The organism is Mycobacterium sp. SMC-4 (assembly GCF_050205565.1).
GTDB lineage: Bacteria > Actinomycetota > Actinomycetes > Mycobacteriales > Mycobacteriaceae > Mycobacterium.
Genome location: NZ_JBNMQU010000008.1, coordinates 1 through 57,671, shown reverse-complemented (window position 1 = coordinate 57,671; position 57,671 = coordinate 1). Strand labels below are relative to the sequence as shown.

49 protein-coding genes and 1 pseudogene (1 of these 50 running past the window's edge) are annotated in these 57,671 nt (G+C 68.7%); 27 read left to right on the top strand and 23 right to left on the bottom strand.

Going from position 1 to position 57,671, the window contains the following annotated elements; translation table 11 throughout:
• The 4 genes in view from ACQI46_RS15195 to ACQI46_RS15180 are tightly spaced (each overlapping or abutting the next) and all read left to right on the top strand, a layout consistent with a single transcriptional unit that may run on beyond the window.
• A protein-coding gene (locus ACQI46_RS15195; RefSeq protein ID WP_427094848.1) for a hypothetical protein crosses the window boundary here: on the top strand, positions 1-9 show its end. 471 nt of this gene lie to the left of the window's left edge; 9 of the gene's 480 nt are visible here — the last part of the coding sequence; its start codon lies beyond the left edge, outside the window; it ends in the stop codon at positions 7-9.
• Complete coding sequence (locus ACQI46_RS15190; RefSeq protein WP_427094847.1) at positions 6-968, top strand: AAA family ATPase; 963 nt, start codon at positions 6-8, stop codon at positions 966-968. The genes ACQI46_RS15195 and ACQI46_RS15190 overlap by 4 nt, the downstream gene beginning before the upstream one ends.
• On the top strand, positions 965-2,188 hold the full coding sequence (locus ACQI46_RS15185; protein ID WP_427094846.1) for a DUF58 domain-containing protein: 1,224 nt from the start codon (positions 965-967) through the stop codon (positions 2,186-2,188). The genes ACQI46_RS15190 and ACQI46_RS15185 overlap by 4 nt, the downstream gene beginning before the upstream one ends.
• A complete protein-coding gene (locus tag ACQI46_RS15180; protein WP_427094845.1) occupies positions 2,185-2,601 on the top strand; it encodes a hypothetical protein in 417 nt (138 codons plus the stop codon). Before ACQI46_RS15185 ends, ACQI46_RS15180 begins: the two co-directional genes overlap by 4 nt.
• Here the strand turns inward: ACQI46_RS15180 and ACQI46_RS15175 are convergent.
• Positions 2,598-2,987 (bottom strand): hypothetical protein, encoded by a 390-nt coding sequence (locus ACQI46_RS15175; protein ID WP_427094844.1) that lies wholly within the window; start codon positions 2,985-2,987, stop codon positions 2,598-2,600. The two genes, ACQI46_RS15180 and ACQI46_RS15175, sit on opposite strands and share 4 nt — an antisense overlap.
• A 638-nt stretch (positions 2,988-3,625) precedes the next feature.
• Between ACQI46_RS15175 and ACQI46_RS15170 the strand changes: the two genes are divergently transcribed.
• The 5 genes from ACQI46_RS15170 to ACQI46_RS15150 are packed head-to-tail and all read left to right on the top strand — an operon-like array spanning position 3,626 to position 8,504.
• Positions 3,626-4,417: a glucose-1-phosphate cytidylyltransferase gene (locus ACQI46_RS15170; RefSeq protein WP_427094843.1), complete on the top strand. Its 792-nt coding sequence runs from the start codon at positions 3,626-3,628 to the stop codon at positions 4,415-4,417.
• Complete coding sequence (locus tag ACQI46_RS15165) at positions 4,414-5,085, top strand: PIG-L deacetylase family protein (protein ID WP_427094842.1); 672 nt, start codon at positions 4,414-4,416, stop codon at positions 5,083-5,085. The genes ACQI46_RS15170 and ACQI46_RS15165 overlap by 4 nt, the downstream gene beginning before the upstream one ends.
• Positions 5,073-6,143 (top strand): NAD-dependent epimerase/dehydratase family protein, encoded by a 1,071-nt coding sequence (locus ACQI46_RS15160; RefSeq protein ID WP_427094841.1) that lies wholly within the window; start codon positions 5,073-5,075, stop codon positions 6,141-6,143. Before ACQI46_RS15165 ends, ACQI46_RS15160 begins: the two co-directional genes overlap by 13 nt.
• A 1-nt stretch (position 6,144) precedes the next feature.
• Positions 6,145-7,377 (top strand): class I SAM-dependent methyltransferase, encoded by a 1,233-nt coding sequence (locus ACQI46_RS15155; RefSeq protein ID WP_427094840.1) that lies wholly within the window; start codon positions 6,145-6,147, stop codon positions 7,375-7,377.
• Positions 7,374-8,504 (top strand): class I SAM-dependent methyltransferase, encoded by a 1,131-nt coding sequence (locus ACQI46_RS15150; protein WP_427094839.1) that lies wholly within the window; start codon positions 7,374-7,376, stop codon positions 8,502-8,504. Before ACQI46_RS15155 ends, ACQI46_RS15150 begins: the two co-directional genes overlap by 4 nt.
• Before the next feature lie 344 nt (positions 8,505-8,848).
• Here ACQI46_RS15150 and ACQI46_RS15145 read toward each other — a convergent pair whose 3' ends face one another.
• The 8 genes from ACQI46_RS15145 to ACQI46_RS15110 form a co-directional block, all read right to left on the bottom strand.
• Positions 8,849-10,153 (bottom strand): lipopolysaccharide biosynthesis protein, encoded by a 1,305-nt coding sequence (locus ACQI46_RS15145; RefSeq protein ID WP_427094838.1) that lies wholly within the window; start codon positions 10,151-10,153, stop codon positions 8,849-8,851.
• On the bottom strand, positions 10,153-11,088 hold the full coding sequence (locus ACQI46_RS15140; RefSeq protein ID WP_427094837.1) for a glycosyltransferase: 936 nt from the start codon (positions 11,086-11,088) through the stop codon (positions 10,153-10,155). Before ACQI46_RS15140 ends, ACQI46_RS15145 begins: the two co-directional genes overlap by 1 nt.
• The gene (locus ACQI46_RS15135) at positions 11,085-11,996 is read right to left on the bottom strand and encodes a glycosyltransferase family 2 protein (protein ID WP_427094836.1); all 912 of its coding nucleotides are present in this window, start codon (positions 11,994-11,996) and stop codon (positions 11,085-11,087) included. The genes ACQI46_RS15140 and ACQI46_RS15135 overlap by 4 nt, the downstream gene beginning before the upstream one ends.
• A gap of 443 nt (positions 11,997-12,439) precedes the next feature.
• Entirely contained in the window at positions 12,440-14,509 is a 2,070-nt protein-coding gene (locus ACQI46_RS15130) for a hypothetical protein (RefSeq protein ID WP_427094835.1), read from the bottom strand.
• A 92-nt stretch (positions 14,510-14,601) separates the two neighbouring features.
• On the bottom strand, positions 14,602-15,864 hold the full coding sequence (locus tag ACQI46_RS15125; protein ID WP_427094834.1) for a glycosyltransferase family 2 protein: 1,263 nt from the start codon (positions 15,862-15,864) through the stop codon (positions 14,602-14,604).
• Positions 15,861-16,676, bottom strand: coding sequence for a glycoside hydrolase family 16 protein (locus ACQI46_RS15120; RefSeq protein ID WP_427094833.1), 816 nt, complete (start codon positions 16,674-16,676; stop codon positions 15,861-15,863). Before ACQI46_RS15120 ends, ACQI46_RS15125 begins: the two co-directional genes overlap by 4 nt.
• Positions 16,673-17,575 (bottom strand): glycosyltransferase family 2 protein, encoded by a 903-nt coding sequence (locus ACQI46_RS15115; protein ID WP_427094832.1) that lies wholly within the window; start codon positions 17,573-17,575, stop codon positions 16,673-16,675. The genes ACQI46_RS15120 and ACQI46_RS15115 overlap by 4 nt, the downstream gene beginning before the upstream one ends.
• A gap of 360 nt (positions 17,576-17,935) precedes the next feature.
• Positions 17,936-19,933, bottom strand: a complete 1,998-nt coding sequence (locus ACQI46_RS15110) for a M13 family metallopeptidase (RefSeq protein WP_427094831.1) — start codon at positions 19,931-19,933, stop codon at positions 17,936-17,938.
• A 53-nt stretch (positions 19,934-19,986) separates the two neighbouring features.
• Here ACQI46_RS15110 and ACQI46_RS15105 point away from each other — a divergent pair, with 53 nt between their 5' ends.
• Together ACQI46_RS15105 and ACQI46_RS15100 are read left to right on the top strand one after the other, a co-directional pair.
• Complete coding sequence (locus ACQI46_RS15105; RefSeq protein ID WP_427094830.1) at positions 19,987-20,565, top strand: hypothetical protein; 579 nt, start codon at positions 19,987-19,989, stop codon at positions 20,563-20,565.
• A complete protein-coding gene (locus tag ACQI46_RS15100) occupies positions 20,562-21,251 on the top strand; it encodes a hypothetical protein (protein WP_427094829.1) in 690 nt (229 codons plus the stop codon). Before ACQI46_RS15105 ends, ACQI46_RS15100 begins: the two co-directional genes overlap by 4 nt.
• 4 nt (positions 21,252-21,255) lie before the next feature.
• On the opposite strand, the gene ACQI46_RS15095 is transcribed toward ACQI46_RS15100, so the two are convergent.
• Together ACQI46_RS15095 and ACQI46_RS15090 are read right to left on the bottom strand one after the other, a co-directional pair.
• Positions 21,256-21,780, bottom strand: a complete 525-nt coding sequence (locus tag ACQI46_RS15095) for an XRE family transcriptional regulator (protein ID WP_427094828.1) — start codon at positions 21,778-21,780, stop codon at positions 21,256-21,258.
• Entirely contained in the window at positions 21,777-24,677 is a 2,901-nt protein-coding gene (locus ACQI46_RS15090) for an MMPL family transporter (RefSeq protein ID WP_427094827.1), read from the bottom strand. The genes ACQI46_RS15095 and ACQI46_RS15090 overlap by 4 nt, the downstream gene beginning before the upstream one ends.
• Before the next feature lie 189 nt (positions 24,678-24,866).
• On the opposite strand from ACQI46_RS15090, the gene ACQI46_RS15085 reads away from it, so the two are divergent.
• The 4 genes from ACQI46_RS15085 (at position 24,867) to ACQI46_RS15070 (ending at position 27,875) form a co-directional block, all read left to right on the top strand.
• Positions 24,867-25,304 (top strand): hemophore, encoded by a 438-nt coding sequence (locus ACQI46_RS15085; protein ID WP_427094826.1) that lies wholly within the window; start codon positions 24,867-24,869, stop codon positions 25,302-25,304.
• Between the two features lie 71 nt (positions 25,305-25,375).
• Positions 25,376-25,795 carry a hemophore-related protein gene (locus ACQI46_RS15080; RefSeq protein WP_427095070.1) on the top strand — a complete coding sequence of 140 codons (420 nt, stop codon included), beginning with the start codon at positions 25,376-25,378 and terminating at the stop codon, positions 25,793-25,795.
• Positions 25,796-25,878: 83 nt separating this feature from the next.
• A complete protein-coding gene (locus tag ACQI46_RS15075; RefSeq protein WP_427095069.1) occupies positions 25,879-26,547 on the top strand; it encodes a response regulator transcription factor in 669 nt (222 codons plus the stop codon).
• On the top strand, positions 26,544-27,875 hold the full coding sequence (locus ACQI46_RS15070) for a HAMP domain-containing sensor histidine kinase (protein WP_427094825.1): 1,332 nt from the start codon (positions 26,544-26,546) through the stop codon (positions 27,873-27,875). The genes ACQI46_RS15075 and ACQI46_RS15070 overlap by 4 nt, the downstream gene beginning before the upstream one ends.
• On the opposite strand, the gene ACQI46_RS15065 is transcribed toward ACQI46_RS15070, so the two are convergent.
• Both ACQI46_RS15065 and ACQI46_RS15060 read right to left on the bottom strand, forming a co-directional pair.
• Entirely contained in the window at positions 27,838-28,227 is a 390-nt protein-coding gene (locus ACQI46_RS15065; RefSeq protein ID WP_427094824.1) for a DUF3054 domain-containing protein, read from the bottom strand. The two genes, ACQI46_RS15070 and ACQI46_RS15065, sit on opposite strands and share 38 nt — an antisense overlap.
• A 106-nt stretch (positions 28,228-28,333) precedes the next feature.
• Entirely contained in the window at positions 28,334-29,494 is a 1,161-nt protein-coding gene (locus ACQI46_RS15060; protein ID WP_427094823.1) for a lysylphosphatidylglycerol synthase transmembrane domain-containing protein, read from the bottom strand.
• Between the two features lie 77 nt (positions 29,495-29,571).
• On the opposite strand from ACQI46_RS15060, the gene ACQI46_RS15055 reads away from it, so the two are divergent.
• Positions 29,572-30,711, top strand: a complete 1,140-nt coding sequence (locus tag ACQI46_RS15055; RefSeq protein WP_427094822.1) for an AI-2E family transporter — start codon at positions 29,572-29,574, stop codon at positions 30,709-30,711.
• A gap of 7 nt (positions 30,712-30,718) precedes the next feature.
• Here ACQI46_RS15055 and ACQI46_RS15050 read toward each other — a convergent pair whose 3' ends face one another.
• The 3 genes from ACQI46_RS15050 to trmB all read right to left on the bottom strand — a co-directional run bounded on the left by ACQI46_RS15050 (position 30,719) and on the right by trmB (position 35,213).
• Entirely contained in the window at positions 30,719-33,673 is a 2,955-nt protein-coding gene (locus ACQI46_RS15050) for an MMPL family transporter (RefSeq protein WP_427094821.1), read from the bottom strand.
• A 74-nt stretch (positions 33,674-33,747) separates the two neighbouring features.
• The gene (locus ACQI46_RS15045; RefSeq protein WP_427095068.1) at positions 33,748-34,428 is read right to left on the bottom strand and encodes an NYN domain-containing protein; all 681 of its coding nucleotides are present in this window, start codon (positions 34,426-34,428) and stop codon (positions 33,748-33,750) included.
• 23 nt (positions 34,429-34,451) lie between these two features.
• Complete coding sequence (gene trmB, locus ACQI46_RS15040; protein WP_427094820.1) at positions 34,452-35,213, bottom strand: tRNA (guanosine(46)-N7)-methyltransferase TrmB; 762 nt, start codon at positions 35,211-35,213, stop codon at positions 34,452-34,454.
• A 174-nt stretch (positions 35,214-35,387) separates the two neighbouring features.
• Between trmB and ACQI46_RS15035 the strand changes: the two genes are divergently transcribed.
• The 3 genes from ACQI46_RS15035 to ACQI46_RS15025 all read left to right on the top strand — a co-directional run bounded on the left by ACQI46_RS15035 (position 35,388) and on the right by ACQI46_RS15025 (position 39,704).
• Complete coding sequence (locus ACQI46_RS15035) at positions 35,388-36,341, top strand: hypothetical protein (RefSeq protein ID WP_427094819.1); 954 nt, start codon at positions 35,388-35,390, stop codon at positions 36,339-36,341.
• A complete protein-coding gene (locus ACQI46_RS15030; RefSeq protein ID WP_427094818.1) occupies positions 36,338-37,684 on the top strand; it encodes a hypothetical protein in 1,347 nt (448 codons plus the stop codon). The genes ACQI46_RS15035 and ACQI46_RS15030 overlap by 4 nt, the downstream gene beginning before the upstream one ends.
• 202 nt (positions 37,685-37,886) lie before the next feature.
• Positions 37,887-39,704 carry a phosphoenolpyruvate carboxykinase (GTP) gene (locus tag ACQI46_RS15025; protein ID WP_427094817.1) on the top strand — a complete coding sequence of 606 codons (1,818 nt, stop codon included), beginning with the start codon at positions 37,887-37,889 and terminating at the stop codon, positions 39,702-39,704.
• Positions 39,705-39,781: 77 nt separating this feature from the next.
• Here ACQI46_RS15025 and ACQI46_RS15020 read toward each other — a convergent pair whose 3' ends face one another.
• From ACQI46_RS15020 to ACQI46_RS15010, 3 genes are all read right to left on the bottom strand, one after another.
• Positions 39,782-41,146 carry an amidohydrolase gene (locus tag ACQI46_RS15020; protein ID WP_427094816.1) on the bottom strand — a complete coding sequence of 455 codons (1,365 nt, stop codon included), beginning with the start codon at positions 41,144-41,146 and terminating at the stop codon, positions 39,782-39,784.
• Between the two features lie 82 nt (positions 41,147-41,228).
• On the bottom strand, positions 41,229-42,857 hold the full coding sequence (locus ACQI46_RS15015; RefSeq protein WP_427094815.1) for a hypothetical protein: 1,629 nt from the start codon (positions 42,855-42,857) through the stop codon (positions 41,229-41,231).
• Between the two features lie 60 nt (positions 42,858-42,917).
• On the bottom strand, positions 42,918-43,484 hold the full coding sequence (locus tag ACQI46_RS15010) for a TetR/AcrR family transcriptional regulator (protein ID WP_427094814.1): 567 nt from the start codon (positions 43,482-43,484) through the stop codon (positions 42,918-42,920).
• Between the two features lie 97 nt (positions 43,485-43,581).
• On the opposite strand from ACQI46_RS15010, the gene ACQI46_RS15005 reads away from it, so the two are divergent.
• The 3 genes from ACQI46_RS15005 to ACQI46_RS14995 are packed head-to-tail and all read left to right on the top strand — an operon-like array spanning position 43,582 to position 47,539.
• Positions 43,582-45,084: a carotenoid oxygenase family protein gene (locus tag ACQI46_RS15005; protein WP_427094813.1), complete on the top strand. Its 1,503-nt coding sequence runs from the start codon at positions 43,582-43,584 to the stop codon at positions 45,082-45,084.
• A gap of 53 nt (positions 45,085-45,137) precedes the next feature.
• Positions 45,138-46,658 (top strand): fatty-acid--CoA ligase FadD4, encoded by a 1,521-nt coding sequence (gene fadD4, locus ACQI46_RS15000; RefSeq protein ID WP_427094812.1) that lies wholly within the window; start codon positions 45,138-45,140, stop codon positions 46,656-46,658.
• A complete protein-coding gene (locus tag ACQI46_RS14995) occupies positions 46,655-47,539 on the top strand; it encodes an enoyl-CoA hydratase/isomerase family protein (RefSeq protein WP_427094811.1) in 885 nt (294 codons plus the stop codon). Before fadD4 ends, ACQI46_RS14995 begins: the two co-directional genes overlap by 4 nt.
• 55 nt (positions 47,540-47,594) lie before the next feature.
• Here the strand turns inward: ACQI46_RS14995 and ACQI46_RS14990 are convergent, their stop codons facing one another.
• Positions 47,595-48,323, bottom strand: coding sequence for an SDR family oxidoreductase (locus tag ACQI46_RS14990; RefSeq protein WP_427094810.1), 729 nt, complete (start codon positions 48,321-48,323; stop codon positions 47,595-47,597).
• Between the two features lie 86 nt (positions 48,324-48,409).
• On the opposite strand from ACQI46_RS14990, the gene ACQI46_RS14985 reads away from it, so the two are divergent.
• Positions 48,410-49,255, top strand: a complete 846-nt coding sequence (locus tag ACQI46_RS14985) for a helix-turn-helix transcriptional regulator (RefSeq protein WP_427094809.1) — start codon at positions 48,410-48,412, stop codon at positions 49,253-49,255.
• Here the strand turns inward: ACQI46_RS14985 and ACQI46_RS14980 are convergent.
• Positions 49,218-50,378, bottom strand: a complete 1,161-nt coding sequence (locus ACQI46_RS14980) for an acyl-CoA dehydrogenase family protein (protein ID WP_427094808.1) — start codon at positions 50,376-50,378, stop codon at positions 49,218-49,220. The two genes, ACQI46_RS14985 and ACQI46_RS14980, sit on opposite strands and share 38 nt — an antisense overlap.
• Before the next feature lie 69 nt (positions 50,379-50,447).
• Between ACQI46_RS14980 and ACQI46_RS14975 the strand changes: the two genes are divergently transcribed.
• The 3 genes from ACQI46_RS14975 to ACQI46_RS14965 are packed head-to-tail and all read left to right on the top strand — an operon-like array spanning position 50,448 to position 53,929.
• Entirely contained in the window at positions 50,448-51,467 is a 1,020-nt protein-coding gene (locus ACQI46_RS14975) for a MaoC family dehydratase (RefSeq protein WP_427094807.1), read from the top strand.
• Positions 51,468-51,521: 54 nt separating this feature from the next.
• Entirely contained in the window at positions 51,522-52,631 is a 1,110-nt protein-coding gene (locus tag ACQI46_RS14970) for a CoA transferase (protein WP_427094806.1), read from the top strand.
• Positions 52,625-53,929 (top strand): amidohydrolase family protein, encoded by a 1,305-nt coding sequence (locus ACQI46_RS14965; RefSeq protein ID WP_427094805.1) that lies wholly within the window; start codon positions 52,625-52,627, stop codon positions 53,927-53,929. The genes ACQI46_RS14970 and ACQI46_RS14965 overlap by 7 nt, the downstream gene beginning before the upstream one ends.
• A gap of 1 nt (position 53,930) precedes the next feature.
• Here the strand turns inward: ACQI46_RS14965 and ACQI46_RS14960 are convergent, their stop codons facing one another.
• Together ACQI46_RS14960 and ACQI46_RS14955 are read right to left on the bottom strand one after the other, a co-directional pair.
• The gene (locus tag ACQI46_RS14960) at positions 53,931-54,788 is read right to left on the bottom strand and encodes an alpha/beta hydrolase (protein WP_427095067.1); all 858 of its coding nucleotides are present in this window, start codon (positions 54,786-54,788) and stop codon (positions 53,931-53,933) included.
• Between the two features lie 80 nt (positions 54,789-54,868).
• Positions 54,869-57,028 (bottom strand): acyl-CoA dehydrogenase, encoded by a 2,160-nt coding sequence (locus tag ACQI46_RS14955; RefSeq protein WP_427094804.1) that lies wholly within the window; start codon positions 57,026-57,028, stop codon positions 54,869-54,871.
• Between the two features lie 148 nt (positions 57,029-57,176).
• Between ACQI46_RS14955 and ACQI46_RS14950 the strand changes: the two are divergent.
• A pseudogene (locus tag ACQI46_RS14950) lies at positions 57,177-57,671 on the top strand (alpha/beta hydrolase); the annotation flags it as partial.

Sequence of the window (57,671 nt, the reverse complement as noted above, 5' to 3'; positions counted from 1 at the left end):
CAGCTGTGAGCACACCGGCCGTTACCACCGCGCAGTGCGAAGCGGTGCTCGACGCGATCTCACACGTGGTCGTCGGTAAACGCCACGCCCTCAACCTGATCCTGACCACCGTGCTGGCACGTGGCCACGTCCTGGTCGAGGATCTGCCCGGACTGGGCAAGACGCTGATCGCGAAGTCGTTCGCCGCCGCCCTGGGTCTGGACTTCACCCGCGTGCAGTTCACCCCGGATCTGCTGCCCGCCGACCTGCTCGGCTCGACGATCTACGACATGACCTCCGGACGCTTCGAGTTCCGCCGCGGCCCGGTCTTCACCAATCTGCTGCTGGGCGACGAGATCAACCGCACCCCGCCGAAGACACAGGCCGCGCTGCTGGAGGCGATGGCCGAGCACCAGGTCAGCATCGACGGCGTCACCCACCGGCTGCCCGAGCCGTTCCTGGTCCTGGCCACCGACAACCCCATCGAATACGAGGGCACCTACCCGCTGCCGGAGGCGCAGCTGGACCGTTTCGCGATCCGGCTGGAACTCAAATACCTGTCGCCGCAGGAGGAGACGACGATGCTGCGGCGGCGGCTCGATCGCGGGTCCCGGGTCCCCACCGTGGCGCAGGTCGTCGATGCCCGCGAGCTGGTGGCGATGCAGGAGTCGGTGGAAGAGGTCACCGTGCACGACGATGTGCTGCAGTACGTGGTGTCGCTGGCCGCGGCCAGCCGCAACCATCCGCAGGTATCGGTCGGGGCCAGCCCGCGGGCCGAGCTCGACCTGGTTGCGCTGGCGCGGGCGCGGGCGCTGCTGCAGGGGCGCGACTACGTGATCCCGGAAGACATCAAGGCGTTGGCCGTCCCGACCATCGCGCACCGCATCAGTCTGCGCCCGGAGATGTGGGTGCGCAGAGTCCAGGGCTCCGACATCGTCGAGGATCTGTTGCGGCGTACACCGGTGCCCCGAACCCGAGAGTCGCAATGACCTCCGGGCATGGCCTGACCGTTGAACTTCACTGGCGTGCAGGTAGTTTGACCGTGGCCGCAGCTACCTGTGCCGGCGCGGCGATCATCGCCGCGCTGGTGACCGGCCGATGGGATCTGGTGGTGTTCGCCGCGCCCCTGGCGGGTGTGCTGTGCGCGCCGGCCTGGCACCGCCGGGTCCCCTCGGTTCGCGTCGCTGCGACGCCTGCGCTGCAGAGGTGTTTCGAAGGCGACACGGTCACGGTGTCGGTCGCCGCCGAAGCCGACGACGGCAGCCCCGTCGCCGTCCAGATCTCCACGGCGGCAACGACGGAGCGCCACGATTCCACGGTGTCGGTCACCGCATCTCGGTGGGGGCGCTACCCGATCAGCGTCGAGGTGAGCGTACCGGCGCACGGCGGCCTGCTGTGCGGCCACGGCGCGGTGGACGCCGCCGAGGTGTTCGTGTTCCCGGTCGCGCTCGCGCAGTCGACACCGATTCCCCGCAGCGAACTGCTCGACCGGCTCGGCACGCATCTGACGCGGCACGTGGGCCCGGGTGTGGAGTACGCCGACATCCGGCCCTACGTTCCCGGCGACCAGTTGCGCACGGTGAACTGGCCGGTCAGCGCACGCCGCGGCACCCTGCACATCACCGAGCGGCTCACCGACCGAGCGGCCGACGTCGTCGTCATGTTCGACGTGTATCCGCAGCCGCCCGGTCCGGCGACCGACGCCACCGAACGCGCCGCACGGGGCGCCGCGCAGGTGGTGCAGAGTGCGCTGCGGTACGGCGACCGGGCCGGTCTGGTGGCATTGGGCGGACGTCGGATCCGTTGGCTGGGAGCCGATATCGGGCAGCGCCAGTTCTACCGCATCCTCGACACCATGCTGGGCGCCGCCGACACGTTCGAGACGGCGTCGGGCACGCTGGCGCCACGTCCCGCCGTTCCGGCCGGAGCGATCGTCGTCGCCTTCTCGACCATGCTCGACACCGAGTTCGCGCTGGCGCTCATCGATCTGCGCAAGCGCGGCCACGCCGTCATCGCAGTGGACATCCTCGAAGGATGCCCGATCGCGGACGTGGGCGATCCACTGGTGGAACGCATGTGGAGCCTGCAGCGCTCGTTCATGTACCGCGACATGGCCACGGTCGGCGTCGACATCGTGGCATGGCCGGGTTCGGCGACACTGGACCAGGCGATGGCACTGATGCCAGAGCACCGGGGTGAACGGCGGTGAAAGCGTTGGTACCCACACTGTTCGGGCTTCTGATGGTCGTTGCCGCGACCGCCGGCACCACGCCGATTGCGCTCGTCGGGGCCGCGGCAGCGGCGATCGCGGTGCTCATCTCGGTCCGGGTGCCGATGGCGGCGACCGGCGCCGTGCTGTTGACCGTGTGCACGGTGTTGCTTGCGCAACCCGCACCGATGTACACCGCGCTGTCCGGGTTGGCTGCCGCCGCTTATCTGGTCCTGCGGCACAACCGAGGACGGGTGTCGGTGCCTGCGATGATCGCCGCGGTCGGATTCACCGGACTCGCGACGCTGGTGGTGGCCGCGCCGGTGGAGCTCCCTTGGGTGCCGCTGGTTGCCCCGATCGCACTCTTCGTCGCATATGTGTTGGCGCTGAGGCCTTTCCTTCGCGACGACTAGGAGAACGGCCCGACCTTGACTGGCTTGCAGGCGGGACCTGTCGGGGTGTTGCGCGGGTCGAAGTTGCCGCCCCACGGATTCGACCGGCTGATGCCCTGGGCCTGCCACCCATCAGACCCGACCCATTCCGGGCCGGCTTCGCTCGCGGTCTGATGCGGCACGCCCATTTCGGATGTGCGCACGTCACTGCCGCTCTGCGTCCCGATGCTGGTCAGGCAGGCCTCACTGCTGGTGACGCTTGCCGCCTGCTCCGAACGGACTTGGCCGTCGGCGGATATGTCGGTGGGCGCAGGATCGTTGGGGTCGGCGTGGGCTACGGCGCTTCCCAGGCTCAGGGCGGTCCCGAGCAGGACAGCGGCGACGGCCGAGAACGGTCGGAACGACATGCGGGTGCTTCCTTTTTCGCGCCTCGAGGCGCAGCGAACCAGCCATCTGTACTGATGGATGGAACCGCGCGACAGTTGGCGGGCCGGTGGTTACGAATTTCCTTGTCCGATGGTGCTTCACATCGAAGCTATGAGCGCCCTGGCGATTCGTCCATGCGGGCCAGCGTGTCAGCAGCAACCTCTCAGGCATCAGTCAGGTTTCCTTGTCGCCGGACGACAGACAAACGTGACGCTGTGTAGTGAAATTTGCCACAACTCAATCGGTCGATCCAGGATGCGAAGTCCACATTCGCGCGCCGGAGCTGGTGCGGCTGTACTCATGCAGAGGACGTCGGCATAGCCGAGCAAAACCGGATGACGTCGTGAGCGTCCCACCGTCGCCGAACTCCACCGGATACATGCAGTTGAAAGGTGCGTCGCCCCAAGTTATTGCGCACCCATAGACGTCTGTCAGGCATTTGCTAGATCCGCCTTGCAACGCGAAATGCCGGGTGATACGTTCAGCGCGTCGCCGGGGAGCGCAAACAAAATTTGCCGCACAGTAAATACGGGGTGAATTTGCGGCAGCTGCGTGGAGTCCCCGGGTGGCTGACGAAGCGGGCGCCACGGCCTGCCGATGATGTGAAGGGAGACCAGGCATGAAGGTCGTTCTGTTCTGCGGCGGGTACGGCATGCGGATGCGGACCGCCGAGGGGGACGTCATCCCCAAACCGCTGCAGATGGTGGGGCCGCGTCCGCTGCTGTGGCACGTCATGCAGTACTACGCCCACCACGGCCACAACGAGTTCATCCTGTGCCTGGGCTACGGCGCGGAGAAGATCAAGGACTACTTCCTCAACTACAACGAGACGCTGTCCAACGACTTCGTCCTACGCGGTGGTCAAGTAGAGCTGGAGTCCTCCGACATCGCCGACTGGACGGTGCGCTTCGTCGACACCGGGCGCGAATCCCCGATCGGTGAGCGGCTGCGTCGCGTGCGCAACTACCTCGACGAAGACGAGTACTTCCTGGCCAATTACGCCGACGTGCTCACCGACGCCCCGCTGCCGGAGATGATCGAACGCACCGTCACCAGCGGAGCGTTGGCCTCCATGCTCGTGGTTCCGCCGGCCTCGTCGTTCCACTGCGTCGACGTGACCACCACCGGAGAGGTCAAGGAGGTCATACCTCTGACCGACATGTCGGTGGGAATCAACGGCGGATACTTCGTCCTCCATCAGTCGGTGATCGACCTGATCCCGGAGAACGGCGACCTGGTGGGCGACGCGTGCCTGGCGCTGGCAGGCACCGGAAAGCTGATCGGCTACCGGCACGACGGATTCTGGAAGCCCGCCGACACGTTCAAGGAACGCGCGGAGCTGGATGCCGACTACAACAACGGTGTGCGGCCGTGGGCGCTGTGGGAGCAGTCCGCGAAGGCGATCGCGTGAGCGTTGCCATCGCGCTGGAACCGGCCAGCGTGGCACTCGTGGGAGCGCACTGTGACGACATCGCCATCGGCGCCGGCGCCACACTTCTGCAGATGACCCGGCGCAACCCGCAGTTGGTCGTGCACGCGCTCGTGCTCACCGGTGCCGGCACCGACCGTGAGATAGAAGAGAAGAACGCGTTCGCAGCATTCTGTGGTGCCGCCGAAGTCCACCTCACGGTGCACGACCTGCCCGACGGGCAATTGCCCCGGCACTGGGGCGACGTCAAAGAACGCATCGCCGCCTTTCGGCGCACGTGTGAACCGGACCTCGTCATCGGCCCCCAGCGCTTCGACGCCCACCAGGACCATCGGCTCCTGGCCGAGCTGATGCCCACCGAGTTCCGCGGCCACCCCTACTGGGGTTACGAAATCCTCAAGTGGGAGTCGGATCTGCCGACGCCCAACGTGTTTCACCCTGCCACAGCAGAGGACACGGAACGCAAAGCCCGGCTGCTCCACGACAACTACCCGTCCCAGACCGACAAACCGTGGTTCGACGAGCAGGCCTTCACCGGCCTCATGCGGATCCGCGGAGTGCAGTGCCGCCGGCAGTACGCCGAAGGCTTCGTCGCCGACAAGGTCTGCGTCGGCCTTCCCGAGTCGGAGAGGAAACCATGCGTGTCTTGATCACAGGTTCCGACGGTTACCTGGGTGCCCTGGTTGCGCCCTATCTGAGTGCCCACGGATTCGATGTGGTCGGCCTCGACACCGGCTACTACCGCACCGGCTGGCTGGGTTCGGAACGTATGATCGGCGGTCTCGACGGCGCCGTGCGCACGCCGGCAACTCTGGTGCGCGACATCCGTGACGTCGACATCGCCGACCTGCGCGGCTTCGACGCCGTCGTCCACATGGCCGAGCTGAGCAACGACCCGCTCGGTGACCTGATCGGCGACGTCACTTACGACATCAACCACGGGGGCAGCCTGCACCTGGCCCGGTGCGCGAAACAGGCCGGCGTGCCACGGTTTGTCTACATGTCGTCGTGCAGCGTGTACGGCGCGGCGGACGGCACGGTCAACGAGGACAGCCCCATCAACCCACTGACCGCGTACGCGCGGTGCAAGGCGATGGTCGAGCGGGACCTCACTGCGATGGCCGACGACGACTTCTCGCCGGTGTTCCTGCGCAATGCGACCGCGTTCGGTGCGTCGCCGCGGATGCGGTTCGACATCGTGCTGAACAACCTGTCTGGTCATGCGTGGGTCGAGCGCAAGATCGCGATGACCAGCGACGGCACCCCGTGGCGGCCGTTGGTGCACGTACTAGACATCGCGCAGGCGATTCGATGCGCGTTGTCGGCGGACCGCGCAACCGTGCACACCCTGGCGGTCAACGTCGGCGCCGACGAGAACAACCGGACCGTACGCGACATCGCCGCTGCGGTCAGCCTCGAATTCCCGTCGTGCGAACTGTCATTCGGGCCGCACGACGCCGATCAGCGCAGCTACCGGGTCGACTTCTCGCGGATCGGCGCGGTATTCCCCGATTTTCGGGCGCAGTGGGACGTGGCTGCCGGGGCGGCGCAGCTACACCGCGTCTACTCGGCGATCGACCTGACCGCCGAGACGTTCTACGGTCGCGGCCATACCCGGCTCAAGCAGATCGAACACCTTCTGCAAACCGGACAACTCGACAGCCGGCTGTTCTGGACCGACGCCGCCCTGGTCGCGACGGGAGTATGAGATGACCAATCGTTGCCGGCTCTGCGACTCGACCGCACTGCTCAGCGTGCTGGACCTGGGTGCCACGCCGCCGTGCGAGAAGTTCCTCACCGCAGCCGATCTCGACCAGACCGAACCCACATATCCGCTGCACCTGCGCCTGTGTCCGGATTGTATGCTGCTGCAGATCCCGGCGCTGATCACCCCGGAGGACACCTTCACCGAGTACGCCTACTACTCGTCCTACTCCGACAGTTGGGTCGAACACGCCCGTCGCTTCGTCACTGCCGCGGTCGGCGGGCTCGAGCTGGGCCCGGACTCGTTCGTCGTGGAGGTCGCCAGCAACGACGGCTATCTGCTGCAACACGTCGTGGCCGCGGGTGTGCCGTGTCTGGGTGTCGAACCGTCGGTCAACGTTGGTCAGGCTGCGCGCGAGCGCGGCGTCCCCACGGTGACTGCGTTCCTCGACCACACGGTCGCTGCCGAGATCCGGGCGCAGCACGGTCCGGCCTCGCTGGTGGTGGCCAACAACGTCTATGCGCACGTGCCCGACCTGCTCGGCTTCACGCAGGGCCTACGGACCCTCGTCGCCGACGACGGCTGGGTCAGCATCGAGGTGCACCACGCGCTGGATCTGGTCCGCCATGGCCAGTTCGACACCATCTACCACGAGCACTTCCAGTACTACACCGTGCTGTCGGCGATGCGGGCACTGGCGACCGCCGGCCTCGACGTCGTCGATGTCGAACTGCTTGCCACACACGGTGGTTCGCTGCGCCTGTGGGTCCGCCCGCACGCGGTCGCCGGCGAACCCGGCCCGCGGGTGCGCGCGGTTCTCGCCGCCGAAGCCGCGGCCGGCCTGCACGAGGTCGACGGCTACACGCAACTGCGACCCCGCACCGAGCGGATCCGGCACGAGCTGCTGCGATTCCTGCTCGACTGCCGAGCAGCCGGTAAGCGCGTGGTCGGCTATGGTGCGCCCGGTAAGGGCAACACGCTGCTCAACTACGCCGGGGTCCGCACCGACCTGATCGAGTACATCGTCGATCGCAACCCGTACAAGCACGGCCGGTTCACCCCCGGGACGCGGATCCCGATCTACGATCCCTCGGTGCTGGTCCGCGACCGGCCCGATGTCGTCCTGGCGTTGCCGTGGAATCTCGAGGACGAGCTGACCAACGCGCTGGCCTACATCGGTGAGTGGGGTGGGCAGCTCTATTTCCCACTGCCCGAGATGCATGAGGCGCGCCTGTGAGCAGAACGTCACCGGCCCGGTGCCGTGGTTGCCACAGCACGGCACTGGAAACCGTCCTCGATCTCGGCCTGGCACCGGCGGCCGACCACTTCCCACCCGCGGATTCCGTTGCCACAGCGGACGAGTCAGCGCACCCGTTGCGGATGGATCTGTGCCTGGAATGCGGGCTCGCGCAGTTGGCCGAAGACGACACGCAGGCCGAAGAACCGCGTGGTGTCGAGCCGCTCGCGTTACGACTGCAGGCCGCCGAGGCGGTTCGACGCGTCGCCGAGAGCGGCTGGATGCGCGGGGCGACGGTGCGGGAGTTCCCCAGTCCGCACGGCGGCAGCTGGCTGCCGCTACTGGAGGAGTACGGCTTCCGTCCAGCGGAGGCTGCCGATGTGGTGCTCGACTCATTCGGCATCATGCACGACGCCGATCAGCGAGCGGCTCTGGAGCAGCGCCGCGATGCGACAGCACCCGGCGGCGTGCTGTTGCTCCAGTACCATTCGCTGCTGGCCGTGGTGGCGCAGGGGCATTGGAACATGCTGCGCCACGGACATTTCGGCTACTACTCGCTGACCGCGCTGCGTCGACTGCTCGCTGATGTCGGTATGCGTCTGGCCGCGGCGTGGGAGTTCGACCTCTACGGCGGAACCGTTCTGCTGGCGGCCGTCCACCAAGACGATGCGCGGGCCATTGCCGTCGACCCGGTGGCGACAGCCATCCTGAAGCGGGAACGCGAATTCGGCATCACCCGTCCGGGTGTCGTGGGGCGACTGGCGCGTGCTGCTCAGATCCAGGCCCGCGCATTGCGTGACCGGCTTGAGGATGCGCATGCGCGAGGCCGATCCGTCTACGCCTACGGCGCGCCGTCGCGCGCGGTCGCACTGTTGGCCCTGGCCGGGGTGACCCGCCGTCTGCTCCCGGCAGTCGCCGACGCCGCCCCCTCCAAGCACGGCCGCCGGATGCCTGGCACGGACATCCCGATCGTCAGTCCCGACGAGTTGGTCGCGTCCGACCCGGATGACGTGATTCTCACGCTGCCAGACCTTTTCGACGAGGTCTCTGCCCAGTACCCACAGCTTGCGGGACGCTGGCGGCTGGACTGGACCGAGCTTGCGCCGACTCTGGCGCGTACCGTTTAACCGGCAGGGCGCAGCGATTTTCAGTGGAGGGTGAACAGTGTCAGTTCCAACCCGTCCGGCTGCGTGCCTCATCGCCTGCGGTGACGTCGGGGGCCATAGCCGATGCGTCCGGTCCCCCCAGATGAAACTTGCGGCAAACACAGCCGTCCAGTCGCCGACGGCGGCCAAGTCGAACACATCACCGCGCGAGGTACTCGTCGCGTCGCGTAGTGCGGACGGTACGGCCGTTCGCCACTTGGTGCTGATCTCGATGCGGTGTCCGCCGACTCCGTCCGCATCCAGTGTGTGGCGCTTCGCCGGGGGAGAACGGCGACGACCTACAGTGCTCGGCTCATCCGTACCGCTCAACCGACCGTCGCGTACGGCTGTTCGCGTTCTACGCGCCGGAACTCCCGAAGGGAGCGCACCAGCGGCACGATCAACAGCGTTGCCACGACGAACTCGACTGCGAGGTAGAGCCAGCCCACCCCGATGAGCCCGAACGTCGTGGTTGCCGCGTGGCAGCCGCCCACGATCAGAGCGGCCGCGCTCGCACGGACCGCGAAGATCAGCCCGAGCCTGCCGGTGACACGCGCGAATCCCTCGAAGATCGCGGCCACCGCGGACAGCGGAATGAACAGCGCTGCAACGTAGAGCAGCGACGCACCTTCGGCGCGGTATGCACCGCCGACCAAGCCCAGCGCGAGGGGCCCCAGGACCACCAACCCGAGGCTGCCCGTCAGCGCCACCACGGCCATGCCCTGCATCATGCGAACCGACAGGCTGTAGATCTTCGTGGGATGGGCCACGGCCTCGGCGACGTAGGGGCTGATCACCAGGTGCACGGTCAGATAGGCCGCACTGACGATCGACCACGCCAGCGCGAAGTAGGCGCTGGTGACCGCGCCGAACTGACTGAGCACCAGCAGCGGGACCACCAGCGGTGCGGCGGTCCACACCGCTGTCAGCGCGAACGATGCATACGAATATCGGAAGATCACCCGCGGTGACGGCAGCGTGGACGGTCGCAAGAACTGCGGATCGCTGCGCCAGCGGCGCCGCATGGCCAGGAGCACGACGAGGAACGCGAAAGCTCCTACCAGACCCCACGACGCGACGATGGCCAGCGAGCTGCCGGTCCATGCCAACAGGCCGAGGACGATGAGCTTGAACAATGCGTGGAACACGTTCTTGGCTGCCGCCCAGCGCGCCACCCCGAGCCCAGCGGTGGTCTTGTCTTCGAGCGCGAACAGCGCATGCTCGGCGACGAGCAGCGGATAGATCAGCATCATCGCACCGGAGACGAACAACTCGTCGGGACCGACGAGGACCACGACTGTACCGGCGACCAGCGAGGTGATCGCAACGGCAGTGAAACCCTGCCGCACCAGGGCCGCGGTGCGTACACCGGCCATCGGCAGGAAGCGTTCGCAGAGCGTGTCGATGCTCAGCATGGACAGCGTCGACAGCATCACCGCGGAGTTCAGCACGGCGGCGCCGATGCCGACCGCTTCGGCGGGATACAGTCGCGCCGCCGCACCCCAGAACACCAGGCCGAGTACGCCGGTCAGGACGTTGGCCGCCACCAGTGATGCGGTGTTGATGCCCATGTTGCGTTGCGCGGTGGCGGTACCGCGCGGGCCCGGGCGGATGCGGCCGGCGAGCGTCATCAAGCGCTCGGTGTCCGGGCCGACCGTCGACGGGAGGCGCGCCTCCTGCTGAGGGCGAACAGCATGGTGCGTCGGACCTGTTTCTCGTAGGCGTTGAGCCGGCCGACGGCGTGGTCGACGCTCGAGATGGTCCAGCGGGAGTCGGCGGCCAGTCTGCGGGTGAACTGCCCCTGCTGGACGATCTGCGAGCGGGCAGCCATCGTGGCCGACACGGTGTCGCAGCCGAAGCGGAACGATGCGAGTACCTCTGGCACACCGTAGAAGTCGCCGTGCTGCAGCAGACGCACCCACAGGTCGGCGTCGCTGTAGAACAGTTCCACGTCGTCCCGGAATCCTCCGGTGCGGTCGAAATCTGCGCGCCGGAACATCGTTGCCACGGGCGCGCCGATCGGATTGGTCCCGCTGCGAACGAGCGTGCGCACCACGTGTTGGGCGCTGCGGTGGCCCTTGATGCCGCGTAGTCCGCGGGCCGGTCGGAGCAATTCACCGTCGCTGTCGATGAAGTCGGTCAGTGCACCGACGAGCGCGACGGTCGGGAATCGGCGCAGGATGTCGGCCTGGGTGGCGATGCAGCCCGGTGCGATGACGTCGTCGGCGCACACCAGTTTGACGAACTCCCCGCGGCACAAGCCAACAGCTCGGTTGAAGTTGTCGATGATCGGCACGGTCGCGTCGTTGCGCACCAGTCGGACGCGGACATCGGCGAAGGACTCGACGATGGCGGACGTGGCATCCGAGCTGTGGTTGTCGACGATCACCACCTCGAAATCGTCGTACTCTTGAGCCAGAAGGCTTTCGACGGTGGGGCGCAGGTGCTGCTCGGCCTGGTACGCCGGTACGCAGATCGACACCGTCGGACGTCGGGCCGGCGTGGTCTCGTCCTGCCGGCCGGGCGCCGTGAGCGTCAGCTGGTCGTCGTGGATCAGGTCGGTCACAATGCCTCCCGCTCCGGCCACTCACCGAAAGAGACTGCGGAGGAGCGACGTTCGTGCTTCTGGAGTCGAAGCGTGCGCATCGAATCGGAGGGTGCCGGCCGGTACAGGGCAGACGGCTGGAGGGCGGCGTGGACGCGGGACCGGCCGGACCGTCGGTAGCTGACGTACTCGCTGCCGATGGTGCGCAATACGCGTAGGCCATCGCGCACGGCGTTGAGATTGCTCGCTCCGTGGATGCGGTCGGCTTCGTAGCTGCAGACCTCCGAGATCGCCAAGCCGTGCGCGGCGACCCGGACGTTGATCAGAGTCTCGATCTCGAAGCCGTCACCCCACTGCGGCGCCGACGTGGCCGTGTCGGGAAGGTCCATCGACGCCAGGCAGTGACGCCAGAATGCGTTGTAGCCGTAGCAGAGATCGGTGTACCGCGTCGAGAAGAGCAGGTTGACGAGTGCGTTGAGGAACCAGTTGCCGGCGCGTCGGATCCGGGTGATGTCGCCGCTGCCGCCACCGGCCATGAAGCGCGAGCCCTTGGCGAAGTCGGCCCCGGACATCAGCGCGCTGACGAACCGGGGGATCTCGGCCGGATCGGTGCTGCCGTCGGCGTCGATGGCCACGATGATGTCGCCGGTGGCCGACTGGAAGCCGCACGCCAGCGCGTTGCCCTTACCTCGGCGAGTCTGTACGAGATGTACAGCGTCTGGCCACAGCTCTTTGGCCACGGCCACGGTGTCGTCCTGTGAGCCGCCGTCGACGAACACGATCTCGGCAATGTCGGAGGGCATCCGTTCGGCAACGTGCGGCAGGTTGCGGGCTTCGTTGAGCGCCGGAACGATTACCGACACGGCCGGCAGGGGGACGCCGTCGGGAAGCAGGTCGCTGATGGCGCAGGTACTACGGGCAGTGGTCATGGCGAGCTCTCCGTGCGTATTCAGGGCAAGGGTGCAGGCCTTGGTTGTGCTGCCTGCGGCACTCCACGCGGTCCGCGAACGACGCACCGATCCCGTGGGCGGAGGCGCCGAACTCGGGGAAACGGATTCGCTGGCGGAAGTGACAGCTAATTATTAGCATGCCGAACAGCGAAGTGATACCCCAATTTCGCTACCAATGGTCTATATCACATCCGCGCGTGAAATGATTCCCAAAACTGGGACACCCTTGTCTGTTCTCGGCACAAAAGAGCACGTCAACGCCTATTAACGCCACGTCTGTTCAAGCCAATCGAATTTGTGCCGACGCAAATTCATCTGCGCGTGGTTGTTGGTGAAGCGGCGCCAAACGGCACAAGGGAATTCGCAAAAGCGCGATCTCAGCATCGTTACGAGGAGATGCTGTCGTGATCGTGCGGTGACCGTCAGGATCGGGGCGGGAAGGTTCGAAACACGACGCTGTTGACATCCTGGTACAGGACCGTCCACAAAGGTGACCGTCGGAGTTCGTTCTCCACGATGCCCGCCGCCGCGGGGTGGAAGTTGCCGTAGTACTGCATGGCCTTGTTGGACTGTCGGGACAAGATCAGGTAGGCCACGTCGGCGTCGTAGGTCGCGAACTCGTACAGCGCCCGCAGATCTCGTTGGCTGGGCACACCCGTCTGCAGTTCGGGCAGCCTCGGTTCGCGCCCGTCCCACAGGTCGTAGGTGACCGGCTCGTCGAAATACGGATTGTGCAGCGTGACATCGGCATAGCCGGCGTTCAACCGGGTCGGCATTCCGCCGTGGCGCAACATCACCAAGCGGGTGCGCACGTCGGCGTCCCGGGTGATCTCGTCCATCGCCTGGACCTGGTCGCGGGTCTCGTACACGATCGGCCAGAGCGCCACATAGCCGTGCAGTCCGGCCAGTCCCGCAATGGTGACGCCCACGACGGCTGCGGCGCCCCGCGTCGTCCGACGAGGGTCGGCGCCGATGTCGCGCACCGCGGTGACCACCGCCGCGGCGATCAGGATCGCCATGCCCAGGAGGGCGTACAGGTAGACGCGGAAGATGGCCTCACCGCCATAGCTCTGGCCCAGCAACAGCCCGAACGATGCGAAAGCCGCGACGGCGGGGGCGAGCACGCGCCGCCCGGTCCGCCACAACCAGAGCGCCGAGGCGAGCGCGCAGAGCACCACCGCCACCGACAGTGAGCGCACCACCGCCGAGGTGAAGTCCTTCGCGGGCAGTCCCGAGGTCTGGACGTTGCTCGCGGCGTTGTCGAGAGGACTGCCGCCCGACAGCAGGCCGTAGGGCAGCACAGCCTCGAGGTTGAGCAGCAGATAGGTCGCTGTGATAACCGCCATCGCGACGGCTACCCACCACGGCCGGGCGCGCTTGAGCACGCACAGCGCCAGGGCCACCGCCACCGCCCAGAAGGGGGTGAGCTGATGGCTGGGCACGATCGCGGTGAACACCACGACGGCCAGAACCCCGCACGCGTGGCTTCTGGGCGAAGCCAGCAGCAGCGCCAGCATCCCGAACGCCAGCACCAGCGACCAGGCTTGCGGCGAGAAGTAGTCCTGCCCTACCCAATTTGTGATCTCCGCGATGAACACGGCGGTCAGCGCGACGTAGCGGGACCGGCCGACGGCCCGCGCCGCGGTGTACACGGTGAGCGCGATGAGCACGTGTATCGCCGGCGCGAACAGGTGCGCGATCGTCATCGGGGAAACTCCGGTGACCTCACAGAACCACGCCCAGACCGCGAAGAACGCCGGCCACTGCGTGTAGATGTCGGTGCCGTCCGGGGTGAGCCGGCCGTGCACCAGGATGTAGTCCACGACCGCGATGTGCTTGTACGTCCAGTCGTAGAGCGGCACCTCGGTTGCGACGAAAGTCGTCACGCGCGCGACGGTGATCGCCGCGACGACCGCCCCGACCGCGGGTAGCAGCCGGCGGCTTCGGATGGCGAGCACCATGGCGACGCAGCAAGCGACCATGCACACCGCCAGCAGCGGTCCCGTCCCGGTGAACAGCAGCCCGTAGAAGCCCGCGTCGACGCCGGGCAGGCCGGGCAGCGCCACCGCCCACAACAGGACGGCCGCCCCGGACAGCGCCAGCGAAACTCGGCTCTGCACCACGCTTCTCGCTGGAGCAGCAGCCAGAGTGCGCACGGACCACCCGAGCGCAGCGTCACGGGGCGAACTGCCGGTGCGGTAATACCAGTAGGCGCTACTGGCCGCCACGGCGACCACCGATACCCACAGGATGTGCAGGGGCGCCCACCTATAGGACCACAACGCCGCGATGGCCATCAGGGTCGCGATCGCCATCCCCAGCACCGGCACGGTGGACAACCACACCCGCCGCGGGACCGACACCCACGTCAGCACCGCGCTGCCGGGGCCGGTCGCGATGAACACCACCAGGCACACCGCGCGCAGCGCCCCCGGTACGTCGGTCAGTGCGACGGCTCCCGCTCCGGCTCCCAGCACCGCCAAGTCGGCCATCCGGGCCCTGAAGATGCGAACACGTTGTGGTGGAGCCGGTTTCCGATGACGCCCCGATTCGGTAACGCCGATCGGACGGTCGAGAACAGCTGTCATGGTCGGGTCCCCCTCTGTGCGCGACCGTTGCGTCGGCCCTGCCACAGCGCCCGCGGTCCGCCCAGCACGGCGAGCACTTCGGTGCGTCCGACTGCCGGCGGCACCTCGCCGCGCAGCGGCTCCGGGGTGGCGACGTGAGAGCCGTAGTCCATCCCGAAACGCACCGAGGCGACCAGGGCGCGGCGGATCACCCGGCCCGCCAGCCGACGATGCTGGGGATCCAGCGCCACCTTGGTCAGCCACGCCCCGAGACCTCGGCCGTAGCCGCGCGCCTGGGACAACAGTGCGTCGCTGTCGCTGCGGTGGCGATGCCAGACGATGGCCGACGGTTCGGTGGCCAAGGCGTCGCCCTGGGTGAGCACTCGGAAGAACATGTCCAGGTCTTCACCGCCCTGCGCGGGAGTGCCCGCACCGAGAGCGTGGTCGAAACCACCGAGTTCCAGGACGCGCTTGCGTCGGACGGCGAAATTCGCACCGGTGCCGAAGCGGCCCACCTGAAACGGGAACAAGGGCTGGTCCTCGGGCGGATCGGACATGCGGTACACGCGAGGCTCCAGCGAGCCGGCCCACGAAACCCGCTGGTCGAAGTATGCCTGTGCGGCTGTGCGCAATTCGCCGGTGGGAACAAGCCCGGACACACACGTGATCTGAGGATCGCGGTCGAAACCGTGCGCCAGGCCGCGCAACCAGCCGCGGTCGACCACGACGTCGTCATCGGTGAACGCGACGATGTCGTGGCGTGCTGACCGAAGACCGGTGTTGCGTGCGACCGAGAGCCCCGGTATGGGCTCAGCGATCCGGCGCACGCGGGCGTCGCCCAGTTGCGTGACGACGTCGGCGGTGGCGGCGGTGCGCGCCGCGTTGTCGACCACCACGACCTCGAAGTCCGGATAATCCAGTAGCAGAACCGATTTCAGTGCGTCGGTGAGTTGGTCGGGACGATCGCGGGTGCAGACCACCACCGAGATCGGCGGCATCTCCGGCTCGGTGGCCGGCACGTCCGGACGCTCCGGGCGCACCGAGACATTCACCCGGCCGTCGACGATGGGTGCCTCGACGAAGGCGAGAGGCCGCTGCGCATGGCGCACGAGAACCCGGGCGTGTCGGTAGCCCTGCGACTGACGGGCGATGAATTCCACCCCGCCGCCGCCCGCGTACGCCTCGTCATCGAGGTCGAGTACGCCGATCCAACGCGCGTGCCTCCAGTTCGGCCGCGCACGGACGGGCATGACCGGGTCGAGTGCCGTCGGGCGCGTCATCGCGGCGTCACCTTCACCCAATCGACGAGCATGGTCGACGGATTCGGGGTCGACGCGTCCGGCGGTCCCGGCCACGACCCGCCGACGGCCACATTCAGCAGCAGGAAGAACGGGGTGTCGAAGACCCAGCGGCTCTCCGGAGCCAGATCGGCGGGGGTCACGGTGTACAGCGTCAGATCGTCGATACCGGTGGTGATGCGGCCGGGCTCCCGCTCGACCCAGTAGGTGTGGAACTGACCGGCCAAACCGAACGGTGCCGGCCCGGAGGCCAGGATCTGTTGTCTGCGTTCGGCTCCGCTACTGGGAACGTGCACCCCGGTGTGGTACTCGTCGGCGTGGTTGAGGGTCTCGATGACGTCGATCTCCCCGGCTTCGGGCCAGCCCACGTCATCCAGTGACGCACCCAGCAGCCAGAACGCGGGATGCAGTCCCGTCCCGGCAGGCAAGGAGATCCGGGCCTCGGCACGCCCGGCGGTGAACTCGACGGCGCCCTTGGTGGTGACACGGGCCGAGGTGATCTTCCCAGCGTCATCGGCGCGGGCAGAGATCTCCAGATGTCCCGCGCCGTCCAGGCGGACGTTCTCCGGATCGTCGGTGTAGACCTGCATTTCGTTGTTGCCCCAGCCGCCGCCGCCGACGTCGAACTGCCACATCGCCGAGGGGCGGGCCCCGGCCGGACCGTCGAACCCGTCGAAGAACGCGACCACCGGCGCGGCGGGTCGCGTGTTCCCGGTCGTCACCGGCACCGAGCAGCCGACGAGGACGACGGCGGCCACCGCGAGCAGTCGCGGCCGGCACCGTACCGGCTTCATCGGATGAGTTCCGATCCGCACAGAACCTGCGTACAGCCGACGAGATAGCCCACCGCGGTGACCAGGAGCCCAGTGGCCAGTGCGGACACCCGGGCCGGACGGCGTCGGCCATGCCAAAGACCGCGCGGCAGAATCCTTGTGGCATAAGTGCGTTCACTGGCCAGCGCGGAGGATGCCCCGCAGAGCCGCGACAGGATGGCCTTGCTGCGGCCCTCGTGGAAGCAGCGGCGCACGAAGTACGCGACCGTCGTGCGGTCCTGCGGCACCGCGTGCGACACCGCGAAGTCGGTCTTCCGGACGATTCGCCTGCCAGGGTCTCTGCTGGTCAGCTCGATGCCCATGAGCGTCTCCTCGCAGCCGGTCGGAAGCGTCCCGACCCTGCCCAGACGATCCGAGAAGCCGCCGATGGACACGAGATCAGTCCGCCGCACCGCCATGGCCGCACCGATGGGATTGCGGATGGGCGAACCGTCCGGTGGTAGCCCGCGGTAGTCGCAACCGATGACCCAACCGAATTCCGGTGGGAACCAAGTGGGTTCACAGCCGTCGTGCCACGCCGGCTCGACGGCGCCGCCGAGCGCACTGACCTCGGGGTCGATCATCGCCTGACGCACGGCTTCCAGCGCGCCGGGACGCAAGACGGCGTCGTCGTCGAGGAACACCACCACCGAGCCGGTGGCCGCGTGCAGGCCGGTGTTGCGGGCACCGGACAGACCGCGGGTCTGGGCGTTGGCGAGCACTGTCGCCCGTGCACCGTAGGACGCCTCGAGGTCGCCGCGCAGTTCTTCATTGCCGTCGACGACGAGGATCAACTCGTCGGCCGGATTGAGCTGCGCCAGGGCCGCGGTCGCCCCGTTGGCGAGCATGCGGCGGCGGGCCTGGGTATAGCAGCAGATCACCACACTGAGTGAGACAGCAGCCCCGGCTGCTTGGCGAGAAAATGACTGGATACCAACGGCACCTTTGCTGGCTGTCATCAGTTCCCTCGTGGAGTTGTTTGCAGACTGCGGCCGTCAGCATCGGAAATGCTTTTTGACGTCGCCGTTCAATTTGGCTGGGTTTGTCATTCGGAGAAGCCAGCAGTGTTGCTTAGCGTGGTTATCCGGATAACTCGCGATACCGTAGCAAATCATGATCAGGCGCGAAAGCCGTGGGACGGGATTCACACGGCAACGGAGTCGGCGGGTAGGAACGCGCACGCCGAAACCCGGCGCCGGTCAACCGGCGCCGGGACGGCGATCGTCAGAGAAAAGGAGGGGCTAGTTCCAGATGCGAACGCGGCGCTGCGGCTCGAGGTACAGCGCGTCGTCTCGGCCGACCTCGAAGGCCTCGTAGAACGCGTCCATGTTGCGGACCACGCCGTTGCAGCGGAACTCCGGCGGCGAGTGCGGATCCACCGCCAACCGCCGAATGGCCTCGGCATCACGGGATTTGGTGCGCCACACCTGTGCCCAACCGAAGAACACGCGCTGCTCACCGGTCAACCCGTCGATCACCGGTGCCGGCTCGCCCTTCAGCGACAACCGGTAGGCCAGCAGTGCGATCGACAGACCGCCCAGGTCGCCGATGTTCTCGCCGACGGTGAACGCGCCGTTGACGTGATGGGACGGGTCCAGTCCGCGCGGCACGAACTGCTCGTACTGCTCGATCAATGCCTTTGTGCGAACCCCGAATTCGTCGCGGTCGGTGTCCGTCCACCAATCGAGGAGGTTGCCGTCGCCGTCGTACTTGGCGCCCTGGTCGTCGAAGCCGTGCCCGATCTCGTGCCCGATCACCGCACCGATGCCGCCGTAGTTGGCGGCGTCGTCGGCCTCGGCGTCGAAGAACGGCGGCTGCAGGATGGCCGCCGGGAACACGATCTCGTTCATGCCCGGGTTGTAGTAGGCGTTGACGGTCTGTGGTGTCATGAACCACTCGTCGCGGTCCACCGGCCCCCCGAGCTTGGCCAGGTCGCGGTCGTATTCCAGCGCGTAGCCGCGGCGATAGTTGCCGTACAGGTCGGCGCGGTCGATCACCAGCGCCGAGTAGTCGCGCCACTTGGCCGGATAGCCGATCTTCGGGGTGAACTTGTCGAGCTTGGCCAGCGCCTTCTCCCGCGTCTGCGGGGTCATCCAGTCGAGCTCGTTGATGCTGACGCGGTAGGCCTCGCGCAGGTTGGCGACCAACTCGTCCATGCGTGCCTTGGCGTGCGGGGGGAAGTGCCGCTCCACGTACAGTCGGCCCAGCGCGTCGCCCATCAGGCTCTCGACCACCGACACCCCCCGCTGCCAGCGGGCCCGGATCTCTTCGGTGCCTGAGAGCCGGCGCCCGTAGAACTCGAAGTCCGCGGCCACCACGTCATCGGTCAGCAGGAAGGCCCGCGCGCGGATCACGCGCCACCGCAGCCAGTTCTTCCAGTCCTCGAGCTGCTCACCCGACCACAACCCGGCGAACGCGGTCAGGAAGTCGGGCTGCCGCACGACCACCTCCGCGGCCTGCTCGGTGGTGGCGCCCAGCGCGCTCAGCCAGCCGGCCCAGTCGAAGCCGGGCGCCTCGGCCGTCAGCTCGTCGAGGCTGCGCAGGTTGTAGGACAGGTCGGCGTCGCGGCGTTTGACCACATCCCAGTGCGCCGCGGCGATCTTGGTCTCCAGCGCCACGATCTGCCGTGCCGTGGCGGTGTGGTCACCGGCGCTGCCGTACACCAGCGAGAACATCGTCGCGATGTGCTCCGGGTAGGCGGCCAGGATGTCGGCGTGCTGCGGTTCGCGGTAGTACGACTCGTCGGGCAGCCCGAGACCCGACTGGGTCAGGTGCAGCAGGTAGCGCGTCGAATTCTTCGAGTCGGTGTCGACGTACAGCCCGGCGCCGCCTCCGACGCCCGTGCGCTGCAGCCCGGCCAGCACAGCGGTCAACGCGCCCACCGAATCGGCGGCGTCGATGGCGGCCAACTCGTCGAGCAGCGGCGCCAGGCCGCGGTCGCGGATGGTCTGCTCGTCCATGAAGCTCGCGTACAGGTCCCCTATGCGCTGCTCGTCGGTGCCCTCGGCGGCACCCGACTCCGCCGCCTGGGTGATGATCTCGAGGATCTGCTCCTCGGCCCGGTCGTAGAGGGTGCGAAACGCGCCGTCGGTTGCCCGGTCGGCGGGCATTTCGTACTCCGCCAGCCAGCGTCCGTTGACGTGACCGAAGAGGTCGTCCTGCGGGCGGGTCGACGGATCGACGTAGCTCAGGTCGAGTCCGGACTTCAGTGTCGAGCGGGGAGCGGCTTCCAATGTCACTCCACCAGCCTGCCAGAAGAGTGGCCGTCGCCGGCTTAGGTACTCTCACGCGCATGCCCGACGAGCAGGAGGTCCGCCGCGAGGGTGTGTTCTCCGGTTATGGGATCGGATCGGCAGTGCTCGCGGTGGTGGCCGTCGTCGCCGTCGTGCTGGGCAGCCTGATCTGGGTCGGTCATCGCAACGACAGCGCCGAGCTGGAGCACCGCACCCGGGTGTTGCAGACCGCCGCCGAATGGACCGGCGTGCTGATCAACATGAGCAAAGACAGCATCGACACGGACCTCGCCACACTGCACGAAGGCACCGTCGGGCAACTCAACGCCGACTTCGAGGCCTCCGTCGAGCCGTTCCGTCGGCTGGTCCAGACACTGCAGGCCCGCACCACCGGGCAGGTCAACTCGGTGTCACTGGAGACCATTCACCACCCGCAGGCCGAGGACCGGCCGCAGGACGACGGCGCCGACGACCTCACCGGCTTCGCGACCCGCACCGACACCGTGCTGGTGGTGGCCACTTCGCTGAGCGAAAACGCCGGCACCGAGACACCGCAGACCGTGCGGTGGACCCTGCGCCTCGACGTCGCCGAGGTGGACGGCGAGTTGCGGATCTCCCGGCTGGAGCCGATCCGATGAGAAACCGACTGCGGGTCCTGGGCTTCGACGTGCTCGCGCCCGCGGCGGCCGTCGTCGCCTTGGTGTACATCGGCGTCGCACTGGCCTGGCCGCGGTGGTGGGTCGCCGTCTTCTCGGTGCTGTGCCTGCTGATCGTCGAAGCGGTCGTCGTCAACTTCGTGCTGGCGCGCCGCGACAAGGTGACCATGGGCACCGACGACGACGGACCCGGGCTGCGGCTGGTGGTCGTCGGCACAGCGACCGCGGCGCTGGTGGCCGCCGCCGTGGTGGGCTACACGCAGTGGACGGTGCCCGACCGCACCCTGCGCAGCGACACCACCGAGGTCGCCGGGATCGCCAGCAGTGTCGCCGAAGCGTCGGCCACATTCACTCCGCAGAACCCGACCGCGTCCATCGACCGGGCCGCCGGGCTCATGTCACCGGAGAGCGCCGAACGGTTCCGCGCGGACTTCGCGGGGGTGGCCAAAGACCTGGCCGGCCGCAACGTCTCGGCGCAGGCCCGCACGGTGTCGGCGGGCGTCGAGGCGATCGGCCCGGCGGCGGCGAGCGTGGCGGTGGTGTTGCGCAGCACCCAGAACACGCCGGGCCAGGAACCCGACAGCGCGGTGCTGGCGTTGCGCGTGACGCTGACCAAGACCGATGGCCGATGGCAGGTCGTCGACGTCAGCCCGCTGCACTCGCGCTAGCGACCTATTGGCGCTGCTGACGCATCTTGGCGAAGCGCTCCGAGAGCCGGCCCATCCGGATCATCAGCGACGCCGGTGGGCTGACGCTGCCGCGCAGATAGTTGCCGAACTCGTCGGCGGGCACGCCGATCCGCGACGCGAACTCCTGCTCGCCCAGACCGGAGCGCTCCAACAGCAGGTGCACATGACGGGCCACCTCGGCGCGCTCGTTGGCCTCGAGATGCTCGCGGGTGCGCAGCAGCACCTCGGCCATGGCACGCGACACCCCGTAGGGCTGTGACGTTTCGAGCACCTCTTCGACCTGTCGGGCGGTACGGCCGAACGGGTCGCGTTTGATGGCGACGACGATGCGCTGCCACACCGCCAGGTCGTCCTTCTCCAGGGCGGCGCGGATGGCGGCAGTGGGCCAGAACTCGACCGGCCGGTCGCTGGGCACATGGTGTTCGGGCTCGTCGCGACGACCGCGCGCGGAACCGTTCTCCGGACCCGCGGCCCGGATGTCCCCCGTCACGTCAGGGGTCACCGTCACCTCGCTTCCTCCAGCATCGCCACTGCAACCGACAGACACCGCTGCCTGACCTTCGCCCACGCCGCCTCGGCATCGGCGCCCGAGAGGTCGGGCCCGTCGGCGGGCGTCGGGTCGGCCAGGCGGCGCACCAGCTGGGTTGCCACCCAGTGCTCGCGTGCCGGTTGACCACAGTAGTACCGGTCCATGCCGGCAAGCACTCCCGCCGCGGTCTGGACGTCCATCGAATCGACCAGTTCGGAGAACTCCCGGTAATCCCGGGCGCTGTTGCGCTGGACCATCAGGTAGCCCTTCAGCCGCAACGTCTCCGCACCGGTCGGGATCTGCAGCCGGTCACCGGTGGGCAACAGCACGTTCGTGGTCTCCAGCGGAGCCCGACGGGTCAACACGCCCTCGCCGGCGGCCGCCACGCTCACTGCGTCGAGCGCGACGTCGAGGCGACCGCGCCACATGGTCACCGGGTGCTTGGGCAGCTTCACCGCGACGGTCTTGCCGTGGGCCCTGTTGCCGACCGTGCCCGTGACACGGGCCTCGCCGCGCTTGATCCGGGCCGGCGACAGCGTCCCCGCAGGCCGATAACCGCTGAACGCCAACGGGTCGGCGACGGTGATCGCCTGCGGCACAAGCGTTTTGAGCTTCGCCGCGGATTTGACGACGGTGCGCAGATCCTGACCGGACGGGGCGAGTGCGGAGATGTCGTCGGGAATGATGATGAGGTCGCCGATGTCGGCCTTGGGGAGCGGCTTCTCGAAGTCCACCGACGGCAGGATGCGGTCCAGCCAGCGGGGCAGCCACCAGTTCCACTTGTCGAACATCGCCATCAGGGCGGGGACGAGCACCAGGCGCACCACCGTGGCGTCCACGGCGATCGCGACGGCCGACGCGACACCGAGCTGGGCCACCAGCGGCATGCCTGCGAACGCGAAACCGATGAACACCGCGATCATGATCAGCGCCGCACTGGTGATGGTGCGCGCGCTGGTGGACACGCCGTAGGCCACCGCGTCGCGGGTGTTGCCCGTCTGCAGGAAGCGTTCCCGGATCCGGGTGAGCAGGAAGATCTCGTAGTCCATCGACAGGCCGAATGTCAGCGCCAGCACCAGCGGCGGGATGGTGCTGTCCAGCGACGAGATCGGTTCGAAGCCCAACCCCGACAACCATCCCCACTGGAAGACGACGACCAGGCTGCCGTAGGCCGCGGCCACCGACAGCACGGTCATCAGCACACCCTTGAGCGCGAGCAGCACCGAACGGATGGAGATCAACAGCATCACGAACGCGATCAACGCGACGAACAGGAAGACCAACGGCTGGGTCGACGAGACCCGGTCGTCGAAGTCCTTGATCAGCGCCGTCGGTCCGCCCACGTCGATCTGCGCGCGGTCGCCGGCCACCGGCGGCAGCTGTTCGCGCAACCAGTCCACCGTTTCGCGGGCACCCATGTCCTCCGGGTCGACGGACAGCACCGCCGACAGCAGCGCGATGCGGTAATCGGTGCCGAACACCGGCGGAGACACCGACACCGTGTTGGGGGCCTGCGTCATCCGCTGCCGGATCTCGTTGAGCAGCGGTTCCTTCTCTGCTGCCGAGGCAGCGTTGCCGTCGGGGAAGGTGACCAGCACCCGAACCGGGCCGAGCGCCCCCGGACCCAACGCGACGGCGGCCGCGTTCACCCCGCCGCGCACCTCGTGGGTCGGCTCGAACTGGCGCTGCATGCTGTTGCCCAGCGTCATCGAGAACGCCGGCGCGGCCATCACCAGCAGAAGGGTCGCCGCCGTCAGGGCCGACACCCACGGCCGCCGCATCACCCAACCGGTCCAGCGCGTCCAGAATCTCGACTGCGTCGCATCGGCGCGGCGGCCCCACCGTAGGTAGGTCGACCGGCGCGCGGCGCGGCGGCCGAACGTGGCCAGAACCGCCGGCGTCAGCGTCGTCGACGTCAGGACGGCGACCGCCACCGCCAGGATCGCGCCGGTGGCCATCGACTGCAGTACCGGGGTGTTGATCAGGTACAGACCGGTGACCGACGCGATCACCGTCAACCCCGACAACACCACCGCCAGACCCGAGGTGGCCATCGCGGCATCAGCGGCATCCTGCGGTTCCCTGCCCGCGCGCAACTCCTCGCGGAAGCGCATGAGGATGAAGAGTGAATAGTCGATCGCCACCGCGATGCCGAACATCGACACCGTCGACGTCACGAACACCGACATCGTCGTGTGCATCGACAGTATGAAGACCATGCCCATGGTCACCGCGACCGTGCAGACGCCCAGCAACAGCGGCATCGCGGCCGCGGCCAGCGAACCGAACACGGCCAGCAGGATCAACAGGACGATCGGGAAGTTCCACTTCTCGGCCTGCGCGATGTCCTGTTTGGTGGCCTGCGTCGCCGCGGCGCCGAGCGCGCCCTGCCCGATCACATAGAGCCGGACCTTGCCGTTCTCCATCTCGCCGGCGTCGTCGCCGTCGATCCCGACCTTCTGGCGCAGCTGCTTGGCGATGTCGACCGCACCGGTGTTCTCGAAATCCAGCTGCAGCGTGATGACGTAGGGGCGGTCCGGCTGTGGCGGCGGCTGTTGCGGGTTCGGCATCACCGTGACACTGGGCACGTCGGCAACGAGCCGCTCCAGGTGCGCCACCGCGTTGTTCATGTCGTCGAACGACGCGTCGGCCCGCGGTGCGGCCACCAACGCCAAGGGGGAGGCGCCCTGATCGGGGAACTGAGCTTCCAATTGGTGCTGCACATACAGCGACTGCGAGCCCGCCACCTCGAAACCGCCGCCGGTCAGGTGCCCGGACTCGTTCATCGCCAGATACCCCGACGGCACCAGCAGCATCAACCAGACCGCGAACACCGCCCAGCGGAATCTACGCAGGGTGGCACTCACCCGCATCATGAACTGCTGGATGGAAGTCCCCGCTTTCTGCCTGGCGTTTCGTAGCGAAAGATTACACCCGGCTGCTGTAGGGTGTCGGGCTCCGGGAGGCCTGCCAGCAATGCCTCATCGACCTCTAATACATACCGATGGCAGGATCGCGGTGGGCTCGCCTTCGACACAGCGTTGGTGAACTGTTAGGAGTTCGTCATGGAAACGGTTCGTAGCGCCGCGATCGCGCTGGCAGCCACGTGCGCCGCGGCAGCACTGACCGGCACGGCGATGCCGACCGCGACGGCCGCGCCGGACCCGTGCGCAGCCAGCTCCATCGCCAAGACGGTCGGCATGGTGGCGGTCCACACCAGCAACTACCTCGAAGCCAACCCGGACACCGACGAGGCGCTGACCGCCATCGCCGGCCAGGGCAGCGGCCCGCAGGCCGTCGCCGCGGCCAAGGCGTACTTCGGCGCGAACCCGACCGTGGCCGGCGATCTGCAACGGCTGCAACAGCCGCTGGTGACGCTGTCCGGGCGCTGCAAGCTGCCGATCGACATGCCCGAACTGCTCGGATTGGTGCAGGCCGCCCAGACCCCGGCATCCACACCGGTTTCGCCACATGCCGGGAAAGTGGACGGTCATTCTGCTTAGCTTTCCTACGATGGTCTCGACCGGTGGCCGCACAGGCGCCCGGCAGCCATTTCGTCGAAGAAGGAGCGTTGATGTTGATTCCGGCCTCTACTGCGCGTCGGCTCGCCACCGGCGTCTTGGGCGCGGGCGCATGTGCCGGCGCCATGCTTTTCGGTGCTCTGCCCACGGCGTTCGCCCAGCCTGCCCAGCCTGCCCCGCCCGCCCAGCCTGACCCGCCGAACTGCACGGCAGCCGACTTCTCCGGTGTAGCCGCCGGTGTGTCCGCGGCGTCGTCGGCGTACCTGCACACCCATCCCGAGGTCAACGCGTTCTTCACCGATCTGCACGGCCTGCCGCGTGACCAGGTGCACGACAGGGTCGTCGAGTACATGAACGCCAATCCGCAGGTGCACGACGAAATCCTGGCCATCCGCCGCCCGCTGATCGACCTGAAGCATCGCTGCGGCTTCACCCCCGAGGGCCTCGACACCCCGTCGGATTACGACTCGTAACACCCGTGCGAGACAGGGTGGACACTCCGCCCGCTCGCGGAGCAGAGTCCTCCGCCACTGAGGGTGCCGGACGGACGGTGTTGATGGTCGACGACGACCCTGACGTCCGGACCTCGGTGGCCCGCGGGCTGCGGCATTCGGGATTCGACGTCCGCGTCGCGGCCAGCGGCAAGGAGGCGCTGCGGCTGCTGGCCAGCGAGTCGCACGACGCGCTGGTGCTCGACGTGCAGATGCCCGAGCTCGACGGCGTGGCGGTGGTGACGGCGCTGCGCGCGCTCGGCAACGACATCCCGATCTGTGTGCTCTCGGCCCGCGACACCGTCAACGACCGCATCGCCGGCCTGGAAGCCGGCGCCGACGACTACCTGACCAAGCCGTTCGATCTCGGTGAGCTGGTGGCCCGGCTGCACGCGCTGCTGCGGCGGGCGCACCACTCCGAGCCGCCGACGGACACCCTCACCGTGGGGTCGCTGACCATCGACACCGCCCGCCGCCTGGTGTTCGTCGCCGGCGAGCGAGTGGAACTGACCAAACGCGAATTCGACCTGCTCGCGGTCCTGGCCGACAACGCCGGCGTGGTGCTGAGCAGGCAGCGGCTGCTCGAGCTGGTGTGGGGTTACGACTTCGACGTCGACACCAACGTCGCCGACGTGTTCGTGTCGTACCTGCGGCGCAAACTCGAACGCGAAGGGCAGCCCCGCGTGATCCACACCGTGCGCGGTGTCGGTTACGTGCTGCGCGAAGATTCGTGAGGCTTCTGCGCCGCCTGCGTTCGGCGTCGTTGCGGACCCGCGTCGCCGTGGCCTCTGCGGCCGCGGCCGCGGCCGTGGTCGCGGTGTTCACCATCCTCACCTCGGTGGTCCTCGCGAACAACGATGCGGCACAACTGGATCGGCGCCTGGACGCGATCGTCGACGCGAGCATGTTCCCCGACCAACTGTCGGATCCGCGACGTGGTGTGCTGCAGACCGGACGGTCGCGTTCCACCGGCCAGGTGGTGTACCAGCGCGGGTTCCAGCTGCCGCCGTTGCCGCCGGGCACCGAGACCGTGATGGTCAACGACGTCGAGTACCGGGTCCGGACCATCGAGGTGCAACGCAATGGGGGAGTGCTGATCTCGGTCGGCATCCGCGCCGACAGCATCCTGCTCAACCCCGCCCGGGTGCCGCTGTACGTGGGCGTCGGTGTGATCACCGTGCTGTTCGCCGCGCTGCTGGGTTGGCTGCTCGCCGGCCCGGCGATCCGGCCGCTGAGGCGGCTGACCGAACACACCAAACGCCTCGGCCAGGGGACCGAGCAGATGCCGGCGGTGCACGGCGTGCGCGAGGCCGAGGAGTTGTCCGAGGCGATGAGCGCGATGCTGGACCGGCTTGCCGCCGCACAACGCGCCACGACGAATTCGCTGCAGGCCGCGCAGGATTTCGCCGCCAACGCCGCCCACGAGTTGCGTACACCGTTGACCGCGATGCGCGCCGACCTGGACACCCTGCGCATCCATGACCTGCCCGACGACGAACGCGCCGAAGTGGTCGCCGACCTGTCGAGGGCGCAGCGCCGCGTGGAGGCCATCATCACCGCGCTGGGTCAGTTGGCATCGGGCCAGCTCGCCCAGGTCGAGGACCGCGAGGTCATCGACCTGACCGCCATGCTCGACCGGGTGGCGCGCGAGAACATGCGCGTCAGCCGTGACGTCGACATCACCGTCGACGCGCCCGACGACCTGGGCGTCCTGCTGGGCTGGCCCGACGGGCTGCGGTTGGCGGTGGACAACCTGGTCCGCAACGCGATCACGCACGGCCGGGCCCGTCGGATCGTGCTGGCCGCGCGCCGCCGCGACGGCGAGGTGACGATCGTCGTCGACGACGACGGGCGCGGCCTGCCCGCCGAAGAACACCGCGCGGTGCTCGGCCGGTTCGCCCGCGGCAGCAACGCCGCACCGGGCGGCTCAGGTCTGGGGTTGGCGTTGGTGGCTCAGCAGGCCGAGTTGCACGGCGGCACTGTCGAACTGTCCGACAGTCCGCTCGGCGGCCTCCGGGCCACGATCACCGTCGCGACGACGCCTGCGCCGCAAGCTGATTGAGGGCTCGCCAACCCAACAGCAACGCCGCGGTGGTCAGCGACGCGACGACGATGAAGCTTGTCGCCGTTCCTGCCGAGGTGACCTTGCGTAGCAGCATGCCGACCACCACCGTGCACACCCACACCACGAGGCCGGTGGGCGCCAACGACGTCGGCCGCTGCCAGCCGCGGGCGAGCAGCCAGCCGGCCACCGTCCCGGTCAGGAAAGGCCATGCGGTCTCGGCGATCCCGCCGACGGTGAGTCCCTCGGCGTGACTGCGGCGGCCGATCGTGCAGAACACCACCACGCAGACGAGATCGGCGGCGAACGCCAAGGCAGCGGTGCGGCGGACGGATGGATCACGGTTCGGCATAGGTGCTCAATCGTAGACGGGTGCGCCCGACACCCGAGTGTGCGCTCAGGGCGACGACGCGCGCCGACCGTGCGCACAGGGCGGCGAAACTACGGAATCACCGCCCTCAGCGCACATTCGGCGACGCTTCCGGCGGGTGCGGCGCCTCGGGATCCGGGCTGAACAGCACCGGCACCGCGAGCGGCGAATCCGCCACGGCGACAGCTGATCCCGCGGAATCCGGGTCGATCTCGCTTTCCGTGCGGAACATGAAGAAGAACATCACCCAGCCGGCCGCCGAGATGAAGATCCAGCTGACCAACCGGTACACGAGCATTGCCGAGATCGCCGCGGCCAGCGTCATCCCGCTGGACACCAGCCCGGGCACCAGCACCGCCTCCACCACCAGCAGCCCGCCCGGCATCAGCGGAATGGAGCCGACAGCGCGGGCCGCGGCGTAGGCGACCGTCACCCCGGCCAGCGAAGGATGGCCGCCCACCGCGTAGCAGGCGAACAACAGACAGGCCACGTCGGCGACCCAATTGAACAGCGACCAGCTGAACGCCTCGCCGAGGTCGCGGCGACCCAGTTGCACGGACTTCAGCTGGGTGAGGATCTCGCGCCACTTCGCCAGCCCGGTGTCGGCGGCCTTGCCGCGCACGGAGTTCACCCACGTCAGCACCCGCACCCCGATGCCGTCGATGAGCTCCGGCCGCCCGGCCACTGCCTGCGCGAGCAGAACCAGCGCGAGGAACCCGCCGAGCGAGAACAGCAGCGACAGCGGATTCTCCCCGGCGCCGAGCAGGAACGCCCCGCCCAGACCCAGCAGCGCCAGACCGATGACCTGCAGCACCCCCGACATCACCAGCTGCCACGACGCGACCAGCGGCGACGCGCCCCACAGGCGCTGCTGACGGTAGATGAACGTGGCCGAGAGCACCGGCCCGCCGGGCAGCGTCGTCGACAGCGCATTGCCCGCGTAAAAGGCTGCCTCCGACCGCCATTGACGCACCGGCACACCCGCCGACCGCAGCAGTGTGCGCTGGATCTGAGCGAAGCTGTGCATCGATGCCATCGCGGCGGCCACGGCGGCCAGCACCCACAGGAAGTCAGCGGTGTAGAGGCTGCGCCAGGCCTTGGCGAGCTGGTCGTGTACCAGCGCCACCTCGACGGTCAGCACGATCACCGCAACACCGATCAGGGCCCAACGCACCCACCAGTACCTGCCCCGGGCGGGAGCGTCGGCGGCCGGCACCGCGGTGTCGCCGGCAAGGGCGTCGTCTGACACGCCCTACACAGTAGGACGCCGCCGGCCGGATTCCGTAGTTCGGAATCAGGATCTGGCCGGGCCGTTACGCTACCGGAATGTCTGCCCCCTCCGATGCTGGCGCCACCGAGGACTCGGTCAGCCCGCTGGTACGAAAAGCAGCCGCGTGGTCGTGGCGGTTGCTGGTCATCGGTGCCGCGATCATCGCGCTGCTGTGGCTGATCCTGCGCTTGGAGGTGCTGACCGTCCCGGTTGCCCTGGCCACCATCGTCGCGGCGCTCCTGATGCCGGTGGTGGACTTCCTGGACCGCCGGGGCGCGCCGCGTGGCGGTGCGGTCGCACTGGTGCTGCTCAGCGGGTTCGCGGTGTTCGGCGGGTTGCTCACGTTCGTGGTCAACCAGTTCATCAAGGGTGTCCCCGACCTTGTCGGTCAGGTGACCACCAGCATCGACGGCCTGGTCAGCTGGCTGACCGACGGGCCGCTCGATGTCAGCCCCCAGCAGATCAACCAGGCCCGCGACGCCGCCATCGAAGCGCTGAGCAACAACCAGGAGCGGCTGACCACCGGCGCGCTGTCGACGGCGGGCACCGTGACCGAGATCGTCACCGGCGCGCTGCTGATGCTGTTCACGCTGATCTTCCTGCTGCACGGCGGGCGCAACATCTTCGCGTTCATCACCCAGATCTTCCCGACGCACATCCGCGCCCGGGTGCGCGACGCCGGCCGCGCCGGCTTCCACTCGCTGATCGGCTACGTGCGGGCCACGTTCCTGGTGGCGCTCGTCGACGCCGTGGGCATCGGCGTCGGCCTGGCGATCATGGGGATCCCGCTGGCTCTGCCGCTGGCGTCGCTGGTGTTCCTCGGCGCGTTCATCCCGCTGGTCGGTGCGGTGGTCACCGGTTTCCTCGCGGTCATCGTCGCGCTGATCGCCAAGGGCTGGATCTACGCGCTGATCACGCTGGGCCTCATCATCGCGGTGCAGCAGCTCGAAGGCCATGTGCTGCAGCCGCTGGTGATGGGCCGGGCCGTGTCGATCCATCCGCTGGCGATCGTGCTGGTGATCGCCGGGGGAGCGGTGCTCGCCGGAATCGTCGGCGCGCTGCTGGCCGTGCCGGCCCTGGCGTTCATCAACAGCGTCACCCGCGTACTCATGGCCGAGGACCCCGACAAAGAGAAAGCGGCGATGGAAGCCGAGGAGGGCCCGCGCGTCGCTGCGGAACCCGACGACGTGGAGTGACTACGGCCTAGAGCCGGCCCTCCCGGCGCAGCAGCTCCTGCGCGCTCAGCCCGTTGCTGCCTCGATCCTCGGCGCGGGTGTTGAGCTTCTCGGTCGCGGCGTCGGCGTCGGTCTTGCGCGGCGTCGGGATGGCGCGGGTCTCGGCGTCGTCGTCGGACTCGCTCGGACGGGCCGCCGGCATCGCGGTGGTCGGCTCGTTGGCGGCGGGGTCCGGCATGGCCCGGGTGGGTTCGGCCGACGGCTGCGGCTTGGGCGCAGGCCGCGCGGCCTGACCCTGCGAACCGCCGCTGCGCAGATCCCCGAGCCACGACTCGATCTCGCGCTGCTCGCGCGCCGGAGGTGCCGCGGGCGCCGACGACGATTCCGATTCCGGCGTCGATTTCTGCCCACGCTGGGACACGCTGCTGACCGCATTGCGCACCGTGTTGAGCGCCGCGGTCTTGGCCGCCGAGAGACGCGTGGTCTGCGGCTCCTCCTCCGCGGGCCCACCGGGGCGCGCGGGTTCGCGCGGAATCCGGGTGGTGCCTGCGGCGGACGGGTCACCGGCGCGCGGTATGCGGGCGGTCGGGCCGGCCGGCATCGGATGACCCGGGTCGTGTGGCGCCCGCGGTCGCATCACCGGGGGGCCGCCGGCACCGACCAGCGCTTCGGCCGGTGCGTTGTCCCGCACGACCGGGCGCTTGCGCTCGTCGGGCAGTTCGGTCTCGCCGAGGCCGAGCTTCTCCTGGACCCGTTTCATCCACCGCGGTGCCCACCAGCAGTCGTCGCCCAGCAGCTTCATGATCGCCGGCACCAGGAACATCCGGATGATCGTCGCGTCCAGCAGCAGCGCAATCAGCAGGCCGAAGGCCAGGTACTTCATCATCACCAGGTCGGAGAACACGAACGCCCCGGCGACCACGGCCAGCACCAGCGCCGCACCGGTGATCAGACGTCCGGTGGTGGCGGTGCCGATGCGGATGGCCTCAGCGGTCGACATGCCACGCTCGCGCGCCTCCACCATCCGGGAGACCAGGAACACCTCGTAGTCGGTGGACAGACCCCAGATCACCGCGATGATCAGGCCGATCATCGGCGCCATCAGCGGCTGCGGGGTGTAGTTCATGATCCCGGACCCGTGCCCGTCGACGAACATCCACGTCAGGATGCCCATCGTCGAACCGAGCGTCAGCGCGCTCATCAAGGCGGCCTTGATGGGCAACACGATGGACCCGAACGCCAGGAACATCAGGATGGTCGTGGTGATGATCAGGACGACCACCATCAGCGGGAGCTTGTCGAACAGGCTGTGAATACTGTCCTGCTCCAGCGCGGGCGTGCCGCCGACGGAGATGTCGATGCCGCGCGGCGGCTGGATCGAGCGCAGCTCCTCGATCTTCTGCGACGCGTCGTTGCGGTTCACCAGGCCGTTCTGGATCACCCGGATCGACGGATCCTCCGAACCGCCCTCCTGCACGGAGCGTTCCTGCCACATCTTGGTGGGATCGTCGTCGGGAACGATGAACCCGTTGAACGTCATCGCCTTCGCGCGAATCTCGGCGAGCTGCTGGTCGGTGACCGGCTCACCGTCCTGCCGCTCCACCACCAGGGTCAGCGGTTCGGTGCGGAACGTCGGGAAGTTGCGGTCGAAGTCTTCCTGCGCCAGCCGGACAGGGTTGTCGGGCGGCAGGTACTTCTCGCTGATGCCTCCGAGGGACAGCGATCCCAGCGGGATCACCAGCAGGATCATCACGATCAAAATCGGTGTGGCGAACGCGATCGGGCGCTTCATCACCACGTTGACCAGGCGCCCCCAGAAGCCCTTCTCCACTTCGGCACGCGTCTTGGTCTTCTGCGTCTTCTCGGCCAGCCACTCCAGGTACACCCGCATCGGCTTCCAGTTCCGGAAGGCGGGAATCCGCAGCAGGGTGCGCACCCCGAGCGCGTCGACGTTGCGACCCAGGATCGCGAACGTGGCAGGCAGCACGGTCACCGACAGGATCGCCGCGAGCATGACCGAGGCGATGATCGCGTAGGTGATCGACTTCAGGAAGCCCTGCGGGAACAGCAGCAGCGGCACCGACGAGGCCACCAGGATGACCGCGGAGAACATGACCGTCCGCCCCGACGTCATCACCGTGCGCCGCACCGCGGCCTCGGTGTCGTAGCCCTCGGCGATCTCTTCGCGGAACCGGCTCACCATGAACAGGCCGTAGTCGATCGCGATGCCGAGACCCATCAGCGTGACCACCGGTTGGGCGAAGAAGTGCACCGGCATGAACTCGGCGAACAGCCGCATGATGCCCAGCGCGCCGGCGATGGTGAGGCCGCCGATGATGGCGGGCAGCGCGGCGGCGATGACACCGCCGAACACAAAGAACAGAACCACCGCCACCAGGGGGATCGCCGCGACCTCCGCGCGGCGCTGGTCCTCGCCGATGGTGCCGGTCAACTCACTGGCCAGCGGCTGCAGACCGGCCAACTGGATGCGGCCGTCGTTGACCTGCTCCAACGCCGGTTCGATGGCCTGGAAATTCTTGAGGATCGCGTCGTCGTCGTCACCCTTGAGCGGGATGCTGATGAACGTCTTCGAGCCGTCCGCGGTCTTCATCTGCTGCACGGTCTCGGACGCCGCGTCCGGTGCGCGCAGCCAGCCGACCCAGCTGACGATCTGGTCGGGATTGTCCTCGACCAGGGTGTTCAGCTCATCGGTGACGCTCTTGATCCATTCCGGGTTCTCGACCGTCTCGCCGTCGGGCGGCGTCAGGATCGCCACCACATGGCTGGTCCGGTCGCGACCGTAGACCTCGTCCGAGACGACGGAGGCATGCACCGACTGGCTGCCCTCGTCATAGAAACCGCTCTGCGTGACGTGCTGTCCCAGACTGATGCCGTAGACGCCGCCGCCCAGGCACAGTGCAACCATGACACCGATCACTATGTATCGGTACTGGTACACCGTTCGACCCCACCAGGCGAACACGTATTAGCTCCTAACCATCTTCGACACTTCGTGCCATCGGCCCGCGCATGTCGGGAAACCCAGGCTCCACATTGCTAGACACGCGAGGCCAGTAGCGAGGACAGCGGCCGGAATGGCTGCAGCCAGGCGCCCTGCTCCGGTAGTGAGTCAAGGCCGATCCGCGGTAGCGGTTCCCGGAAGACACCGTCGATGTCCTCCAGGTCGACGAAGTCCAAGGTATCCGACGCTAACGCCCAACTGGCATGTTCGCGAAATCCGAGGACCTGAACCGCGACCCCGTCGCGTGCGATCTCCTCCAACGGCGTTTTGAACGCCTGGCCGTCAGCGGAGGCGACCAGCAGGCCGGCCAGTCCCTCGCTGTACCGCAGGGCGATGTGTTCCAGCATGTCCGAGTCGACGTCGCTGTCCTCGTCGATCTTCGGTTTGGCGAACACCGCGAAGCCCACGTTGCGCAGTGCCTCCACCCAGGGCCGGACGACGTCGGCGCTCCCGGGCGCGATGTTGGTGAACACGCAGGCCTCGGGTTCCAGCGACACCGTCTCGCCCTGCTGGGCGCGCTGCGCCGACAACTCGGCGGTGCGGCCCAGCAGCCAGCGGCCCAGCGCGTCGAACCTGGGGCGGTGCGCCGCGGTGGGCCGTCCCCCGAGGATCGAGCCGAGACCCATGTCGAGGTTGGGCGCGTCCCAGACGAGCAGGACCCGCAGGCTCGGCGGAGCCGACGGTTCGGCGTGCTCCTCGCCGGGGACCTCGGTCATCGTCTCGAGGTTGTCGGTGACACTCATGTTCTCTCCCAGAGCAGCTCGGTCACGATGGGACCGGCCAGGGCCTTGCGCTCGTACTTCGTCACCGGGCGGGCCACCGAGATGGGCAGCCCGGGAGTGTCGACGGTGACCCGGCGCAGCCGCGGTTCGTTGTCGCCGACCTCGGCGATGTGTTCGGCGTACCCGGTGTGGTCGGTGGCCGCGTGGAGAAGCCCGCCCGGTTTGAGCCGGTCGGCGATCAACCCCACGACCTCGGGCTGCAGCAGGCGCCGCTTGTGGTGACGGGCCTTGGGCCACGGGTCCGGGAAGAAGACGCGCACCCCGGTCAACGAGGCCGTGCCGAACATGTGGGTGAGGACGTCGACGCCGTCGCCGCGGATCAACCGGATGTTGGTGATGCCTTCTCGATCGATCGCACCGAGCAGCTGCGCCAACCCGCGCCGGTACACCTCGACGGCCACCACGTCGATGTCCGGCTCGTCCTGGGCCATCGCCAGCGTCGAGGTGCCTGTTCCGCAGCCGATCTCCAGCACCACCGGAGCGTGGCGGCCGAACCACGCATCGGTGTCGAGCAGACCGGACGGCTGATCGCCCTCGCGGGCCTGCGTGCCCATGACGGGCCACAGCCGGTCCCAGATCGCCTGCTGGTTGTCCGAGATCGTGGACCGTCGGGCACGGAAACTGGTGACCCGGCGGTGGAAGTGCGGGGACGGGTCCGACGACGCCGGCGCATCGGCGACCTCAGAACCCGGGACGTGCATCCGTCCATCGTCGCTCATCAACACCTCACTCCCCGCATCGTGTTACAGATTGATACCCAACAGTTGCCTGCCCCGCCCTGACCACGGGTTACCGCTCACAAAAAGTGTCCGGAGCAGCCTCGGCCAGGTGCCAGGATCTCTGTCAGGGACGGCATCGGCCTGTCCCGGCAGGGGGCGCTCATCTTCTTCGACGTGTTGGCGGATTTCGCCGCGACGGTGCAGGACCCGCGCGTCGCGGCCATCCACCGGCGCTTCGACGTGCCTGCCAGGGTAGCGGTGCGCGGACGCGCGGGGGTGGGACGCGCGGCCGTCGCCGCGGCGCTGACGTCGGCCGGCGTCTCGGTGGTCCGTGAGGGGCCCGCCGATGTCGACGTGGTGGTGGTCGCCGAGACCGGCAAGCCCGAGGACCGCGCGATGCTGGCCCGCCGCGGTGCGTCGCTGGTGGTGTTGAACAAGGCCGACCTGGCCGGGGTCGGTCCCGGCGGGCCGCTGGCTGTCGCAGCGCGCCGCGCAGCGGATCTCGCCGCGGCATGGGGTTGCGTCGTCGTCCCGATGGTCGCCCATCTGGCGACGGTGACTCTCGACCAGCCACTGACCACGGCCCTGCAAGTGCTGACAGAGCATCCCGCGGACATGACCTCGGTGGACGCGTTCGTCGCGGGCGACCACCCGCTGGACGCCGACGTGCGCGCCCGGCTGCTGGCCGCGCTGGACCGGTTCGGCCTGGCACACGCGGTGCTCGCCATCGCCGACGGCGCCACCGCCGACGCGGTCGCCGCCCGCTTACGCCGGGTCAGCGGCGTGGACTCGGCCGCCGCAGCCATCCGGGCCGCCGCGGCACCGGTCCGCTGGCGCGCGGTGAGCGCCGCGCTGCGCGAGTTGCGGCTGCTGGCGGTCCGCACCCGGGACGACGCTCTCGACGAGTTCCTGGCCGGCGACGCCGTCGTCGTCGCGGTGATGGCGGCGGCGGTGGACGTCGTGGAGGCGGCCGGCGCCGCCGTGGACCGAGGCGACGACGCCGAGGCGCACCTGCGTCGCGCCGTGCAGTGGCGGCGGTATGGGTGCGGTCCGGTCGACCCGGTGCACGCGGCATGCGCGTCGGCGATCAGCCGGGGGTCATTGCGTCTGCTGGCGAGAACAGCGTGAGCGACTTCGAGAGCGAACCGCCGGGGGTGCAGCGACGGGACGTCGTGCTGGTCGCCGGTCCGCCCGCGGCGGGACATCGCGCCGTGCTGGCCCGGCTGCGGGAACGGTTGCCGGGACATCGCTTCGTCGGCGTGACCGAGCTCGTCGACGGCGAAGCGCCGGCGCTGGTGGTGTTCGTGGCCTCGGCCGTCGCCGTGGTCACCGGGTCCGACTGCGCCCTGGCGCGGCACCTGGCCCGGTACACCGCCGCGGTCGTCGGCGTCGTGTCCAAGATCGACGACCACCGGAGCTGGCGGTCGGTGCTGGCCGCTGATCGCGACGCGCTCAGCGACCTGGTCTGGGTCGGTGCGGCGGCCGCGCCTCGGCTCGGACCGCCGGAGGTCGACGACCTCGTCGCCGTGGTCGCCGGAATGCTCGCCGACCCCGCGCTCGCGACTCGAAACCGTTTGCACGCGTGGCACTTCGAACTGACCGCGGAGCTGGCGCACGAACAGGCGGCCGCGGCGGGGCGGAGTGCGCGCACCGCGGCGTTGCAGCAGCGTCGTCGGGAACTGCTGCGCGAACAGCGGCAGGCCCGCACCGAACGTGCCATCGCCGGCCGCCACGCCGTGGCCCGGGCACGGCTGGAACTGAGCGCGACCGTGCAGCACCGCTGTGCCTGCGTGCGTGAGGAATTGAGCTCTGCCGCCGCGCAGGCCGACCGCCGCGCGCTCGCCGACATCACGCGCCGCGTCCCCGAGGAGCTTGCCGCCGCGTGCGTCGACATCGATGAGGCGATCGCGTCCGAGTTGGCAGGGCTGTCCGATACGCCGATCCGACGACGTCGCCTCGCCCTGGATCTGCCGGCGCCGCCGGTGCGGTCGCGCCGGTTGGAGACCCAGTTGATGACGGTGCTGGGCGCCGGGTTCGGTCTCGGGGTCGCGTTGGCGTCGACGCGGCTGGTGGCCGGTGTCGCCCCGAGCGGCACGGTCGCGGCCGTGCTGGTGGGGTTGCTCGCAGGTGCGGCCGTCACAGTTTGGGTGGTGCGCACCCGCGGGCTGCTGCACGACCGGGTGACGCTGGAACGCTGGATCGGGCAGGCGACCCGCGCGCTGCGCAGTGCCGCAGACATAGAGGTGGCCGAGCGGGTGCTGGCCGTCGAGTCCGCGATCGCGACGGCAACAGCGGCCGCGGACGACGCCCTGGGTGATGCGGTCGCCGACCTCGACGCCGAACTGCGTCGACAGCGCAGCGAAGCGGAGGCAGCCGAGGCTGCGTGCACCCGCGTCCGCGCTTCCCGGCAACAGCGTCTGGACGCGCTGGCGGTCGTGAGAGGGTCGCCGCCGACGGTTACCCGTCAGTAGCACCATCTGCCGGCGGCGTTCTGAATCGGTCCTGAGATTGATTGGACATAGTCCTGATTAACCGCGGGTACGCCCACCACGTTAACCTCGTAGTCAGGGGACAGTCGCGACCGCCGACGATGTCGGGTTTTTCCGGTTTTTCATCTTCGGTGCCAGCGTCCTGTCAGACGCCTCGCAGGGAAAGTGCAGGGAGACGAGAAGAATGACCGCAGCGACCATTCCGGGACTGGATTCCGCACCGACTAACCACGAAGGCCTGTTGGCCTGGGTTCGCGAAGTCGCCGAGCTGACACAGCCCGAACGCGTGGTGTTCGCCGATGGCTCCGAGGAGGAGTGCGCCCGCCTGACGCAGCAGCTGGTCGACGCCGGCACCTTCCAGAAGCTCGACGACGAGAAGCAACCCAACTCGTACCTGGCCCTGTCGGACCCGTCCGACGTCGCGCGCGTCGAATCGCGCACCTACATCTGCACCGAGCGCGAGATCGACGCCGGCCCCACCAACAACTGGATGGACCCGGCCGAGATGCGCTCGATCATGACCGACCTGTACCGCGGCTGTATGCGCGGCCGCACCATGTACGTGGTGCCCTTCTGCATGGGGCCGCTGGGCGCCGAGGATCCGAAGCTGGGCGTGGAGATCACCGACTCCGCCTACGTCGTGATCTCGATGCGCACGATGACCCGCATGGGCAAGGCCGCGCTGGACAAGATGGGCGACGACGGCTTCTTCGTCAAGGCACTGCACTCGGTCGGCGCCCCGCTGGAGCCCGGCACCAAGGACGTGCCGTGGCCGTGCAACGACACCAAGTACATCACCCACTTCCCGGAGACCCGCGAAATCTGGAGCTACGGCTCGGGTTACGGCGGCAACGCGCTGCTGGGCAAGAAGTGCTACTCGCTGCGCATCGCCTCGGCGATGGCCCACGACGAGGGCTGGCTCGCCGAGCACATGCTGATCCTCAAGCTGATCTCGCCGGAGAACAAGGCCTACTACATCGCCGCGGCGTTCCCCAGTGCCTGCGGGAAGACCAACCTCGCGATGATCCAGCCGACCGTCCCGGGATGGCGCGCCGAGACCCTCGGTGACGACATCGCGTGGATGCGGTTCGGCAAGGACGGCCGGCTGTACGCGGTCAACCCCGAGTTCGGTTTCTTCGGCGTCGCACCGGGCACCAACTGGGATTCGAACCCCAACGCGATGAAGACGATCGCGGGCGGCAACACCGTGTTCACCAACGTCGCCAAGACCGACGACGGCGACGTGTGGTGGGAAGGCCTCGAGGGCGACCCGCAGCACCTGATCGACTGGAAGGGCCGCGACTGGACGCCGGATTCCGGTGAGAAGGCTGCGCACCCGAACTCGCGATACTGCACCCCGATGTCGCAGTGCCCGACGCTGGCGCCGGAGTGGGACGACCCGCAGGGCGTGCCGATCTCGGCGATCCTGTTCGGTGCGCGCCGCAAGACGACGGTGCCGCTGGTGTCGCAGGCCAACGACTGGCAGCACGGCGTGTTCATCGGCGCGACGATGGGCTCTGAGCAGACCGCCGCCGCCGAGGGCAAGGTCGGCACCGTCCGCCGCGACCCGATGGCGATGCTGCCGTTCCTCGGCTACAACGTCGGCGACTACTTCCAGCACTGGATCGACATCGGCAAGAACTCCGACGAGTCGCAGCTGCCGAAGATCTTCTTCGTCAACTGGTTCCGCCGCGGTGACGACGGCCGCTTCCTGTGGCCGGGCTTCGGCGAGAACAGCCGCGTCCTCAAGTGGGTCATCGAGCGCGTCGAGGGCAAGGCCAACGGTCAGACCACGCCGATCGGTGTGGTTCCGACGCCGGAGGACCTGGACCTCGACGGCCTGGACGTCGAGGCCGAGGATGTCGAGGCCGCGCTGGCCGTGCGTGTCGACGAGTGGCGCGAGGAGTTGCCGCAGATCGAAGAGTGGTTCGAGTTCGTCGGTGAGAAGCTGCCGACCGGCATCAAGGACGAGTTCGACGCGCTGAAGACCCGCTTGGCCTGAGTTTTTTCGCCGAGCAGACACAAAATCCCCCTTTTCCACCCGGAAGAGGGGGATTTTGTGTCTGGTCGTCGGGGGCGTCAGGTCAGATATGCCAGCGACGCGGCGATCGCCGCTTCGGTACCGGTGCGAATGGTCGGCTGGATCGCGGGTGCGAACTCCGGATTGTGGTTGCCGACCACGTTCATCCCCGGCAGGAAGCCGCCGTTGCCCCAGAAGGTGTACGGCACGCCGAACGCCACAGGGATCCGACTGAAGTCCTCCGAGGCGGGGACCTGTTCCAGTTCGTGCACCCGGTTCTCGCCGAAGGCTTGTGTGAACGCCGTCGTCACCGCGTCGGTGACCGCAGGGTCGTTGGACGTCAGCGGGAACGTGGCGATGGTTTCGAAGATCGGCTCCCGCGGTGAGCCGGACGCCTCGCATTCAGCCCGGACGATTCTCTGGATGGCACCCAGGATCGTCTCGCGGACCGAGGTGTCGTAGGTGCGCACGTTCAGCAACAGCTCCGCGCGGTCGGCGATGACGTTGGGCGAGTTTCCGACCTGCACGGAACCGACGGTCAGGACGCCGAAGTCGGCGGGTGCGATTTCCCGCGAGACGATGCCTTGCAGCCGCAGCACGATCGCCGAGGCCAACACCGCCGGGTCGACGCCCAGTTCGGGCATGGAACCGTGCGATCCCTTCCCGAACACCGTCACCTTCATGCTGTCCCCGGCCGACAGCGCGGGCCCGACCCGCGTCGCGACGTGGCCGGCTTCGGGCGCCGTCAGCACGTGCTGGGCCAGACAGACATCGGGTTTGTCGGCGGCGAGCTTGTCGACCAACCCGTCGTCGACCATGGCCTGCGCGCCCTTACCCGTCTCCTCCCCGGGTTGGAACAGCGCGATGTAAGTCCCCGACCAGGCATTCCGGTTCTGCGCCAACAGAGCAGCCGCGCCGAGCCCGGACGCGACGTGCGCGTCGTGCCCGCAGGCGTGCATCTTGCCTTCCTCCGTAGAGGAGTAGTCCAGACCGGTCGCTTCGGTCACCGGCAGGGCATCCATATCGGCGCGGAAAAAGACGCGGCGTCCCTCCCCGTTGCGGAAGATGCCGACGACGCCACCTCCGATCTGCAGGATCTCGTCGGCGCCGATCTCTTCGAGCTTCTCGGTGACTTTGGCGGCGGTCCGCGCTTCTTCGCCCCACACATCGGGATGGCGGTGCAGGTCCTTGTAGAACTCCTCCTGCCAGACCTGCACCTCGTCGATGCCGTTGGTCGCATCCCCCAACTTGGCCGGGGTCACCGACGGGTCGACCGATGGTGCGCCGGCCGGTGAGGTCTCGTCGTCCCCGGGTCCCGCGTCCGATCCGCATGCGGCGAGGAAGGCGGCGGCGGTCAGGATTCCCATGCCGCCCAGCACATCTCGACGCGAGATCGGGGGCACGGATTTGGGAACCAACCTCACCTGATCCCACCCGCACATGTGCCCGAGCGCGAACTCTCCTGGGTTACACATCGTCGCGGGTCCCTTCGTTCGGCGTGCGGAATCAATCGCAGGCCGGGTTGCCTGCGGTGGGGATGGTGACGAAGGTGATCGTTGCGGGTTCCAGCGTCAGCGCACCGGCGTCGACGGGACTCCCCGCCATGGTGGGCAACGCGTCACCGGGTCCCAGTGCCAGGGGTTGGCCGTTGAGGTTGACCGTCCGTGACTCGAGCGGATCGGACGCCAGCGCGAAGCGTTCGCCTGCCACGGGCAGATCCAGTGTCCGGGGGTTGGTGCGGTCGTTGTTGATCGCCAGCAGCGTCACCCCGCCGGGGGTGCCCGGTTGGCAGTGTGCGTAGACGTGCCTGCCCTGCTCGATCGGCACTCCGGTGTCCAGCACCGTCGGCCCCATCAGCCGCTGCCACATCAGTGCCGCCCAATAGTTGGGCTTCGGCGTGAAGTCGGTGTCGTCGAGCAGCCCGTAGTCACTGGCCACCAGCGTGTTGTGCGCGACCACCTGCACGCCTTCGCGTGCCAGCCGGCCGAGCTGATCCAGGTACCGGAAGCTGTCCAAGAAGGTTGAGGCCCAAGGGTTCCCGCCGCACGCGGCATCGGCAACCTCGGTCAGCCACATCGGCGCTCCGGGTTCGTGCCGGTCGCGCAGGCCGCCGTAGAACTCCCGTGTGGCGCTGGTGCGGCTCAGCCAGTCCTCGGTGAGTGCTTCGTCGGGGGACGTCTGCGGCATGCCTTGACCGGCGCAGCGCTGCGATGCCGCGCCGTAGTGGTGGTAGGAGAAGGCCTCCAGGCCGGGGCCGGCGGCGGCGAGCAGTTCGTCGGTCGGGATGGTGCCGGTGGTGCCGTAGGTCATGCTCCAGGGCCCGGGGGTCTCGCCGACCGAACTGGGACCGGCGATCGTCATGTCGGGCGCGGCCTGATCGGCGAATGCCTTGAACGCGTTGAAGTCCCGGCCGTAGGCGGCTGCGTCGTAGCCCGGTGGCGCACCTCCCATCGGCGCCGCGTTGGGTTCGTTGAAGAACTCGGCCGCGGTGATCTCTCCGCCGAGTGACCGCGTGTAGTCCAACCACGATTGGGCCACCGTGGGGGTCCACACGCCGTCGGGGCCGCGCGTTCCCGGGCTGATGGCGAACGAGGTCAGCACATCGGCGTCGACCGCACGCGAGAAATCCACCACACCGCGCCACTGCTCCCGGGTCAGCACACCCTCGAAACCCTCCGGCGGTTGGGCGGGCGGCGCGTCGGTGTCGGCGAAGTAGGTGGTGTTGGCCCACGTTCCGCTCACGCGGACGTAGGCCGGGCCCAGTGCGGCGGCCAGTGCCCGCAGTCGCGCGTTGGCCAGGTCCAGCGGCGGCCGGTACTGATAGATGTTGGGGTCCATGCCCTCTGGAGTGAACGTCTCCTGGCCGGGAGGGGGCGGGGTGTCGGGCGCGTCGTACGGCTTCCAGAACGCGCCGCCGGTCACCTCGAGCATCTCGACGTTGTAGGACTGATAACGCTCGTCGACGGTCCCCAACTGTCCCAACGACGCAGGGTCGATCGACGTGGTGCTGTCCTGCCCCGGTGACGTCGCGCCGGTGGGAGAGGGGGCGTCGTCGTCCTGCCCGGAGGTCCCGCAACCGGCGGCGGTCAACGTGATCACCGCCAGTGCGGCTCCGACCGATCTCAGATTCTTCATCGCGCCTCCGGGTCCGATGAAGGCTCTATCTCCGAGGAGACCGGCTCTAAACCTCGTAATTCAGCCGGCGATGATCGCGTGCGCGACGGTCTGGCCGACCTCCTCGTCGGTCAGCGTGCTGTTCTCGATCAGCGAGTGGGACAGCACCGCGCGCACCATCACTTCCGCGGCCTGGGCCATGCTGACCCGGAGTCGGTGCGCGTCGACGGCGGCGGTCGGTGTCACCGCGCTCGCGACGGTCTGCACGAGGTCCATCCGCGAGTCCCCGACCGACAGCACGGCGTGCAGCAGCCAGTGCGGTTCGTGATCGCGGACGTAGGTGAACGCGGCGTGGTTGCGCAGATATCGCAGTGCCGAGACGACGATGGCCGCGACAAGAGCGGATGGCTCGGCCGTCGCGGCGGTGACGTCGGGGTCGGACTGCACCGCGGCCAGCATCAGACCGATCTCGTGGGCGGCGACGGCTCCGATCAGGCCGTCCTTGTCGCCGAACTCCCGGTATGCCGTGGCGCGCGAGACGCGCGCGTGCGCGGCGACCTGGCTGAGCGTCAGCGCGTCGACGCCGTGCGCGGCGATGAGGCTCAACGCGGAGTGCCGCAGCGCGTCGAACGACCGGGTGGAGGGCATCACGGCATTTTTACCGGAGACGCCGGGCGGTCGAGGTGTTGACCGACAGACTCTGGTGAGACTAATTTGAGTTTGAGTCTCAGCAAGGAGAACCGGCGTGACCGCATCGCTCGAGCCCTCGATAGATCTGACCCCGTTCCCCGCGTTGCGCCGCTACCTCGAATCGCTGCCGGAGGACGAGCGGCGGTCCGCCCACGCGGACCTGTCGCGGCTGGGCCCGGCGGATCTGAGCAGCCTCGGGGTCAGCGAACCGCAACCCGTCGAACACGACTACCGCGTCGAACAGATCGAGGGCACCATCGCGGCCGACCTGCGCGGCACGCTGTACCGCAACGGTCCGGGGCGTTGGGAGGACCACACCGGCCGTCCGCTCCACCATCTGTTCGACGGCGACGGCATGCTCTCGGCGTTCACCATCGACGCGGACGGTTTGCACTACCGCAACCGGTACGTCCGCACCCGTCACTTCCGGGGCAAGGGCACGGTCAGCCACATGGGGACCGCCGCGCCGGGCGGATGGCGGTCCAACATCGGCCGGGTGCCGCCGAATCTGGCCAACACCAACGTCGTCAAGCACGCCGGGCACCTCTACGCGCTGTGGGAGGGCGGTCCACCCTACGAGGTCGACCCCGACACCCTCGAGACCCGTGGGGTCCGCCGGTTCGGCGGCGAATTACGTTGGCTGGGTTCGTATTCCGCGCACCCGAGCTTCTGCCCGGCCAGCGGGGCGATGTTCAACTTCGGAGTCGAGTTGATCCCGCGGCCACACTTGCGGATCTACCGGACCGACCGCACCGGCCGTCTGAAGCACTTCCGGTCGGCGCCGTTGCCCTACGCGGCGATGGTGCACGACTTCGCGATCACTGAACGGTATCTGGTGTTCCTCGTTTCGCCGCTCATTCCCGACGCGATGGCGGTGGCGCTCGGCCGGGCCCCGATCGGTGACACGCTGCGCTACCGACCCGACCGCGGCAGCGTGTTCCTGCTCGTGCCGCGCGGCGGCGGCCCGATCCGCCGCGTCGAACATGACGCGGTGCTGCAATTCCACCTGAGCAATGCGTTCGACGACGGCGGTGACGTCGTCGTCGACGCCATCACCTACGGCGACGGCCGGCTGGTCGAGCGCATCGCGCGGTTCCACACGAGCTCGCTGGCCGATGCGCCGTCGGAGTTCACGCGGTTCCGGGTCACCGCCTCCGGCCGCGTCCTCGCCGAGCCGCTGAGCGACAGCCCGTGCGAGTTCCCGCGTCACCATCCCGGTTACGAAGGCCGGCCACACCGGTACGCGTACTTCAACACCCGTCGGCGCCTCGGCGCGTTCTACGACACGGTCACCAAGCTGGACCTGACAGACCGCAGCGAGCGGCACTATCCGGCCTCCGCGCCGGGCAACAGCTTCTGCGAGCCGGTGTTCACCCCGCGCCCGGGCGCCACCGACGAGGACGACGGCTGGTTGCTGACCGTCGAGTACCAGGCCGACCGGCACACCTCACGCCTGGTGATCCTCGACGCGCAAGACCCGTCGGCGGGGCCGCTGGTCACTGCGCAGCTGACCCACCACATCCCGCAGGGCTTCCACGGCAACTTCGCGCCCGCGTGAGGATTGCGTACCACACTTGACGCCTGTCAAGTGGTCTTGAGTACAGTCAGGCCATGCAGATCCGCGACACCGCCGTTGCCACCCCCGACAAGCCCGCGATCATCATGTATCCGTCCGGGACGATCGTGACCTTCGGCGAGCTCGAGGCCCGCGCGAACCGGTTGGCGCACCTGTTCCGCGAGGCCGGTCTGGTCGAGGGCGACGCTGTCGCGATCCTGATGGAGAACAACGAGCACATCCACGCCGTCATGTGGGCCGCCCGCCGCGCCGGCCTCTACTACGTCCCCATCAACACCCACCTGACCGCGGCCGAGGCCGCGTACATCATCGACAACAGCAACGCCAAGGCCATCGTCGGCTCGGCCAAGCTCAAAGACACCCTGGCCGGCCTCGAAGCCGAACTCCCCCACGGGCTGCCCGGCCTGCTGGTGATCGCCGACGGCGCACTGGAGGGCTGGCTGAGTTACCCCGAATGCGTTGCCGAGCTGCCCGACACCCCGATCGCCGACGAGATCGAAGGCGACCTGCTGCAGTACTCGTCGGGCACCACCGGCCGGCCGAAGGGCATCAAGCGCGAGCTCCCGCACGTCCACCCGTCGGAATCACCCGGCCTGATGGCCGCGCTGGTGTCGTTCTGGATGCACCCGGACGCCGTCTATCTCAGCCCCGCCCCGCTGTACCACACCGCACCCTCGGTGTGGTCGATGCAGACCCAGGCCGGCGGCATCACCACCGTCGTCATGGAGAAGTTCGACCCCGAGGGCACGCTCGACGCCATCGCCAAACACAAAGTGACACATGGCCAGTTCGTTCCGGTCATGTTCACCCGGATGCTCAAGCTGCCCGAAGAGGTCCGCACGTCCTACGACGTGTCCAGCCTCGAGCGCGTCATGCACGCCGCGGCGCCGTGCCCGGTCGAGATCAAGAAGCAGATGATCGACTGGTGGGGCCCGATCGTCGACGAGTACTACGCGTCCTCGGAAGCCCACGGCTCCACGTTGATCACCGCCGAGGAGTGGCTCACCCATCCCGGCTCGGTCGGCCGGCCGCTGACCGGAACCCTGCACATCTGCGACGAGGACGGCAACGAGCTGCCGCCCGGGCAGGCCGGCGAGATCTACTTCGAGGGCGGCTACGACTTCGAGTACCTCAACGACCCGACCAAGACGCAGTCCTCGCGGCACCCGCGCGGCTGGAAAACGGTGGGGGACATCGGCTACGTCGACGAAGAGGGCTACCTCTACCTGACCGACCGCCGCCACCACATGATCATCTCCGGCGGCGTGAACATCTATCCGCAGGAGGCCGAGAACCTTCTGGTCACCCATCCGAAGGTGATGGACGCCGCCGTGTTCGGGGTGCCCGACGACGAGATGGGCCAGCGGGTCAAGGCCGTCGTGCAGACCGTGGATCCCGCCGACGCGACACCGGAGTTCGGCGAGGAGCTGATCGGCTGGTTGCGGGATCGCCTGGCGCACTACAAGTGTCCGCGGACGATCTCGTTCGAAGCGCAGCTGCCGCGCACCGATACCGGCAAGCTCTTCAAGCAGGAGCTGATAAAGAAGTACTCGTGAAGCATGTCCGCGTCGCTGACGGCGCGCTCGTCGAAGCCGAGTCCGCTGACGACGCCACGTTCTCCCTGACCGAAGCGCCCACCGACGACCGACGTGCGGTCACGGTGGATTCGGTCGAGACCGAGCTGACCGACATCGCGCACCGGGTGGCGCACTGGCCCCAGACCGCAGCGGTGTGCGACGACGTGCTGCGTGCGCTGGACCCGTCGGCGCCGGCATTCGTGGGTGTGGTCACCGAATCCCTGGCGTATTCGACGCTGCAGTCCGGCGCCGAGTTCGCGCGCTGGCTGGCCGATCGGGGCCCGGCGCGAGTGCCGGCCATCGTGGACCCGGTGCTCGCCGAGCGCGTCGACGACTGTCTGCGCATCGCGTTCAACCGGCCGCAGCGCCACAACGCGTTCTCCACCGACGCGCGCGCCGCGCTGCTGGACGCCCTCGAGGTCGCGCGCGTGGACCCGTCGGTGCGCGAAGTCGTCCTGACCGGGAACGGACCGTCGTTCTGCAGCGGCGGGGACCTCGCCGAGTTCGGCAGCTTCACCGACCCGGCCAGTGCGCATCTGGCCCGCACCCGGCACAGCCCGGCGCTGGTGCTCGACGAGATCACCGCGCGGCTGGGCCCCGCGTGCCGCGCCGAGATCCACGGTCAGGTGCAGGGCAGCGGCCTGGAGATGGCCGCGTTCTGCGGCTGGGTGCGGTGTCATCCCGACGCGGTGCTGGGGCTGCCGGAGCTGGCGCTGGGGTTGATCCCGGGCGCGGGCGGCACCGTCAGCATCACGCGGCGCATCGGGCGTTGGCGTACAGCGTATTTGGTGCTGTCCGGTCGCTCGATCGATGCCCCCACGGCGCTGCAGTGGGGGCTGGTCGACGAGGTTCTCCCGTGATTTCGGCGTGGTTGTCGTCGCTGAGCGCACGCAACCACGCCGAAATCGCAGGGGATCAGCGCTGGCGGGCCGGGCGGACGATCAGCTCGTTGACGTCGACATCGGCGGGCTCGTCGATCGCGTAGGCGATCGCCCGCGCGATGGCGTCCGGCGGGATCGCCGCAGCGCGGTAGTCGCGCATGGCCGCCGCGGCCGAAGGATCGGTGATCGTGTCGGCCAGTTCGCTTTCCACGACGCCGGGGGACACCGTGGTGACCCGGATCGACGGATCCGCCTCTTGCCGAAGCCCTTCGGTGATCGCCCAGGCCGCGAACTTGGTGCCCGAATACACCGCTGCGGTCGGGACCACCTCGTGCGCACCGATGGACGCCACGGTGATGAAGTGACCGCTGCCCTGACGCTGGAAGTGCGGCAGAGCGGCCGCGATACCGTGCAGCAGTCCGCGGACATTGACGTCGATCATGCGGTCCCACTCCTCGACGAGCAGCGCGTCCAGCGGGGACAGCGGCATGACTCCGGCATTGTTGACGAGGACGTCGACGCGTCCGTGGTTGTGCACGGCGGCGTCGACGAACGCCGCGACGTCGGCGCGGTCGGTCACGTCCAGTCGCCGCACCTCGATGCTGCCGCCGGCCTCGCCGATCCGACCGGCCAACTGCTGGAGGCGGTCTTCGCGCCGTGCACCCGCGACCACGTGATGTCCGTCGGCGGCCAACCGTTCGGCCACGGCTTCGCCGATTCCACTGCTTGCGCCGGTGACCAGAATGATCTTCTTTTCGCTCATTTCTCCAGCGTCGAGCAGCCGCGCCTCGACAACCAGGGTGCGCTACACCCAGGAAGCGGTGCGGTGCAGCTCCTACCCTGGAATCCGTGGCCGAACTCGGGGAGTACCTCAAGAGTCGCCGCGCCGCGCTGCGCCCCGCCGATGTCGGCCTGACCAGCGTCGGCGTGCGACGCGTCCCGGGTCTGCGCCGCGAGGAGGTCGCGATGCTGGCCGGTGTCAGCGTCGACTACTACGGCCGGCTCGAGCAGGGCCGGGAACGCTCCCCGTCGGTGCAGGTCCTCGATGCGCTGGCCGCGACACTGCGGCTGGACGACGACGGGCGCAGCCACCTGTTCCGGCTCGCCGGGCTCGCGCCGCGTGCCCAGGGCGGCGCGGTGCCCGACCGTGTCGACCCGGCGTTGCTGCGGTTGATGGAGGCGTGGCCGGACAACCCGGCGCTGGTCTACAACCGGGCCTACGACATCCTGGCGGTGAACCCGTTGGCCGAGGCGCTGTTCGGAGATCTGGGCGCGACGGGCAACATGATGCGACTGATCTTCACCGACCCGCGGGCGCGCGAGTTCTATGCCGACTGGCCGGCCGTGGCGCGCAACGCGGTCGCCGGGTTCCGGATGGGTCACAGCGCCGCCCCGGACGACCCCCGTATTCGCGCGGTCCTCAGTGAACTGCTGGACTCCGGCGACGACTTCCGATCCCTCTGGGAGCAGCAGGATGCGCGACGGAAATCGTTGAGCAGCAAGACGTTCTGCCATCCCGCGGTCGGTACGTTGACGCTGAGCATGCAGACCTTCGACGTGCGCTCCACGCCGGGGCAGGAACTCGTCGTCTACGACGCCGAACCCGCCACCCCCAGCGCCGACGCGCTCAAGCTGCTCGGCAGCATCGCCGCGACCGTCAGAGACCACCCCGGGCAACCAGCTGCGCAGCAATGACGTTGCGCTGGATTTCGTTGGTGCCCTCGCCGACGATCATCAGCGGCGCGTCCCGGAAGTACCGTTCGACGTCGTACTCGGTGGAGTATCCGTAGCCGCCGTGGATGCGTACCGCGTTCAGCGCGATCTCCATCGCCACCTCGGACGCGAACAGCTTGGCCATCCCGGCCTCCATGTCGGCGCGCTCACCGCTGTCGTAGCGGTCGGCCGCATGCAGCGTGAGCTGGCGCGCCGCAGTCAGTTTCGTCGCCATGTCGGCCAGGTAATTGCCGATGGACTGGTGCTTCCAGATGGGCTGACCGAAGCTCTCCCGCTCCTGCGCGTAGCGCAGCGCATCGTCGAGCGCCGCGGTGGCGACCCCGAGCGCGCGCGAGGCCACCTGGATGCGGCCGGTTTCCAACCCCTTCATCATCTGCGCGAAACCTTTGCCCGGCTCACCGCCCAGGATGGCCGACGCCGGCACCCGGCAGTCCTCGAAGACCAGCTCGCAACTCTCCACGCCCTTGTAGCCCAGCTTCGGCAGGTCGCGCGACACCGACATGCCCGTCATACCCTGCTCGACCAGCACCACCGAGATGCCGCGATGCCGCGGCGAGGCAGCCGGATCCGTCTTGCACAGCAGCGCGATCAACCCCGACCTGCGCGCGTTGCTGATCCACGTCTTGGCGCCGTTGATGCTCAGCCCGCCCCCTTCGGACGGCAGCGCGGTCGTCGTCATGTTCTGCAGATCAGAGCCGCCGCCCGGCTCGGTCAACGCCATCGTCGCCCGCATCTCGCCGGTGGCCAACTGCGGCAGATAGCGCTGCTTCTGGTCGTCTGTGCCGAACAGGTCGAGGAGCTTCGCGACCACGCTGTGCCCGCCCATCGCCCCGGCCAGACTCATCCAGCCGCGCGCCAACTCCTGCGTGACCAGCACATAGCAGCGGGTCGACACCGGCGTCCCGCCGAATTCCTCCGGCACCGCCAGACCGTAGATGCCGATGCGCTTCATCTGTTCGATCCACGCCTCGGGGTAGGTGTTCGCATGCTCCACGTCGCGCACCGTCGGCCTGACGTCGCGGTCGATGAAGGTCCGCACGGTTTCGACCAGCATGGCCTCTTCGTCGCTCAACCGGTCGTCCACTTGGCCTCCTTGCCTCGCTGATGCCGTCGACGGTAAACCTACGGCCCCTTTGACACCCTCCAGAAGCCGATGCCAGCATGGCCGATTGTGACTGTGAACGGCCAATTCGCCGACGGCCCCTACTTCGAAGACCTGCACGTCGGGCAGGTGTTCGACTCCGCGCCCTCGATGACGCTGACTCCCGGCGCCGCCGCCGTGCACCAGAGCATCCTCGGCGACCGGTTGCGGCTGCCGCTGGACGCCGAGCTCAGCGCGGCGGTCCTCGGGGGCACGGCCGCGCTGGCGCACCCGGGATTCGTGTGTGACGTCGCGATCGGCCAGTCCACGCTGGTCACCCAGCGCGTGAAAGCCAACCTGTTCTACCGGGGCCTGCGCTTCTACCGCTTCCCGCTCATCGGCGACACGCTGTTCACCCGCACCGAAGTCGTTGGGCTGAAACAGAATTCCGTCAAACCCGGCCGGCCCGCGACCGGCCTGGCCGCCCTGCGGATGACCACCATCGACGGGCTGGGCCGGCTGGTGCTCGACTTCAACCGCTGCGCGATGCTGCCGTTGCGGGACGACGCCGTCGACACCGGTCACCGCGACGACCTCTCGACCATCGGGACCGACCTCGGACCCGACCCGGACCCGACCGCCGACTGGAACGCTGACGCGTTCCGCGCCCGGGTCGCGGGGCCGCATTTCGATGCGTCGTTGGCCGGCGCGGTCGGCCACAGCACGGCCGACGTTGTCAGCAGCGCACCGGAATTGGCGCGTCTGTCCCTGAACATCGCGGCCACCCACCACGATTCGCGGGTGGCCGGACAACGTCTGGTGTACGGCGGGCACACCATCGGCCTTGCGCTGGCACAGGCGTGCCGGCTGCTTCCCAACCTGGTCACCGTGCTGCAGTGGGAATCCTGCGACCACACCGGCCCGGTGCACGAGAACGACACCCTCTACAGCCAGCTGACCGTCGAATCCGCGGACCCGCTCGCGGACGGCCGCGGCGGTCTGCTGCGGCTGCGGTCGGTGGTGCACGCGGCGGCCGCCGACGGTGCAGATCGGCAGGTGCTGGACTGGCGGTTCACCGGGCTCCTGTTCTGAGCCGCCTTCTGAGCCGCGTGTTCTGAGCGGCCGCCGGTCGCCCACAATGGAGCCGTGACCTCCGTAGCCGTGCCCGGCGCCGTGCTCGAGCGCGCGCGTGCCGTCGCGCGCGAGGTGACCGACCTGGCCGCCGTGGAGGTCGATGCGAGTGAACTGCTGCTCGGCCGCGCCGCGCTGCTCGGCCTGCAGAACCGTGGCCGGATCTCGGCCGGGGGCGCATCGCGGCTTTTGCAGGGCCCGGACGGATGGTGTGCGCTGACGCTGTCGCGTCCCGACGACGTCGACGCCGTCCCGGCCCTGGTGGAGGCCGACGCCATCACCGACCCATGGGACGTCGTGCAGCAGCGGGTGCGCGAGGTGGGGGTGGCCGAGTTCGCGCAGCGCGCCCGCCTGCTCGGGCTGCCCGTCGGTGTGCTCGGCGAGGCGGTCGCGCAGACTCCGGTTGTTCAGCCGATGGGCCGGCCCGCGACGCTTCCGCTGACCGACGCGCTGGTGGTGGATCTGTCGTCGATGTGGGCGGGCCCGTTGTGCGGCGCGCTTCTGGCTCGTGCCGGGGCGACCGTGGTGAAGGTGGAGACGGCGGCCCGCCCGGACGGCACCCGATCGGGACCGCGGGCGTTCTTCGACTGGATCAACGGCGACAAGCTGTCGTACTGCGCGGATCTCACCCGCCCGGCCCCGCTGCAGGCCCTGCTGTCGGTCGCGGACATCGTCATCGAATCGTCCCGGCCCGACGCGCTGCGCCGGCGCGGGCTCGGACCGCACCAGGTGCCGGCCCGGCCGGGGCGGGTGTGGTTGCGCATCACCGGCCACGGCACCGACGGACCCCGCGCCGAGCAGGTGGCTTTCGGCGACGACGCCGCCGTGGCGGGCGGTCTGGTCGACGGGCCGGCCGATACTCCGCTGTTCTGTGGGGACGCGATCGCGGACCCGCTGACCGGACTGCATGCGGCGCACGCGGTGCTGGCCTCCCGGCACCGCGGCGGAGGTGACCTGATCGACATGTCGATGGCCGCAGTCGCCGCCGGCTACGCCCACCTGCCCCGCGGGAACCCGGTCGCCGCCGGGAGCGCCCCGGATATCCGCAGGCGCGCAACAAATCTGGGCGACGACAACGACGCCGTCGATCGCATCGTCGCCGACCGTCTGGCCGGCGCGTGCTGATCACCGGCGCGACACTGCTGGACGGCACCCGCACCGATATTCGCGTCGATCAGCGCATCGTCCAGATGGCACCCCAATTGCGACCGTTGGCAGGCGAATTCGTGTTCGATGCGGCCGGTGGCACCGTGTTGCCGGGGCTGCACGACCACCATCTCCATGTGCGGGCCGCCGCGGCGGCGCGGGCGTCGGTGCGTGTCGGACCGGAGGAGGTCACCGACCTTGCCCATCTGGGCCGCGTGCTCGGCGCGGCCGTGCGGGACCGCAGCGGCTGGGTGCGGGCGGTCGGCTATCACGACGCCGCCGCCGGACCGCTGGATCGCCGGGTACTCGACACCGTCTGCCCCGACAAACCGGTGCGCGTCCAACACCGCAGCGGCGTGCAGTGGTTCGTCAACTCGGCCGGCCTGAGACGGCTGGGCCTGTCCGATCACCCCGACGGGGTGCTGGCCAGCGCCGACCCGCGCTGGTCGGTGGCGCTGCAGCGCGCCGAACCGGACCTGGCAGCGTTCAGTGCGCAGCTCTGCGCCTACGGCGTCACCGGAATCACCGACGCCACACCCGATCTCGACGAGGACGGTGCCGCCGCCCTCTACGACGCCGTGCGCCGCGGCGAGCTGCGGCAACGGCTGCACATCCTGGCGCCGGGCAAACGCATCCTGCACGACGACGCGCTGGATCTCGACGAACTCACCGCGTGGATCGCCGACCGGCACGCCGCCGACGTCCCCGTGGCGTTGCACTGCGTGACCGCCGCGCAGCTGATCGTGGCGCTGGAAGCCCTGCGGTGCGCGGGCGTTCATGCCCACGACCGCATCGAGCACGCCGCAGTGGTCCCCGACGACAGCCTCGCGGGGCTGGCCGCCAGCGGCGCCACCGTGGTCACCCAACCCAATTTCGTGGCCGAACGCGGTGACCAGTACCTGATCGAGGTGCCGCCCGCCGAACATCACGAGCTGTGGCGGGTGGCGTCGCTGCTGCGGGCCGGCATTCCGGTCGCACTGTCGACAGACGCCCCGTTCGGTGACCCCGATCCCTGGGCGGCCATGCGGGCCGCCGTGCACCGGAACACCCGCTCCGGCGTCACTCTAGCTGCGGCGGAGCGCATTTCGGCCGCCGAAGCCCTGACGATGTTCACCGGAACAGCCCAGCAGCCCGCCGTCGCCCGCACCGTCGCGGTGGGGGCACCGGCGGATCTGTGTGTTCTGGCCACCACACCGGAGCAGGCCCTCGCGGCGCTGGACGCCCACACGGTCGCGGCGACCGTCATCGGCGGCGAGATGGTCTACCGGCGAGCCTGAATCAGGCCGCCGCCGGAGCGAACACTTCCCGCAGCAGTGCGCACTGGCTGGCGAAGAAGTCCAGCGACACTTGCGCTTTCGGCGCGATCCCGTCGAACCCGTGGAAGGCGCCGTCGACCACCATCACCTCGCAACGGACACCGGCATCGCGCAGCCGCTGCGCGTAGGCCACGTCTTCGTCGTGGAACAGATCCAGGGTGCCGACCCCGATCCACGCCGGTGGCAGGCCGGCCAGATCGGTGCGCCGAGCCGGCACCGCGACGTCACGGTCGGCGTCTTTGAGATACGCCGACCAGCCGAACCGGTTACTCGAGTTGTTCCACAGCCGGTGGCCGGGGTTGTCGAGGCCGGTGCGGTCGACCGTCCGGTCGTCGAGCATCGGATACACGAGAATCTGTGCGGCCACGGCTATCTCGCCGCGGTCGCGGGCCAGCAACGCGAGCGCCGCGGCCAGTCCACCACCGGCGCTGGCACCGCCGATCGCAACGCGCGCCGGGTCCACCGAGGGCAGCGCGGCCAGCCACTGCAGGGCGGCGTAGCAGTCCTCCAGCGGTGTCGGATACGGATGTTCGGGTGCCAAGCGGTAATTGACCGCGACCACGGTGATGCCGAGTTCGCGGGCGAAGCGGCGACACAGCACATCGTCCTGCGCGGCGTCGCCGATCACGTAGCCACCGCCGTGGATCCACAGCAGGGCCGGTCCCGGTCGGTTCCCCGCGGAGGGCCGGTGCAGGCGCACCTCGACCCCGGAGGCCAGCGTGAGCGCCTCGACGTCGTTGCGCGCGTTGCGCCACATCAACCGGCTGGCTGCCCGTACGAACGGAAGCGTGACCGGGGTGATCATCTGTTTGGGCAGCATGCGCGCACTGCGGCGCAGTTCGGGATGGAACTCGGCTTTCGGCACCCGCCCAGTATGCGCACCGCGGCCGTCGGTGTGGCTCACTTCAGCAACGGATCGCGCGGCAGGCCGAGGATCCGCTCGGCGATGCTGTTGCGCGTGATCTCGGAGGTGCCGCCGGCGATCGTCATCGCACGGTTGCCCATGTAGGCCCGCGCCAGCAGCGGATTGCGCCCGGTGACCGCGTCCGTCCCGGCCAACTCGAAGGCCAACTCGGTGAGCCGCTGCCCCGACTCGGCGACCAGTAGCTTGGTCACGTTCCCCTCCGGTCCCGGCTCCGAGCCCGCGATGGCCCGCGTGGCGCGGCGCAGGTTGAGCAGCTTGAGTGTGTGCAGTTCGGCGAGTACCTCCGCGGCACGCCGGACGTGCGTCTGGCCCGTCGGGGCCGCGTCGAGCATCGCGACCAGGTCAGCGGGAGCGACGGCCGTCGGAGCGCCGGATCCGCCTCCGATCGACACCCGCTCGTTGCCCAGCGTCGCGCGCGCCACCAGCCAGCCCTTGTTCACGTCGCCGACGACATCGCTGTCCGGCACGAACACGTCGTCGAAGAACACCTCGTTGAAGTGGGAGTCACCGGTGATGCCGCGCAGCGGGTTCACCGTCACCCCGTCGGCGGACATGTCGATCGCCATCATCGTGACGCCGGCATGCTTGGGGGCATCGAAATCGGTGCGCACCGTCGCCAGGCCCCACTGGCACATGTGGGCGAGGCTGGTCCACACCTTCTGCCCCGTGATGCGCCAACCGCCGTCGACCTTCTTGGCCGACGTCCGCACTGCCGCCGCATCCGAGCCGGCGCCCGGCTCGGAGAACAGCTGGCACCACATCACCTGACCACGCAGCACCGGTTCCACCCAGCGGTCGCGCTGCTCGTCGGTGCCGGCTTGGGCGATGGTCAGCGCCACCCATCCGGTGATGCCCATGTCGGGGCGCTCGATGTCGGCGAACTCCTCCTCGATGACCAGCTGCTCGAGGACGTCGGCGCCGCGACCCCACGGCTTGGGCCAGTGCGGCACCAGATAACCCGACTCGACCAGCGCGTCGCGCTGCTCGTCGGCGGGCAGCGCCCCGATACGGCGGGCGGCCTCCCGCGCCTGGCTGCGGTGCTCGTCGGCCTCGGGCGGCAACGAGAACGACGCGCCGCGCGCCAGCCTGCGCCGCTGCAGGTCGACCACGTCCAGAGCCGGGTCGGCGCCGTCGGACAACAACGCCGAGAGCGTACGAGCCCGGCGCAGATACAGGTGTGCGTCGTGCTCCCACGTGAACCCGATGCCGCCGTGGAGTTGAATGTTGTTCTGTGCGTTGAAGATCTGGGCGCGCGACGCCAGCGTTGCGGCCACCGCGGCGGCGAACTGTGCGCCGTCGAGGTCGTCGGAACGTGCGGCGTCCCAAACTGCGGCGGTGGCGGTCTCGGCATGCACCAGCATGTTGGCGGCATGGTGTTTGACGGCCTGGAAGGTGCCGATGGTGCGACCGAACTGTTCGCGCACCTTGGCGTACTCGACGGCCATCTCCAGGGTCGCCCAGCTGACACCGACCGCCTCGGCAGCGGCCAGGATGCGGAACACCGCCCGCGCCCGGTCGGCGGCCCCGCGCAGCACCCGGTCCGGTGCCACCGACACCTCGGTGAACTCGACAGAACCCAGGGTGCGGGTGGTGTCGAGGGAATCCAGGCCGGTCACGGACACGCCGTCGGCGCCGCGATCGACGATCACGACGTCCTCATCTGCGAGAACCATCAGCACGTCGGCGTCCGGCGCGCCCAGCATCGCCGCGACCCGGCCGGAGACGACACCGTCGGCGACGGTCACCGACCCGCCCGTCGCGAAGCCGGCCACCGTGTCACCGCCGGCCAGCGCGGGCAGCAGCGCCCGGCGCAGCGCGTCGTCACCGCAGCGGTCGATCACCACTGCGGCGGTCACCGTCGGCAGGAACGGGCCGGGGCACAACCGTCGGCCCTGGCATTCCAGCACCACGGCCAGTTCGGCCAGGCCGAAACCCGACCCGCCGTGCTGTTCGGCCACCGCGAGCCCGGTCCAACCGAGTTCGGCTGCGGCCGACCATAATTCGGCGGGATGGGACGAGGCATCGGACAGTGTCGCGCGAGCCTGCCCCAGCGCGTCGAGTCGGTCGAGTTGGCCGGCCGCGGCATCGGCGAGGGCAAGGTGGTCATCGGTGATCGCAAGAGCGGACTTACTCACGACGACTGAACCTACCGATGTGCCGTCGGACGGCGGGAAACGCACAGAAATGTGACTGGGGTCACAAATTGACTACGGACAAAAAATGAGTAGACAACTTCGCTCCGATTGTCAGTTTGAGTTCCGCTACCGGGGGTACGCTCGCGCCATGACGGAACGACCGGACGTCCGGTACCCGGGTCCCACCCTCACCACCCGCCTCCAATGGTTGCTGAAGGCCGGCCCGTCGGACTACATGCTGGCCGCCAGCGTCGCCTCGGCGTCCCTGCCGGTCATCGGCAAACACCTTGAGCCACTGGGAGCTTTGGCCGCCGCGGCCATCTGGGGCTCGCGCCATGCGCCGGACTTCCTGTCCGCGACCACGAAGTCGTTGCTGAATCCGGTCGACCCGCAGCTCAAGCAGTCGGAGCGGGACTGCACCAACGAGGTCACCGAGGCCGCCTTGCGGGGCATCGTGAACCCACAGGACCTCCAGATCGAATGGCCCGCCGCCGATCGCAAGCCGCCGCTGTGGCGCATGCGCGACCATCGACGCCACGTGCACAAGACCTCCGTGCGCTACGGCCCCCGGCCGTCGCAACTACTCGACGTGTGGCGGCGCGACGAACGCAACGGGGCCGCCGAACGCAACCGCCGCCTGGAC

Coding starts and splice junctions, on each gene's coding strand:
- ACQI46_RS15105 (WP_427094830.1), top strand. CDS start 19,987: ATGCCCGACGAGCAGGAGGTCCGCCGCGAGGGTGTGTTCTCCGGTTAT.
- ACQI46_RS15170 (WP_427094843.1), top strand. CDS start 3,626: ATGAAGGTCGTTCTGTTCTGCGGCGGGTACGGCATGCGGATGCGGACC.
- ACQI46_RS15055 (WP_427094822.1), top strand. CDS start 29,572: ATGTCTGCCCCCTCCGATGCTGGCGCCACCGAGGACTCGGTCAGCCCG.
- ACQI46_RS15160 (WP_427094841.1), top strand. CDS start 5,073: ATGCGTGTCTTGATCACAGGTTCCGACGGTTACCTGGGTGCCCTGGTT.
- ACQI46_RS14975 (WP_427094807.1), top strand. CDS start 50,448: ATGCCAGCATGGCCGATTGTGACTGTGAACGGCCAATTCGCCGACGGC.
- ACQI46_RS15065 (WP_427094824.1), bottom strand. CDS start 28,227: ATGCCGAACCGTGATCCATCCGTCCGCCGCACCGCTGCCTTGGCGTTC.
- ACQI46_RS15175 (WP_427094844.1), bottom strand. CDS start 2,987: ATGTCGTTCCGACCGTTCTCGGCCGTCGCCGCTGTCCTGCTCGGGACC.
- ACQI46_RS15125 (WP_427094834.1), bottom strand. CDS start 15,864: ATGACGCGCCCGACGGCACTCGACCCGGTCATGCCCGTCCGTGCGCGG.
- ACQI46_RS15185 (WP_427094846.1), top strand. CDS start 965: ATGACCTCCGGGCATGGCCTGACCGTTGAACTTCACTGGCGTGCAGGT.
- ACQI46_RS15100 (WP_427094829.1), top strand. CDS start 20,562: ATGAGAAACCGACTGCGGGTCCTGGGCTTCGACGTGCTCGCGCCCGCG.
- ACQI46_RS15135 (WP_427094836.1), bottom strand. CDS start 11,996: ATGACCACTGCCCGTAGTACCTGCGCCATCAGCGACCTGCTTCCCGAC.
- fadD4 (WP_427094812.1), top strand. CDS start 45,138: ATGCAGATCCGCGACACCGCCGTTGCCACCCCCGACAAGCCCGCGATC.
- ACQI46_RS15045 (WP_427095068.1), bottom strand. CDS start 34,428: ATGACCGAGGTCCCCGGCGAGGAGCACGCCGAACCGTCGGCTCCGCCG.
- ACQI46_RS15090 (WP_427094827.1), bottom strand. CDS start 24,677: ATGATGCGGGTGAGTGCCACCCTGCGTAGATTCCGCTGGGCGGTGTTC.
- ACQI46_RS14990 (WP_427094810.1), bottom strand. CDS start 48,323: ATGAGCGAAAAGAAGATCATTCTGGTCACCGGCGCAAGCAGTGGAATC.
- ACQI46_RS14960 (WP_427095067.1), bottom strand. CDS start 54,788: ATGCTGCCCAAACAGATGATCACCCCGGTCACGCTTCCGTTCGTACGG.
- ACQI46_RS15025 (WP_427094817.1), top strand. CDS start 37,887: ATGACCGCAGCGACCATTCCGGGACTGGATTCCGCACCGACTAACCAC.
- trmB (WP_427094820.1), bottom strand. CDS start 35,213: ATGAGCGACGATGGACGGATGCACGTCCCGGGTTCTGAGGTCGCCGAT.
- ACQI46_RS15015 (WP_427094815.1), bottom strand. CDS start 42,857: ATGAAGAATCTGAGATCGGTCGGAGCCGCACTGGCGGTGATCACGTTG.
- ACQI46_RS15075 (WP_427095069.1), top strand. CDS start 25,879: ATGGTCGACGACGACCCTGACGTCCGGACCTCGGTGGCCCGCGGGCTG.
- ACQI46_RS15120 (WP_427094833.1), bottom strand. CDS start 16,676: ATGAAGCCGGTACGGTGCCGGCCGCGACTGCTCGCGGTGGCCGCCGTC.
- ACQI46_RS15085 (WP_427094826.1), top strand. CDS start 24,867: ATGGAAACGGTTCGTAGCGCCGCGATCGCGCTGGCAGCCACGTGCGCC.
- ACQI46_RS15145 (WP_427094838.1), bottom strand. CDS start 10,153: ATGACGCTCGCCGGCCGCATCCGCCCGGGCCCGCGCGGTACCGCCACC.
- ACQI46_RS15080 (WP_427095070.1), top strand. CDS start 25,376: ATGTTGATTCCGGCCTCTACTGCGCGTCGGCTCGCCACCGGCGTCTTG.
- ACQI46_RS15130 (WP_427094835.1), bottom strand. CDS start 14,509: ATGGCCGACTTGGCGGTGCTGGGAGCCGGAGCGGGAGCCGTCGCACTG.
- ACQI46_RS15155 (WP_427094840.1), top strand. CDS start 6,145: ATGACCAATCGTTGCCGGCTCTGCGACTCGACCGCACTGCTCAGCGTG.
- ACQI46_RS15010 (WP_427094814.1), bottom strand. CDS start 43,484: ATGCCCTCCACCCGGTCGTTCGACGCGCTGCGGCACTCCGCGTTGAGC.